Raw genomic sequence first — 57,068 nt, forward strand, 5'->3', positions numbered from 1 at the left:
GCAGCCCCGCCAGTGGCTGGAGGCGGTCAGTGGTGAACGCCTCGATGCCAGCGGTTTGCGGGAAGACACCCACGGCGCACATCCACTGGCCCAGCAAGTCGTGATGCTGCGCCACTCACGGCGCTTCGGCGAGGGTAGCGGCATTGGTCAGTTGGCCCGTTGGGTCAACCAACAGCACCCCGAGGACGCGCGCAAGTTATTGGCTGCTGCAAGTCATGACGACGTATTTTCCCTGGCCCTCAAGGGGGAGCAGGACCGTGCTCTGGAGCGCTTGTTGCTCGAGGGCCATGGCGGGGGACCGCAAGGTTATCGGCATTACCTGAGTCTTTTGCGCAGTCAGCGACCATCGTTCGACCGCCCGCTCGACGATCCATGCTGGGCCGATTGGGCTCGCGTGGTGCTGCAAGCCTTCGACGCTTTCCAGCTGCTGTGTGCCGTACGTAAAGGGCCTTGGGGGGTGGAAGGTTTGAACCAGCGCGTGACCGATGCGCTGCTCAAGGCCCGGCTGATTGACAGCGACCATCAGTGGTACGAAGGTCGGCCCGTGCTGATGACCCGCAACGACTATGGCCTGGGTTTGATGAACGGTGACATTGGCATTGCCCTCAAGCTGCCGGAGCGTGAAGGCCCCGAGGCCGGGCGGCACGTGCTGCGAGTGGCCTTCCCGCGCAATGACGGGCAGGGCGGTGTGCGCTTTGTCCTGCCAAGCCGACTCAACGATGTCGACACGGTGTATGCCATGACCGTGCACAAATCCCAGGGCTCGGAATTTGCCCATACGGCGTTGATTCTGCCGGATGCTTTGAATCCAGTGCTCACCAAGGAACTGATCTACACCGGGATAACCCGGGCCAAAGACTGGTTCACCCTGATTGAGCCTCGAACCGGCGTGTTCGAAGAGGCCGTGCGGCGCAAGGTCAAGCGCTTGAGCGGGTTAATGCTGGAGCTGGAAGAGGGTACCTCGCCGAGCCATTGAGTGGCGGTGCCAGACGCCGGAATCTGTCCGATGTGCCGTGGTGCGTCGCCTCGCTGGTGTTTCAGTGCTGTGCTATCGTTGCGGCATCATCTTGTTGCGATCGTAGAGAATTCCTGCATGAAGTTGGCTGTCTGGGCGACGGAGCGCGTCGTTGGCTGCAAGCAAGTGCTACTTGCCGGCCTTCTCTGTTTGTTGACGGGCGTTGTCTGCGCTCAGCCGGAAACTGCCGTGAGCAAGGCCGACAAGCGCGCCAGCTCGGTCACTCAGGTGGTGCTCGGGATCCTCAGTTATGCCCGATGGCCTGTTGAGCCCCAACAGCTGCGTCTGTGCGTGGTCGGCCCCACTGAATACACCGACGACCTGGTCAAAGGCACCAAACAAGCCACGGGTCGACCGGTTACCGTACGACGGTTGTTGGCCGATAACCCGGCCATCGCCAGTGAATGCGATGCGGTGTACATCGGCAAGCTGACCAGCGATGAACGCAGTCGGCTATTTGCCTCATTGACGGGGCGCCCGGTGGTGAGCATCAGCGAAGGCGGCGATCAATGCACTGTCGGCAGCCTGTTCTGCCTGCGGGTCGGTGATGAACAGGTGTCCTTCGAGGTCAACCTCGACTCGGTCGCTCGCAGCGGTGTACGCATTCACCCCAGTGTGCTGCAACTGTCGCGCCGCACGCCGGCGGCCCCATGAGTCTATTTAAACCTCGTATACGTCCGACCCTGGGGTCGGTTATCGGTCGTGGACATTTGATCGTCGCCCTGGTGGGCGTGGCCATGGCCAGTGTTTCATTGACCCTGCTGGGTGTTCTGGCTTTACGGGTCTATGCCGATCACAACCTGCATCTGATTGCCCGTTCGATCAACTACACCGTGGAAGCCGCGGTGGTGTTCAACGACAAGGCTGCCGCCACCGAAGCACTGGCATTGATCGCGTCCACTGAAGAAGTGGCTGATGCACAAGTGATGGACGAGCAAGGCGAGTTGCTCGCGCGTTGGCAACGACCGGCAACGGGCTGGCTCTCCGATCTTGAAATGCAGATCGCCCGAACGATTCTGGAAAAACCCATCAGCATGCCGATCACCCATCAAGGTCAGGAAATCGGTAGCATCCTGCTCATCGGTCACGGTGGGAGCCTGATGCGTTTCTTGCTCAGTGGTCTGGTGGGAATCGTCTTGTGTACCGCTGTCAGTGCCTGGGTAGCGCTTTATCTGGCGCGTCGGCAATTGCGAGGGATCACCGGCCCGTTGCGCAGCCTGGCTGCCGTGGCTCACGCCGCCCGCAGCGAGCGTGCCTTCGACCGGCGTGTACCGTCCGCCGACATTGCCGAACTCGACAACCTGGGCAACGACTTCAATGCCTTGCTCGACGAGCTCGAGTCCTGGCAGACCCACCTGCAAAGCGAAAACGAAACCCTGGCCCACCAGGCCAGCCATGACAGCCTTACCGGGTTGCCGAATCGGGCGTTTTTCGAAGGCCGCCTGATGCGCGCCTTGCGCAATGCCGGCAAGCTCGATGAGCGAGTGGCCGTGCTGTTTCTCGACAGCGACCGGTTCAAGGAGATCAACGACAACTTTGGTCACGCTGCCGGTGATGCGGTGCTCATCGCCGTGGCGACCCGGGTTCGTGCGCAGTTGCGTGAAGAGGATCTGGTGGCGCGACTGGGCGGCGACGAGTTTGCCGTGCTGTTGACGCCGCTGCACAAGACCGAAGACGCCGAACGGATTGCCGACAAAATCATTGCCAGCATGGAAGCGCCAATCCCGTTGCCGGGCAGTACCCAAGTGCTGACTTCACTCAGTATCGGCATCGCCGTGTACCCGGATCATGGGCTTACGCCGGGGGGGCTGCTCGATGCTGCCGACGCCGCGATGTATCAGGCCAAACGCCTTTCCCGAGGCGCTCACCACACGGCAGGGTCGGAGCACTCTGTCGCCGATGTTCAAACCAGGAGCTAATTTCTGTGTTCACATTCACTCAGCGTTCTCTGCGATTTTTTACGATCACCTTATTCATGGCCTTGCTGGCGACCGGTTGCCAGACGACATCACAGAAAGGCCTGACCCCGGCGCAGATCGCTGTGCTGAAGCAGCAAGGTTTCGAGATGACTGACGATGGCTGGGCGTTTGGCCTGTCCGACAAAGTGCTGTTCGGCAGTGATATCGAACACCTCAACCCCACCAGTACCGAGATCGTCGAGCGCATTGGCAAGGCGTTGTTGAGTGTGGGAATCGAGCGAGTGAGAGTCGACGGCCACACCGATGCCTCGGGCAAAGAGTCCTATAACGAACAGCTTTCCCTGCGTCGCGCGAAAAGCGTCGGCAATGCCTTGGCCGCTGTCGGCATAAAAGAACAAAACATCCAGCTGCGCGGCCTGGGCAGCAGCAAGCCCGTCGCCTCCAACGCCACCGCGGCGGGGCGCACCGAGAACCGCCGGGTGTCGATCGTGGTGAGTGCCGATTAATCGGCGAACACCATCTCCCGGCTTTCCCCCATCAACAGCGCTTGATTGTCCTCGGTGACGGCGCGGATGTAGTCCCACAACAACGTGATCCGCTTGAGCTTGCGCAGGTCTTCGCGGCAGTACATCCAGAACTGCCGGGTGATGGTGATTTCTTGCGGCAACACCGGCAGCAACCGCGGGTCCTGAGCCGCCAGGAAGCACGGCAGAATCGCCAGTGACCGTCCTTGCTGCGCCGCCACGAACTGCGCGATCACACTGGTGCTGCGCAGATTGGCACTGGCACCGGGCAGCACATTCGCCAGGTACAGCAGCTCCGAGCTGAACGCCAGATCGTCCACATAACTGATGAATTGATGCTTGCTCAAATCTGCCGGGCGGCGGATCGGTGGGTGCTTGTCCAGATAATCCTGGGTCGCGTACAGCTGCAATCGATAGTCGCAGAGTTTGCAGCAGACATAAGGGCCGTGTTCCGGTCGCTCCAGCGCAATGACGATGTCTGCTTCACGCTTGGACAGGCTGATGAAGTGCGGCAGCGGCAGGATGTCCACCGAGATCGCCGGGTAGGCGTCGACGAAGTGGCTTAGCTGCGGGGTGATGAAAAAGCTGCCGAACCCTTCAGTACAACCCATGCGCACATGCCCGGACAACGCGACGCCTGAGCCTGAAACCTGCTCGCAGGCCATGTGCAGGGTGCTTTCGATCGACTCGGCGTAACCCAGCAGACGCTGGCCTTCTGCTGTCAGGACGAAGCCGCTGGTGCGGGACTTCTCGAACAACAGCGTGCCCAACGAGGCCTCCAGCGAACTGATGCGCCGCGACACGGTGGTGTAGTCCACCGCCAGGCGCTTGGCCGCAGTGCTGGCCTTGCGTGTGCGGGCAACCTCGAGGAAAAACTTGAGGTCATCCCAGTTCAACGAGCCTAAAGACGTGATGTTTTTTTGCATGATGGACCGGCTTTTATGTGCGTTCTTATTAGAAGTTTGCACATCTATACTCCAAAAACAGTCCGACAACCAACTCGCGACACACGCCTCATCTCAAGGCGACTTTCTCGCCTTGGCTCCCAAGATAGCTCTCTAAATAAGAACAACGTCCCGGAGACCCAACATGAACGCATCGCTAGAAACCACCGTACAAAAGGTCAAGTTATTGATCGATGGCGAGTGGGTCGAATCCCAGACCACCGAATGGCACGACATCGTCAACCCGGCGACCCAGCAAGTGCTGGCCAAAGTCCCCTTCGCGACCGCTGCTGAAGTCGATGCCGCCATCAGCGCCGCCCATCGCGCCTTTCAGACCTGGAAGCTGACGCCAATCGGCGCGCGGATGCGCATCATGCTCAAGCTTCAGGCGCTGATTCGCGAGCACTCCAAGCGTATTGCCGTGGTACTCAGCAATGAGCAGGGCAAAACCATCGCCGATGCTGAAGGCGATATCTTCCGTGGCCTGGAAGTGGTTGAACACGCCTGCTCCATTGGCAGCCTGCAAATGGGTGAGTTCGCCGAGAACGTCGCTGGCGGTGTCGATACCTACACCCTGCGTCAGCCGATCGGCGTCTGCGCCGGTATTACCCCGTTCAACTTCCCGGCGATGATTCCGCTGTGGATGTTCCCGATGGCCATCGCCTGCGGCAACACCTTCGTGCTCAAGCCTTCCGAGCAGGATCCGATGTCGACCATGCTGCTGGTGGAACTGGCGATTGAAGCCGGCATTCCGCCGGGTGTGCTCAACGTCGTTCATGGCGGCAAGGATGTGGTGGACGCGCTTTGCACCCACAAGGACATCAAGGCTGTTTCGTTCGTCGGTTCGACCGCGGTCGGCACGCATGTCTACGATCTGGCCGGCAAACACGGCAAGCGCGTGCAATCGATGATGGGTGCCAAGAACCACGCCGTTGTGCTGCCCGATGCCAATCGCGAGCAAGCGCTCAATGCACTGGTCGGCGCCGGTTTCGGTGCGGCCGGGCAGCGCTGCATGGCCACCTCGGTGGTGGTGCTGGTGGGCGCGGCCAAGCAATGGCTACCGGATTTGAAAGCGCTGGCGCAGAAACTCAAGGTCAATGCCGGCAGCGAGCCGGGCACTGATGTTGGTCCGGTGATTTCCAAACGAGCCAAGGCGCGGATTCTCGACCTGATCGAAAGCGGGATCAAGGAAGGCGCCAAGCTGGAGCTGGACGGTCGCGACATCACTGTTCCGGGCTACGAGCAGGGCAACTTTGTCGGCCCGACCCTGTTCTCCGGCGTGACACCCGAGATGCAGATCTACACCCAGGAAATCTTTGGCCCGGTGCTGGTGGTGCTGGAAGTCGACACCCTCGATGAGGCCATCGCGCTGGTCAACGCCAACCCGTTCGGCAACGGCACCGGCCTGTTCACCCAGAGCGGTGCGGCGGCGCGCAAATTCCAGACGGAAATCGACGTTGGCCAGGTCGGCATCAACATCCCGATTCCGGTGCCGGTGCCGTTCTTCAGCTTCACCGGCTCCCGTGGTTCCAAACTTGGCGACCTCGGTCCGTATGGCAAGCAAGTGGTGCAGTTCTACACTCAAACCAAGACTGTCACCGCGCGTTGGTTCGATGACGACAGCATCAACCACGGTGTGAACACCACCATTCACTTGCGTTAAGGAGCCGGACATGAAAATCGCTTTTATCGGTCTCGGCAACATGGGCGCGCCGATGGCGCGCAACCTGATCAAGGCCGGCCATTCGCTGAACCTGTTTGACCTCAATCAAACCGTGCTGGCCGAACTGGCTCAACTCGGCGGCACCATCAGCACTTCACCGAAGGAAGCGTCGAAAGACGTGCAACTGGTGATCACCATGCTGCCGGCAGCGGCCCATGTGCGTAGCGTCTGGCTGGGTGAAGACGGCGTGCTGGCGGGAATCGCCAAAGGCGTGCCAGCGGTGGATTGCAGCACCATCGATCCGCAGACGGCGCGTGACGTGGCCGCAGCGGCAGCAAAGCAAGACGTGGCCATGGCCGATGCACCGGTTTCCGGTGGCACTGGCGGTGCAGCGGCCGGGACGCTGACCTTCATGGTCGGCGCCACGCCTGAACTGTTCGCCACCCTGCAACCGGTGCTGGCGCAGATGGGCCGCAACATCGTCCACTGCGGCGAAGTCGGCACTGGGCAAATCGCCAAGATCTGCAACAACCTGCTGCTGGGGATTTCCATGGTCGGTGTCAGCGAAGCCATGGCGCTGGGCAGCGCCCTGGGGATCGACACAACCGTGCTGGCGGGCGTCATCAACAGTTCAACCGGGCGCTGCTGGAGTTCGGAGATGTACAACCCGTGGCCGGGCATCGTCGAAACAGCGCCAGCCTCGCGCGGTTATACCGGCGGTTTCGGTGCCGAACTGATGCTCAAGGATCTGGGGCTGGCCACTGAGGCGGCACGTCAGGCGCACCAACCGGTCGTGCTCGGCGCGGTGGCCCAGCAGTTGTATCAGGCGATGAGCCAGCGTGGAGAAGGGGGCAAGGACTTCTCGGCGATCATCAACAGCTATCGCAAGCCCGTGTAGGAGCTGCCGAAGGCTCGGGCCGCGCTCGGACGATCTTTTTGGGACAGCACAGCAATTTTTTTACCGAGAGACCACGTCGGGTGCTCTCTCGGTTTTTTGTATCAGGCAAACACGAAATACTTACGTACGGTTTCAACCACTTCCCACGTGCCTTTCATGCCCGGCTCGATGACGAAAATGTCACCGGCGCGCAGATGGATCGGCGCCATGCCTTCCGGGGTGATGATGCAGTAGCCTTCCTGGAAGTGGCAGTATTCCCACTTCACGTATTCCACATACCACTTGCCCGGCGTGCAGATCCAGGTGCCCATGATCTTGCTGCCATCTTCGCTGGTGTACGCGTTGAGGTTGACGGTGTGCGGATCGCCTTCGAGCTTTTCCCATTTGCAGGCGTCGAGCACGGGCAACGGGTGAGTGTCGCGAAGAACGGTAATCGGTGCGGTCATGTGGACTCCGGGCCTTGGAATATAGAAAGTGGTACTGAAGAACTGAAGTCGCACCCTATAGCGCCCATGCTCCGCTCAGTTGTCTGTATTCGACATTGAGCTGTCCAGAAACGCGCAAACTCTCAAAGATTTTCCTGCGGGCAAAAGTCTGCCCCTCTAGGGGAGAGTCAAGGCGTTCAGCAAGGCCTGGGCATAACCGGGCAGTACGGTGAGGTCCCGGGCGCACAGCAACAGTTTGCGGCGAGCCCACGGTTCTTCCAGTACGACGCTTTTGAAGGCTGTTTCAGCCGGCCAGCGTTCGACCGCCGCCAAGGGTACGATCGCCAGCCCGGCTCCCCGGGCGACCATGCGCATCACGCCCTCGAAACCATCGGCGCGGATGCGGACCTGCATCCGCAGGCCGCTGTGCAGGGCCTGTTCTTCCAGGTAAACGGCCAAGGCGCTGTTGGCGTTCAGGCCGACGTAATCGTGGTGCAAGGTGGCGCTGAAGCTTAATGGTCCGGTATCGGCCAAGGGGTGATCTCGCGGCAGGATCAGCACCAGTGGGTCGTCACGGAAATAGCGGGTTTGCAGGCCGTCGGTATCCACGGCGTCGGACACGACCCCAAGGTCTGCCGCACCCTGGCGCAAGGCGTGGGTGATGCGTGTGCTGGGCAGCTCTTGCAGGTCGATGTCGAGGTTCGGATGGTCGCGCAGAAAGTCTGCCAGCAATTCCGGCAGGTACTCAGTGATTGCCGTGGTATTGCACAACAACCGCACCTGGCCTTTGACGCCTTTGGCGTATTCGATCAGGTCCTGCTGCATGCGCTCGGCCTGTTGCAACAGGACTTGGGCGTGCTGCGCCAGCGCCTTGCCGGCTGGAGTCGGGCTGACACCGCGGCGACCTCGCTCAAGAAACTCGATGCCCAGTGAAGCTTCCATCGCGCGGATTCGTGCGCTCGCCGCCGCCAGTGATAAATGGCTGCGGGCGGCACCGGCGGTGATGTTGCCGGTGTCGAGGATGTTCAGGTAGAGGCGCAGGTCGGTGAGGTCGAAGTGCATACAGTGTCCCGGATCGTTCCCACGCTCTGCGTGGGAATGCCTCGCTGGACACTCTGCGTCCGCTTCGGCATGTGACGCGGAGCGTCACGGGCTGCGTTCCCACGCAGAGCGTGGGAACGATCATTGCCTCTTGTAAAGCAAGAGGCAGCCTCAGTATATGGCAGATTTTCAAGGCAACCTTCAGGGCCCACGATAGCCCCATGAATACACTTGCCGCGTTCTATCAAAATCTGGGTTTGGCCCTGTCGTTATTGGTTATCGCCACCTTCCTGCTGGCCGGGATGATCAAAGGTGTGATCGGCCTGGGTCTGCCGACCATTGCCATGGGCTTGCTCGGTCTGGCTATGGCACCGTCGCAGGCTGCGGCGTTGCTGATTGTTCCCGCAACGTTGACCAACATCTGGCAACTGGCCTTCGGCGGTCATTTGCGCGGGTTGTTGAACCGGTTATGGCCGATGCTATTGGCGATATTTATCGGCACTGGCGCCGGTACAGTGTGGATCGGCATGGCCGGTGGGCATTGGGTGGTGCGGGGGCTGGGGGGGGCGCTGTTGATGTACGCCTTGAGCGGGTTGTTCCTGCCGACCTTGCGCGTCGGCGGTAGCACCGAACGTTGGCTCGGTCCGCTCTGCGGTGTGCTGACGGGCGTCATCACCTCGGCCACCGGTGTCTTCGTGATTCCGGCGGTGCCTTATCTGCAAGCGCTGGGCTTGAACAAGGATCAACTGGTGCAGGCGCTGGGCCTGTCGTTCACCGTCTCGACCCTCGCGTTGGCCGCCGGCCTGTTATGGCGCGGCGCCCTCGGCGGTGGCGAGTTGAGCGCGTCGCTGCTGGCGCTGATCCCGGCGGTGCTCGGCATGTTGCTGGGGCAATGGCTGCGCCAGCGGATTAGCGCCGTGTTGTTCAAGCGCGTGTTCTTCATCGGCCTCGGCGTGCTCGGCGGTCACTTGCTGATCAGCGGTTAGCGGACGATGTGCTGAGCATCTCGATCGGGCGGATATCGAAATCCCGCTCCAGATACTCCATGCGCATGTCGAGGAACTGCTTCATATGGGGCAGGTTCGAGTGCACGTCCAGATGGGCCTGGGATTGCCAGATCTCGTAGAAGATAAACAGCGTCGGGTCCTGTTTGTCTCGCAGCATGTGGTACTCGATGCAACCGGGTTCGGCGCGGCTCGGTTCGACGTAGGCACGGAAGAACGCTTCGAAGGCCTCGGCTTTTTCCGGGCGGGTCTTGGCGTGCAGGATGAAGCCTTGCAGTTCGCTCATCAGGATCTCCTTAACAGTCAGAATCGGCGCAAGTCTATGGCAACAATCGCCTATTGATTCGTGCGTATTGGTCAAATGAATTTTGCTGATTGAGCGCTTATTCCACGCGAGGCTGATGGCTACTCTGCCGCCATCGAATTTCAACCTTGCGAGATTTCTCCCATGAAAAAAGTCCTGTTGCTCAATGGCGGCAAAAAATTTGCCCACTCCGATGGTCGCTACAACACGACGCTGCACGAAGCCGCGCTGAGCGTGCTGGATCGCGGTGGTGTGGATGTGAAAGCCACATTCATCGACGAGGGGTATGACATCGCCGAGGAAGTCGCCAAATTCCTCTGGGCCGATGTGATCATTTATCAGATGCCCGGCTGGTGGATGGGCGCGCCCTGGACCGTCAAGAAGTACGTCGATGAAGTCTTCACCGAAGGTCACGGCAGCCTCTACGCCAGCGATGGCCGCACACGCTCCGACGCGTCGCAGAAGTACGGCAGCGGTGGTTTGCTGCACGGTAAAAAATACATGCTGTCGCTGACCTGGAACGCACCGCAGCAAGCCTTCGACGACCCGACCGATTTCTTCGAAGCCAAGGGCGTGGACGCGGTGTACTTCCCGTTCCACAAGGCCAACACCTTCCTCGGCATGACCGGTTTGCCGACCTTTTTGTGTGTCGATGTGATGAAGCGCCCGAATATCGAAGCCGATGTGGTGCGTTATGAGCAGCACTTGACTGAGGTGTTTGGCCTTAATGCATAACGCTCGGCTACTATCGATATCTGAAGCGGCGCAGGACTATCGATAAGGTACACACGTGAAAGCCAGATCCGATGAGTTGCAGATTTTCGTCTGCGTGATTGAGTGCGGGTCGATTTCGGCTGCGGCTGAACAAGTCGGGCAAACGCCGTCGGCGGTCAGCCGCACGCTGTCGCGGCTGGAGGCCAAGCTCGACACCACGCTGATCAACCGCACCACGCGGCGCATGGACCTGACCGAAGAGGGCAAGTATTTCTTCGAACACGCCAAACTGATTCTCGATCAGATGGACGAACTCGAAGAGCGCCTGTCCTCACGCCAGCAAACTCCGTCCGGGCGTCTGCGAATCAACGCGGCCTCGCCGTTCATGCTGCACGCCATCGTGCCGTACATCGATGAATTCCGCCGTCTCTACCCGGACATCCAGCTCGAACTCAACAGCAACGACCTGATCATCGACCTGCTCGAACAAAGCACCGATATCGCTATCCGCATCGGCACGCTGGCCGACTCGACCTTGCACGCCCGCTCTCTGGGTTGCAGCCCGCTGCACATCGTCGCCAGCCCGGCGTATCTGGAGCAACACGGCGTACCGAGCGCTGTCGAGGATTTGAGCGAGCACACGCTGCTGGGTTTTACCCATAACGAAGGCCTCAACCAATGGCCGCTGCGCTATGTCCACGGTGACCGCTGGCCGATCCAGGCGTCGATCAGCGCGTCGAGTGGCGAGACGGTCAGGCACCTGGCGCTGGCCGGGCAAGGCATTGCCTGCCTGTCGCACTTCATGATCGTCGACGACATTAACGCCGGTCGCTTGCAGGTGCTGCTGGCGGAGTTCAACAGCGGATATCGCCAACCCATCAACGCGGTGTACTACCGCAACTCGCAGTTGGCCCTGCGGATCCAGTGCTTTCTTGACTTCATTCAGGGCAAGTTGGCGGCTTATGCGATTGCCGATTTCAGGGGCTGATTCGGGAATCCCTGCGTGCCGAAGCGTACTTTGGTGGTTGAATGGATTCGTAACAATATGGTGTGAATGGTGCTGGAGCGAAGCATAGCTGCGCTATCACTCCTCAAGCGGCTGTCCTGGGGCGGCCGTTTTTGTTTTCTGGTTTGATCAAACACAGTCTCTGAGCCTATGGTTGATTCCATAATGTGGGTCGGGCCAGGAAGCGTGAAAAATGAACAACCGCTACGATGCCGAAGGGTCGCAAAGTACCTATGAACCTGATTCGGATGAACAGGTATTAGCCAATAAGCTAGGTATTATCGATCCGAAGGATATGGACGAGGCGGAACTGGTGCTGCTGGAAAAGCTGTATCAGTCAGTGTTGATCAAGGATCTGCCTGATCGACAATTGACTGTTCAGGACCTTAAAGACTGGCATCGAAAATGGCTTGGAAACATCTATCCGTGGGCTGGAGACATTCGTTTGGTAAATATGGGCAAGGGAGGTTTTTTCTTCGCGGCAGCGCCGCAAATTCCCCGGCTGCTCGTTGATTTCGAAAAAGAATGTCTTGCCAGATTCACACCTTGCAGTAGTTGTACGGACGAAGCATTGATCAAGGCGATCGCCTTGACTCATGTGGAGTTCATCCTGATTCACCCGTTCCGCGAAGGTAATGGACGCTTGTCCCGGTTACTGGCGGATGTAATGGCCGTCCAGGCAGGGCGCACGCCGCTGGATTACAGCAGTTGGGAGGCGAACAAGGACGCTTACTTTGCAGCGATCAATCAAGGCCTCAACTGCAACTACGAACCCATGGAGCACTGGGTTCGGCGAGCATTGTCGGTATAAGCGGTCAAAGATGCCGCAGCACCGATTTGCCTCCCTACTGTGCAAGATTGAGATGCTGGAACTTACTGGTTTTGCCTTTGAGCTTGCGTTCGATCACTTCAATACTCTGGCCCGTTTCGATCGCTGTAGAGCTGGCGATAGCGCGAATCACAGTATCGGAATTCAGTTTTTTGCCATTACGGCGCACAGTTGCCATTGACGTGGCTCAATCGGGGAACGAGTGCTGAGTATAGCGCTTGTTGTCAGGCTGAAAACTCAATGCCTCGTTCCCAGCTCTATTCCGCTGCCGCCAAACCGATTCACTAAGGGGGTGCTGGCCTCTGCGCCCCATTCACTGGCCCGCCCGCCGTCAATTCCGTAACATCCGCGTCCCTCTTTTCCCGCCTGCATTTTTAGGTAAGCCATGAAATCCAAACGTCTGCGCGCCGATGTCCTGGCCGGACTCACCACCTCTTTTGCCCTGCTCCCCGAATGCATCGCCTTCGCGCTGGTGGCCCACCTCAATCCATTGATGGGGCTTTACGGCGCTTTCATCATCTGCACCCTGACGGCGCTCTTCGGCGGACGGCCGGGGATGGTGTCCGGTGCCGCCGGCTCGATGGCGGTGGTGATCGTCGCGCTGGTGGTGCAACACGGCGTCCAGTACTTGCTGGCGACGGTGCTGCTGGGCGGGCTGATCATGCTGGCGTTCGGTCTGTTGAGGCTGGGCAAGCTGGTGCGCATGGTGCCGCACCCGGTGATGCTCGGCTTCGTCAACGGCCTGGCAATCGTCATTGCCCTGGCCCAGTTGGAGCACTTCAAGAGCGGTGAGGCCTGGTTGAGTGGCGCGCCGCTGTACTTGATGATCGGGCTGGTGGTGCTGACGATGGCCATTGTCTACCTGATGCCGCGCCTGACGCGGGCCGTGCCGCCGGCGCTGGTGGCGATTCTGAGCGTTGGGCTGGCGGTTTATCTGCTCGGTCTGCCGACCCGTACCTTGGGTGACATGGCGCACATTGCCGGTGGCTTGCCGGGGTTTGCGCTGCCAGACATCCCCTGGAGCCTGGAGACTCTGCGCATCGTCGCCCCTTACGCGATATTGATGGCATTGGTCGGTCTTTTGGAAACCCTGCTGACCCTGAACCTGACCGACGAGATCACTGAGAGCCGTGGTTACCCGGATCGAGAGTGCGTGGCATTGGGCGCTGCCAATGTGGTCTCTGGTATGTTCGGTGGCATGGGCGGCTGCGCCATGATCGGGCAAACCGTGATCAACCTCAGCTCTGGCGGTCGCGGTCGGCTGTCTGGTGCGGTGGCCGGGGGGATGATCCTGCTGTTTGTGCTGTTCCTTTCGCCGCTGATCGAGCGCATTCCGCTGGCCGCATTGGTCGGGGTGATGTTCGTGGTGTCGCAGCAGACGTTCGCCTGGGCTTCGCTGCGGGTGCTTAACAAGGTGCCGCTGAACGATGTCTTGGTGATCATCGCGGTCACGGTGATTACGGTGTTCACCGATCTGGCCATCGCCGTGTTGTGCGGGATCATCATTGCGGCGCTCAACTTTGCCTGGCAACAGGCTCGCGAGCTATATGCCGACAGTCACGTTGAAGCCGACGGCAGCAAGCTCTACCTCCTGCATGGCACGTTGTTCTTCGCCTCGACGACACCTTTTCTCAACCAGTTCGATCCCGCCAACGACCCGTCCGTGGTCACCGTCGACTGTCGCCACCTGAGCTTTGTCGACTACTCGGCCATCGCCGCGCTGAAGACATTGCGCGAGCGCTACACCAAGGCTGGCAAGCAGCTACGCGTTCTGCACCTGTCCGAACGCTGCAAGAAACTGCTCAAGCGCGCCAGCGAGCATCACGACTGAAATTGATGAGTGATGATCGTTCCCACGCAGTGCGTGGGAACGATCCGTGTCTGTGATGAAAATTCCGCTACCCGATTTTCATAACCCGCGATCCCCCATACCTCTGCACGACATCCCTTATCCCTCCACGAAAATTACTTTCACTTCGTTTGAAAGTGGCTCGTCGAAATGATTTATGAGTTTCACAACCCATTCGACGTGACCCTTTCGAGGAGTACCGCATGACGCTTTCCTTCGGGTATTGGCTGTTGGTTTACGCCGCCATCGCCATCATTGCGCTGATCGTTCTGATCGCCCGTTACCGGATCAATCCCTTCATTGTGATCACTCTGGTGTCCATCGGCCTGGCGCTGTTGGCGGGGATGCCGCCGTCGGGTGTAGTGGGGGCGTATGAGGCCGGGGTTGGCAAGACGCTGGGGCACATTGCGCTGGTGGTGGCGCTGGGCACGATGCTCGGCAAGATGATGGCCGAGTCCGGCGGTGCGGAGCAGGTGGCGCGCACCTTGATCGACCGTTTCGGTGAGAAAAATGCCCACTGGGCGATGGTGTGTATCGCCTTTCTTGTAGGGCTGCCGCTGTTCTTCGAGGTCGGTTTTGTCTTGCTGGTGCCGATCGCATTCACCGTGGCGCGGCGGGTGGGCGTGTCGATTCTGATGGTCGGTTTACCGATGGTCGCGGGGCTCTCGGTGGTCCACGCGCTGGTACCGCCACACCCGGCGGCGATGCTGGCGGTGCAGGTCTATCAGGCATCGGTGGGGCAGACCTTGCTCTACGCGATTCTGATCGGTATTCCGACCGCGATCATCGCCGGTCCTTTGTACGCAAAATTCATCGTGCCGCGCATTCAACTGCCGGACGATAACCCCCTGGAGCGCCAGTTCCTGGAGCGTGAGCCGCGCGATAGCCTGCCGGGTTTTGGTGTCACCATGGCCACGATTCTGTTGCCGGTGGTGCTGATGTTGATCGGTGGCTGGGCCAACCTGATCTCCACGCCGGGTAGCGGTTTCAATCAGTTCCTGCTGTTCATCGGCAACTCGGTGATCGCCTTGCTGCTGGCGACTTTGCTGAGTTTCTGGACACTCGGCCTGGCGCAGGGCTTCAACCGCGAATCGATCCTCAAGTTCACCAATGAATGCCTGGCGCCGACCGCCAGCATCACCTTGCTGGTTGGTGCCGGTGGTGGCTTGAATCGGATTCTGGTGGACGCTGGCGTCACCAATCAGATCGTCAGCCTCGCCGATGAATTCCAGTTGTCGCCGTTGTTGATGGGTTGGCTGTTCGCTGCGTTGATGCGCATCGCCACTGGTTCCGCCACTGTGGCCATGACCACCGCTTCAGGGATTGTCGCGCCGGTGGCCGTTGGTCTGGGTTATCCCCATCCGGAGTTGTTGGTGCTGGCGACCGGGGCGGGGTCGGTTATCTTTTCCCACGTCAACGACGGCGGCTTCTGGTTGATCAAGGAATACTTCAACATGACCGTCACCCAGACCTTCAAGACCTGGACAGTGCTCGAGACGCTGATCTCGGTGGTCGCCTTCGGCCTGACCGTAGGCCTTTCTCACCTGCTTTAGTCGGAGCCATCCGCCATGGACATCCTCTATCAGATCCGCGCTCGTCAGGAATCCTTCAGCGCCGGCGAAGGACGTATCGCTCGGCTGATGCTCGACGACGTAGGATTTGCCGCGTCCGCCAGCCTCGATGAACTGGCGCAGCGAGCGGAAGTCAGCACCGCCACGCTGTCGCGATTCGCCCGTACAGTCGGTTGCCGCGACCTGCGGGATTTGCGCCTGCAACTGGCCCAGGCCAGCGGTGTCGGCAGCCGCTTTCTCGACCCGGCGGGCACGCCCGAACAGTCGGCGTTTTACGGGCAGATCGTTGGCGATATCGAGTCGACCTTGCGCCAGCACCTGGCAGCGTTCGATGAGTCGCGCTTCGCCGATGCGGTGAAGTTGCTGGGCAAGGCGCGGATGATTCACACCTTCGGCATGGGTGGCTGCTCGACCCTGTGCAGCGATGAACTGCAAGTGCGCCTGGTGCGTCTCGGCTACCCGATTGCGGTGTGCCACGACCCGGTGATGATGCGCGTCACCGCCGCCAGTCTTGGCGCCGAACACGCGGTCATCGCCTGCTCGCTGACCGGCATCACGCCCGAGCTGCTCGAAGCGGTGGAGTTGGCGCGCAGCTACGGCGCACGAATTCTCGCCATCACCCGCGCCGACTCGCCGCTGGCGCACTTGGCCGATGTGCTGTTGCCGCTGCAAAGCGCCGAGACTTCGTTTATCTACAAACCCACGGCGGCGCGCTACGGCATGTTGTTGGCCATCGACGTGCTCGCCACCGAGCTGGCGCTGGCCAGTCCTGAAGACAATCAAGAACGTCTGCGGCGGATCAAACTGGCCCTGGACGACTACCGTGGAGGCGACGATCAGTTGCCGCTGGGAGACTGACATGACGTACGACACGCTGATCCGCAATGCGCTGATTATCGACGGCAGCAACACCCCCGGTTACCCCGCTGATGTGGCGATTCTGAACGGCCGCATCGAGCGTATCGGCGACTTGCGCGATGCGAGTGCCACCGAAGAAATCGATGCCGCTGGCCGAGTATTGGCGCCGGGTTTCATCGATGTGCATACCCACGACGATACGGTGGTGATTCGTCAGCCGCAAATGCTGCCCAAGCTCAGCCAGGGCGTGACCACGGTGATTGTCGGCAACTGCGGGATCAGCGCTTCACCGGTCAGCTTGCGCGGCGATCCGCCGGACCCGATGAACCTGCTCGGCACCGCTGCGGCGTTTGTTTATCCGCGCTTCAGCGACTATCGCGCCGCCGTCGAAGCGGCCAATACCACGCTGAACGTGGCTGCGCTGGTGGGGCACACCGCGTTGCGCAGCAACCATCTCGACGACCTGTTTCGCACTGCCACGCCGGATGAAATCAGCGCGATGCGCGAGCAACTACGCGACAGCCTTGAAGCCGGTGCCTTGGGTTTATCCACAGGCCTGGCCTACGCCAGTGCATTCTCGGCATCCACCGACGAAGTGATGCAGCTGACCGAAGAACTGACGGCATTCGGTGCGGTGTACACCACCCATTTGCGCAGCGAATTCGAACCGGTATTAGAGGCCATGGACGAAGCATTCCAGATCGGTCGGCATGCGCAATCCCCGGTGATCATTTCCCACCTCAAATGCGCCGGGGCCGGCAACTGGGGGCGTAGTCCGCAACTGCTGGCCTCGCTTGAGGAGGCTGCGAGATCTCATCCGGTAGCTTGCGATTGTTATCCCTACGCGGCGAGTTCTTCGACGCTGGACCTCAAGCAAGTCACCGACGCCCATCGCATCACCATCACCTGGTCCACGCCGCACCCGGAACTGGGTGGCCGCGACCTGATGGACATCGCCGCTGAATGGAACGTGCCCTTGCTCGAAGCTGCCCGCCGCTTGCAACCGGCCGGTGCGGTGTACTACGGCATGGACGAGGCCGATGTACGAAGCATCCTCGCGCACCCGTTGTCGATGGTCGGCTCCGACGGTTTGCCGGAAGACCCGTTTCCGCATCCACGCCTGTGGGGCGCATTCCCACGAGTACTCGGACATTTCAGTCGCGACGTCGGACTGTTTCCGCTGCACACTGCCGTGCACAAAATGACCGGGTTGTCGGCAGCGCGATTTGGCTTGAAGGAACGGGGTGAAATCCGTGAAGGGCATTGGGCGGACCTGGTGTTGTTCGATCCTGCGGCGATTCGCGATGTGGCGGATTTCAACGATCCGCAACGGGCGGCGGAAGGGATTGATGGGGTGTGGATAAATGGCGTCTTGAGTTACCGCGACGGTCAGGCGAATGGACGAAGGGAAGGGCGGTTTCTGGCGCGGGAAGGGGATTTGCGTGAAGGGTTTCAGTAAGCGTTCCGAGGAGCCTGTCACGGTAGTGGCACATTGCAATTAAAGAAAGCCGTCGCCAAGCCGAAGCGCTGACATGCAGCCCAACTACAATGGGTGTCTTTTCAGTCAGGGAGCAACCCAATGAGCTTCGGCAAAACCACCCCGATCCTGCGGATTTTCGACGAAACCAAGGCATTGGAGTTCTATGTCGACTTTCTCGGGTTCAAGGTCGATTGGCAGCATCGTTTCGAAGCCGGTTTTCCACTGTATCTGCAAATCTCCCGCGGCGAATGTGTGCTGCATCTGTCCGAGCACCACGGCGATGCGACACCGGGCTCAGCCCTGCGCATCGAGACCGATGAGCTTGAGGTGTTCCAGCAGCAATTGCTCGCCAGGGAATATGCCTTCGCCCGTCCGCAGATTCAGGCCATGCCCTGGGGTAGCCAGGACATGACCATCAGTGATCCCTTCGGGAATCGGTTGGTGTTTACCAATGCGATCAGCGTTTGAGCGGGTCAGACACTGATCGCTCAACTGACGCGTGACCGGTTGTATTCCTGGTGTCTGAAGAGCAGTTCCCGGCCTCTCTGGATGGTGGCTCTGGCGGTGTTGATGTCTCGTTGCATGTCTGCGCGTTTTATCGAATGTGAGCCCGAAGTCACAATTCGGTTGGTCGCGATATCAAAAGTAAGCTTCATCGTTCCCAGTGGATCTCTTGGATAAAACTCTTCTACACCCAAGGTATTGAAGGCTTTGTTTATTTCCTGCGAGTCGTGTGCGAGGTACTCATCCAGCAAATGGAGAGCGTTGTTGAGTCTTTCGATTTTTTTTGCCGACAACCCCTCTTGTGCTGTCTTGACCTGACTGACCCCTTGGATCGTGCCAACCACGGCGCTGGCTAACGGCACGAAATTCGACAAGGCGGAACGCATGCCGGCCCATGCAAGTTTGCGACTGCCATGTTTTGTTCGAGGATCATGTTCCTTGATCGCGGTCTTTCCTTTTCCATAAGCGTTGTAAAAAGCCGTTCGTCCTGCTGCCTCTATTTGTTCAGGATCCAGCCGGCTGGCTTGAGGCAGCAAAGAGTGGGGCAGGTGTCGCGTCGTATCGGACTTCTGTGCCGCGGTGTCGAGCGTCAGCGAGGTAGCGATCGAGGCTGCACCGCTCGCTATCGGGCCGCCCGCCAAAGCCACAGTGCCGGCAGCCATTGACGCGGCAGCTCGGGAGACGTTGTAACCCATGCTCTGCCCGAATCGTTTGTAAATCTCACGATTGCTGAAACTGTTGTAGAGCTGATAGTTCAGGACACCCACTCGTTGCTGAACTTCCGACAGTATCTTTGGGTAAGTAGCCAGTTCTTCCTTTATCTCTTCCTGTTCTTTATTGGTTCCTAGCCTGTCGACATAACGAATGGGATTGTTACCCACCATGCAGTAGAGATTCAGGCCGTCGGCAATCCCCGTCGGATCCGGGCTGATCCACCGCTGTAACCAGGGTGCGTAATATCTATAGCCGTAGTAATACAGCCCGCTGGCATCGCGCTCCTTACCCGAGTAGCGAACGGTTCTGTATTTCGCCTCGATTGTGTCGCGCGCGGCCCGCCATGCTGTCGTGCCAAACGGGTAATAGCCTTCTTCGCTGATCAGTTGGCCTTCGGCATCGAGTTCCAGGGTGGTAGACCCCGGATGGTCGTCAAAGGTGTATCGCAGGGCGCCATTGGTGATGGATTCGGGTAGTCCATCAGACCAGTGCAGGCAACGAACCTTGAACGCGCCCGCATTCACGGTGACGACGTCGAGTCGTTCCTTACTGCCGACGCGGATTTCCAGTCCCGGCAAGTACAGCACGTCATGAACATGGGTGGTGGCGTGAGCCTTTTGCGTCTGGCGCTTGCGCACTCGCTGACCGTTTGCACCATAGAGGTAGGTTTCGGCGTCTGCATTCCCGTCGTCACGCTCGATCAACGCGGCGCGCTGCAACTGGTTGCGGGCGTTCCACTCCAGCGGTTGACCGGCCTGCAATGCTTGCAGGTTACCGTTGGCGTCGAAGCCTTTGGCAAAGTCCGGTTCCGGATCACCGACATCCCAGGGCAGGGCGCGATTACTGCCAGGGGCGATGCGCATTTCGCGGGTATAGTTATTGCCCTCGCGCTGATGGCGCAGCTTGATCAAGTTGCCGCGCACGTCATAACTGTAATGCTGAGTGAAGTTGAGTAGGCGACTGCGGTCACCGATGCGCGATGACCAGGCCGGGAGCGGTGCCTGAATCCGCGCACGTTGTTCTTCGCGGCCAGAGGCTTGGATCAGCTGATAAAGGCTGTCGTACACATAAGTGCTGACCGGTGTAATGCGCTGATTGGCATTGTGCTGCTCGGGTTTGCTGTGGTCTTCGACACTCAAAACGTTGCCGACAGGGTCATAGCCATAACGCAGTGTTTGCAGGTTGCGCCCCCCGACTCGTGAGGTATTTCGTCGCAGCACCCGACCATTCTCCGGCGTGTAAACCGTCTCATGGGTGATCTTGCCGCCGAGGGTTTGCGAGGTGATTTGCCCTTGGGCGTTGTAGTGGACCTGATCGAGAATCAACCTTTGTTCTGGGGTACCGTTGAGTTGCAGGGTGACCTTCTTGAGCTGTCCGGCAACATCGAACCAGGCGCGTTGTGTGTGCCCTCGGGCATCTTTCTGTTCGAGGACTCCACCTGTGGGAGCGTACTGCCAGCGGGTGGTGTAGCCGCTACCGCTTTCCAGCAAGTCATCACGTTTTTCAGGCTCTGCCGGCCAATCCACCGTTTGCGGACCGTTCAGCAACCGTCGTGTTTCGCGGAGCAGATTTCCCGTCAGGTCATAGTCCTCCAGAAACAGGCTGCCAGCCGGGTCATCGTGACGAACCAATCGACCACACTGGTTGTGCCGTGCGTACTCCGGCGAGCTGGCTGCATAGGTAAGACGCTCGATGACGCGGCTATTGCTTCCCTCTGATGTTTCGCCTGTCAGCGTCGGGCGGAGCTGGTTGTCGTAGCTCATTTGCCAGTGGCTGCCGCGGGAGTCCCATTTTTCAAGCGTCTGGCCAGCCTCGCCAAAGAAGCTCAAACGCCAGCCCGCATCGGTACTTTCATCCAGTAATACCGCTCCTGACAGGCTGCTGGTCTGTATGAAGTCAGCGGTGTTTACGACGTCGGAGTGGGAGTGCCGTTCAACGACTTGCAGACTGAGGTCGTGACGGCTGCGTTTGATGCGGGCCTGCGGTTGTGCAATGAGTTCATTGCACAAGTAGCTGACCTCACGAACCTGAACGCCGCGACCATCGACGACATTCAATGTGGGTGTGTGCGCATGAGTGTTGGCGTTCATCTGTCGTCCTCCTTGAGGATGGAGGCTGGAAGCCCGGTGTCGTTTTCGTCCTCGGCGATGGAATACCAGGGGTGGCAGGTGTATCGGGACTCGTCGCCCTTGGCGTTGATGACTCGGTGGAGTCGACCGAGTGGATCATGGAACTGCTGATCGCACAGACCTGACTGGCGCAGCGATTGATCGTTGATGTAGCGATGGCGGTCACTGAAGTAAGGACGATACATCCGGATAACTTGCCCCTTGTTGTCATACTCCATGCGCTCGCTGACACACCAGCGAGGATCGACCTTTTGCATACGAGGGACGCCGTCGGTCAACTCCAATGCGCCATTTTCCTTGACGGCCCACGCCAGCCCGGACTCGACTTTCTGTTTGCTTTGCAACGGTCTGCCAAATCCATCCCAGCAAGCGAGGGTGATGCGGATCTGTTGTTCAGGTTCACCGGGCAGGCGATCGGCCTGCATCGTGGCGCAATGAACCGGTTCACGCTGAGCGTTTTGTATAAGTGTCTGTAGTTTCTCTGTGTAGGGGGTCTTGATTAACAGACTTGGCAGGCGATTACGCGCACTGGCGCGAATATGTCCGGTGGGCATCAGGTCGCCAGCCGCCACCGCTTGTTTGCGCCAGTCCTGCTCCTGTTGGGTCGTGGCAGCAATGTGTCCCATCCAACTGAGTCGATCGTAAAAATACGCAGTGGCGATCTGCTGTAACGCTCTTTGCGGGTTTTCGATGGCGATGTCTGGGCGACCATCGTAATGCCGGGTATAGGTACTGATCGGTTTGAAGCCGCTGGTAGTGTCCGACTGATTTTTGTAGTAGCTCAGAGCCTGTAGCTGTCCGCAAGCGTCGTACAACGCTTGTCGAATGTTCCCGTCGGGATCGATGATCTGTTGGGGCAGCAGGGTTCGATAATCGATATCGGTTGTTTGCGTGGTGCAGTCGTCCGGCAGGACGACTTTGGTCACCAGGCAGAAATAAGGGTCGTGACCGATGGTTGTCGGGCCGTGTTGCCGGCTGGCCCTGACTGTCAGCGGCCGGCAAAATCCCTCCGGTTTCTGGTAAGTGGTAAAACCGAGTTGTACTGACCAGAGGTGATTTTGTTTGTCCCACTGATCATCGGCGGGCAGCGCGATGGGCATTTTTTTGTAGCCGCAGTGTTCAAGTTTTTGCCTGATATCCACCGCCGGTTTGTCTCCGGCAGACTTGAGCCGGTCATAGGCTTTCAGCGCCACATCATTGAGCTCGGCGATTTCCTGATAATCAACCAGCCCTTCGACGCTGGCCTGGCCATCCGGGAAGCCATCACTTGCGTCAGGTTTCCTGTAGCGCTGTAAAGACATCCCGGTCAAGACCCGATGGTCCTTCCAGGCAGATGACGCACTCAACACACGCAGAGACTCATGATTGAGACTGGCGGGATCCAGGCCGTCGGCCAACGGTGCCTTGGGCAGTTTCAATGCGTTGCTGCGTTGCAGATAAGGCAATCCCAGGCGTCTGCTGTTGCTTGTGCTGATGTGAATGAATTGAGCGTTATGTTCGCTCAGGTAGTAATACTGCTGGGCTTCGTCATGGGAATCACCCCACCATTTTTTCTCCCAGGTATCTGTGAAGGGGCAGTCATCGGTAGCGCTCAAACGGCGGGCATAACTGATCTGCAGATGATGGGTGAGGTACCCGTAAGCGTCCCATTCCAGATTGATCGTATGCGTGCAGCGAGGGTCTTGCGGGATACGCTCATACTGGTAGCTGATCGACTCGACAATGACCGGATGCACGATTGAATAAGGGCTGTATTTGCCCATGCCTCTGAGTTCGTTGACCTTGTAGCGATGTTCCTGCACTGAGTATGGGAGCTTCGACTTCGGATCCTGTCCCTGTCCGTAGACTTCCACCCGCAAGATCCGTCCGTTTAGCGCCCGGGCGATTTCCCGTTGACGGACGTCGGTATAGGTCTTGGTCGGGTCATGGCGGGTGCTGCGCGGTGTCCAGCTTTCTCCCAGCTTCTGAATGGTTCCTTTGAGGCCAACGGCTTTTTCATCGCTTGAGTTTCGATCCCGGATGAGCGCATCGATGTCGTTACCGATGTGGAACCAGGTTTTGGTGAGGGTCGGTGCGGAGTGGGGACTGTTTTGTGTGCTGTCAGGGCGGGTGGGACTATCCGTCTGTATGAGCAGGCCGAAACCGCGGAATTCATGTTCCGCGCCATCATAAAAACCTCGTCGGTACTTGAACCGCTGGCTTATCCGGTTTCCGCTGATCTCATCGTATTGGGTCTGTTGCTTGACCACGGGCAACTGGAGAGGGAGCTGACAAATCGATTCTTTGTTGTTTTTCTGCAAATGCTGCTTTTCATCCAGCCACTCTTGTGCCGAACTGCGATAGCTCAGGCTACAGGCCGCTCCCATATTGTTGTTGGTTCCCACGAGCAAATACGGTTTGACGTCGACGAAGTCGTAGCGCCAATGCCGTGGCGTTTCCCCAGCGACGCTGAAGACCAGGCTTGCGCAACCCAGGCCTTGCAGGTCTGTGGCAATGACCTTGCAGAAACGGTCATAGCGAAAGCCGTCGGGCCATGGCAGTTCAATCGCTGGGCTCAGGCTGTTGCCGCAGCGGTTCATGAAGATTCGCGCACAGTCCGCCTGCAGATAAATCAGGTCGGCAGCCCCCGAACCATCCACGTCGGCCAGCAAAATGCGTGAGGCATCGAATGACTCGTAGGGGAAATCCAGCGTGGCGATCACTCGCCCCTTGCCGAAGCGCCCTCGGCCAAGGTTCGGCCAGCACTTCACTTCGTTATGGCGTATCCGGATCAACTGTTGTTGGCCGCTGCCCAGCAGATCACTGAAGGCGACCAGTTCTCCCCGAGCGTTGCCGGGGCAGGGTAGGTCATCTTCGGCGACCTGGCGCGACACTTCGGTTGCCGGTGCAAATCCGGTGTCTTTGCGGTTGGCGTATAGCCGCACACTGCGAGGGCCGAGCATCACCAGGTCGCTCAGCCCGGCACCCATCAGGTTCGCGAATTGCCCATGCGGGTGGAAAAACTCTGTCGGAACCGCCGCAAACGGGGTGAAGCCTGACCATTGGCCATCCGGTGCCAGTGTGAAGAAACCGCTGTAACCAGGCTGTGCCACTATCCAGTCGGGCCAGCCGTCGCCGTTCAGTTCACCGAGAAACTGTCGAGGTGATGCGCGACTGTCGGCAATGGGGATTTGCGGCAGCTCACGCCATGGCATATAGGCCACATGATCGCCTCCCGCTTCCTGTCGGCAGGGGGGGGCGTAGCGCCAACAATTGTCGGTCTGATGAAGCACGCCGGGCAGGCCCTCGCCGAGCAAATCGATGAACTGAAAACGTTGCTGATGGTTAAGCCCGGACAATGCCTCGAAGGGTTTGTAATGCCGAGAGTCGGGACTGACGGCGAAGTCGGTATAACTGAACTCAACCGGTGGCAGGTATTCGCCGCTGCCGCTGTAGGCTTGATTGAGCACGGCACTCAACAAATTGTAGGAAAGGTGGTTGGTCTGGTATTGGAGCAAGGTGCGTCGCACCAGTACCGGCTCGTTCCCCATGGAGGGTTCATTCGGGAAGTGATGAAACATCAGAACCTGCTGGCACAGGCGTTGAGTGCGTAACTCGAAACCGTAGCCGAAGTCCGAGAATGGATCACTGCGGACCGACCATGATCGCCATCCGGGGTGCTGCGGGTTGTCTTCCTGTCCTGCTGCGGGTTCGCCATAGTCGAAGCGCAACTCGAAATGCCAGCGGACATCCTTGAGCCCATCGTCTGTGCATTGAAAGAGCTGTAGGGCGGCAATGAAATTGCCATAACACACCCGGTTCAGGTAACGCTGGGCACGGCAGTCGATGTCCGCCGTGAAGTGCGTATCTGCGATGTACTCGTAGCAAATATGCTCACCCAGCGCATTCATGCTCTCTTCGAGCAGCCACTCACCGACCTGCGCCGGGTTATCGGCCGCAGTACGCCTTGCCAGGGGCGTTTTTCCATAGACATGCTGGCTACCGTCAGCGCTGTAGATCAACCAGAAACCCGGTTTGTCACTGTCCCGAGACCAATGCTCGATTTTGGCAAAGTCGGTTTCGACACGAGGTCGATAGCTGACAACCTTGTGTAGCACCTGCCGGCTGCCGTCGGAACACATTTTATTGATTGATTGGATGGCGCCGGTCTCGCGATCCCGTTCAGGCATCCAGACCTGGCCATCGGACCCGACGAACAGATCATCGTCGGTGTAGGTCGGAACGCCCAGAGTGGTACGCCGCGCGATAGTCGCCAGGGGTAACGCCCAGCCGAGACCGAAAACACCATTGCCTTGAGCGCTGCTATAGCGCAGGGTCAGCGCCGGCGCATAGCCACGGCCGGTCGATACAGGCAAGGGGATTTCGCAGGAGGCTGCACCGTTGGTGCCGACAGTGCCGAGCTTGTCTCCAATGGAGTGAATGGCGCCGCCGCCTTTGGGCAGCGTGGGAGGGGTTGCTATCAGGGAGGCGTCCTGGCTCATTGCGCACCTCCATCAGTCCTGGCGGTGTATTGCACATGGATAATGATGTCGGTGAGTGACTCGAGCATGGATTTCTGGGCGGTATGATTGGGAAACGACAGCTTCCATTTCGATACCGCGCCGGTGTATTCAAAAGGCAGGTAGCGTTCGTCCTGAAAGTTCAAGGTGAACAGACCGCTGTCGTCGATACCTGTCGACAGGGCAATGTGCTGATTGGCCCGCAGACTTTTCATGACTGTCTTGTCGGAGCCGGGCATGACGACTTCGCTGCTTGTCTGGGTCAGCGTGGCACGGATATCTTCATAAGGGCCGAGGATGGCCGGCAGGGAAATACTGAGATTCCTGATCCGGCGCAGACAGTGTCCAGGGTAGTCATGGTCAAAAAGGCTCTGCGTCAATTCAAACTCGCACGAGCCGGTCTCGACCAGGGTGGATTTGATGCCTTTGATCGGCGTTTTGTCTGCCGCGAGCGTATCGTCCCAGGGTTTGTTGATTGAAAGTGGAACCGTAATCTTTTCTTTCGACTGGAGCTGACGTAACGATACGGTCTTGCGGATTTCCAGCTCGCGTTCGTTGCCCAGAAGATAGGCACTTTTCATCTTCAGCAAACCCAACTTCATCCCTTCGCCGGGCCCGAGCCCACGATAGGTACTGTTCCAGGCCTGGGGCTGAAAGAACGTCTGCGTAGAGTAGTCGACCATTTCGTAGCGCCAACACCGTTCGGTGAGCTGGCACAGCGACAACGTTGCGTCATACACCTGGTAATAGAAGCCGGACAGTTGGTAGGTGAACCATTGATACAGCTGTGAGTTGGTAAAGCGCTTGCTGAGGAAGTCATAAGAGGATTTGGCTTGCCTCAGTGACGTTTGGGTCTGGCGTAACGACAACTGGGAGGCGGTCTCCCGTTCGGCTTCAAGCTCCAGCTGTGCATCGTACTGCTTGATTTCGAGTTGGGCTTGATCACGGGCAAGAGTCCACTCCTGATGGCGACGACGGTATTGCGCCGCGCGTTCGAGCGCCTCGCCAGTGCCATGGGCGGCGGCCGCTAATTCTTGAGCCCCGGCCATCAGCGCAAAGGGAACCCCTTCGAGACGATGCCCGCCGTCGGCCAGACCAAAAATGTTGGGAACGACCTTCAAGCCCTCGCCTATCACTTGGGCTGCGTGTGCGCCTGCTTCGGCAATGCGTCCCGCCAGGTGCGCTGCAGCCGCGGCGATTTCCTCCGGATAGACCCCCTCATTGACCAGCCCGCTGTAGTAATCCAGCCGCGCTTGCACAATGGCTTTACTGGCTAATAGAGCCTCCTTGTTTTTTTGGTCGATCTTCAACGCCTGGGTCTGCAGATCCACGGCAATGTTTGCCAAATCCCAGACGTGATGTTGTTGAAGTTCCTGATAGCTGGCTTGCTCGCCGCGTTCGATGAATGACAATAACGTTGCACCGAACTGAATGACTGTATCCACCGCACTCATGGCGTGGGCATGTAGCGCACTGAAGCGGTAAGGCGGAATTTCTGACCCGGGACGCTGGTCCGTTCCAGGTTCTGCGGCGCGTTGAGGGTTGGATGCGGACAGGTTGCCGGGTGTTGCGGGTGCAGCGAAAAGGGGAATCCTCATGGGTCTGCCAACAATATCCAGATTGTGTCTGAGATTGTGCAGACGACTCTCCAGCTTTTCCCAGCGTGCGATCAGCACCGGGTTGAACGGCAAACGCAAATGGGGCGTATCGATCGTGTGCACCGAGGGGGGCGGTGCATAAGGACGGACACAGACTTGAGGGGTTGACGTGGAAGAGTTGGATTGATGTTTTTTGTCTTTGCCAAGTTTTTTCTCAAAAGCCCGAAGTTCCTGGTTGGTCTCATCACTGAATTTTTTCAGCTCGACTGTGCTCCAGAGGTCGGTTTGTTTGAGGTCCGGGCGTGGCCCCAACAGGTCCTGTGCGCGGATGTAGCACAGCTTGGCCTGCGCAAGGCCGTCGGGGGTCAACGTGCGGTAGGCCGCATCACCACGATTGAGCAAAATATCGATGTAGAGCATGTACAAGGCTTTGCGAAAGTGCACCGGGTGACTGAGTGCAATCTGATGCGGGTCTTGTGGGCCCTGGATGGCATAGGTAGTTTGACCGGGTGCTGGAGTTTCGTGGTCTTTCAACGGCATGGCATTCCAGTAGTCGGAATTCTTGCCAGCGACCGCCTTGCGGCCGGGGTTGAACAGGTATTGCAGCCAGTGTTCCGCTTCACTGTATTGGCGTTCAACGTTGAGGCGGTGCGCTACGACCCATGGAAGGTACAAGAACAACTCGACGAAGTAGCGACCATAGGCGCCATAGAAGTCCATCTGCTCTGCACTTCCACTTTCTTCGAACGGCGGTTCTTTCAGGTGTTGGGTATCCCAGCTCAGCAGCGTGTCCATGCTTGTCTCGGCACGCTCAATCAGATGCTTGGCGAATGTGATGTTCAAACGAATAGGGGAGCGCTCCTTCCCGGTTTGAAGTTCACCATCGCTGCGACTGATGCCCGAGCCTGTAAAGTCAATAAACTCTGTAGTGCCTAAAGTAGCGTCTGAATGAGTATTTATTTTAGGCGGCCCGGATTGTCTATTGTTGCAAACGACGTCGGTGCTTGTAGGGAGCGTAGCCTCTACAATGTTTAATAGAATGTCTGCGTCGGTTATTGCAGAGGCGTTTGCGGGGCGCTTGAATTGCATTTTTTTATTACTTTGGCACGGTTTAAACGGTTCGTAATTCTTTTTGAACTCAGACACTTGCTCAACTTTTGAGTCTTTGTCTATATAGGCAGCCATGAACCAGGTCATGTCCACTAAACCGGAAAGCCTCGGGATATATACACAGATGAATAACGAGTCCGAAGAGTGCGACTGATCTTGAATCGCAATGGTTCGCGTGTCGTTCCTGAGATTGACTGAAGCAAGCTTGATTAGCTGAGCCTTAGACATGTGTTCCTGCAGGCAGGTCTGCGGTGTGCTCCAGCTTCCGTCGTATTTTTTGTAGCAAAGGTTCAAACGGAACAACGGACAGTTTGAGTCATCGTTGCTCTGCGCCGACTCGCTTTGCTTCGGCTTGTCTTGAAAGATGCATTCGGCCCAAATCACGTACAGGCGATTGTTGAACATGACGGGGCGAATGGTGTGTTCAATGGCGCTTTCGGAAATCGGCAGGTTGATGCGCTCCCAGTCCGACCAGGCTTGTGGTTCCGGAGCATCGTATTTATTGGAAGAAGAGCCCGGTATCGACGGGCGATGCGCCATGTCCAGCGACCGCCAGTAGTACGTGCCGACAGAGGGGGATTTGGCAATGAAGTAATAAGTACTGTTGGCAAAATCGTCTCCGTCGATGTAGCCGTTGATCGTGGTCAGATTGGCGACTTCTTCGAGCCGTGTCAGATAAGCCAGTACCGCCGTTTGAACGGACTCGGCAGAAAGTTGGTTCTGGTTGATGTCGTTTTCCAGCTGCTGAAAACTATCGGTCCTGAGGTGGCGTAGGGTCGGGTCCAGATAGAGCGCTGGAAAATAATGTACACGCTGGTTGGCGGCCCAGGTCGAGTAGTGATGCATCACCGTGCGCCAGGTCTCGACCTGATCCTTGGGAATTTGCGCGGTGTGATACCCCGGCTCCATGTTGCTCAGAATGCTGTTGATGTATTGCTGCAGGCTGGCAATCGTGCAGGCTACCGGGCTGGTGGGCACATCCTGGCTGACCAGCACATCGAGTAACCAGTAATGGTAGAGGTCACCGGCGGTTTTCAGGTGCTCTGCGATTTTCAGCGACTTCAGTGTCGTGTCGTCCGGCACGATGGCTGAAAGGTAATACGCGAGTTGAGCGTCACGCAGGCTTTCGTTGAGTTGCTTTTCAATGGAGGCAGACATGTTCATTCCTTGAGCATGTAGTGGGATCAGTGACTGGCAGCCATAACGGCTTCGCCAACTTTTTTCCAGGCAACGGACGTACTTTGATTGTTCAGGGCTGTAGCGTTAAGCAGCGATGCCGCACTCAGTCCCGTGGCTTTGCAGGCTGCGTGGCAGCGCATGAGCCAATCCAGGTCCTTCATGGTTCGAGCCTTTTTATTGGCCAGCATGTTGGTCAAAACAGCAACTTCCGCGGCTGTCCAGTTCAGCAGCGTGGCCAGAAAGCCGTTGATTACCGTTGTGGAGGCGCTTGAGTTGGCGAGTTCCAGGTAACTCAGAAGACTTTCTTCAGGGTGTTGGTGAGTGATCATGCAATGGTTGAAGCGATCAAGCAGGTACAAACTGTGCAGGGTCAGTTCCGGCTGTGAGCCTGAAATTCCCAGCCAGCCTGGATGCTTCAGGAACAAGCGCAGGGCCCTGTTGCTCAGATTCAATTGGACGGTTGCTTCGGCATGACGCAGGGTCGGTTGGAGTGCCTCGGGAAGTCGGGTCAGGTGTTCGTCATGTCGTGCAGCGGTCAGGATCTGGTAAATCGACGACCCAGCCCATGCCACCACGCCTCTGGCGCAATTCATGGGCAGTTGGGATATGTCCTGTATAAACTTCTCTACCGTATGCAGCTGTCGGTCATGGGCAAGCAGCAGCAGGTCGTAGAGTTTCTTTTTTGTTTCCTGCTTGATCCGATCGTTTTCCAGTTCCTGTGTATTGATGAGCAGGTCCAGAGCAGTGCTCAGTTTTTGCGGCACATCGTCCTCCAAGGAGGGGGCAAAGTTTTTCAACAGCCCTTTTTTGTCAAGCAGTGTTTCCAAGACCTGACACCAGTCGTCGACATTTTTTGGAAGCGACAGCTTTGCAATCTCTCGAGGTGTTACCGCGGCCGCGTTCGCATCGCGGTTCAGTTTGCTCAGGTGTTGCTGCAAATTCAGAAACCCATGATCATCGCTGTTCCTGGGCTCCAGAAGGCGTCGCAGCTTGGGGATGCTGAAAACGGAGTCATTGAGCCAATTGGTTAGCCAGTCCATTTGCATCAGTACATCAAGCAAATGGAGTTCATCAAGGTCCTGGAATTCATTAAGCATCAGCGTGACATCGGGGTAGTTGGAAGTTTCATCGGGGAGGCCGCTGGTCTTATCGCGTGGACTCTGTATCACGATCGCTACTTTATTTTTGTGGTTTATCCATGCTTCGAAATCGACGTCGGACAGCTTTATTGGGCAACCCTCAAGAGAGACTTCAGTATCACGGGCAACGGCAGGAATCTGGCTTATCGTGATGCTGTGTTTATCATCGTTCGAGTCGTCGGGGAAACGGATGTAGATGCTTCCTGTAATTTTGCTATCAACGAACAATGAAGTATTGGTTGTCAGTGTTGATCCTGACAGAAGCAGGAGGGGATTCTCTGGATCAAATTGCTTGGGTACACGAAAGCGTGCGACTAGCTTGAAAGACTTATCGGAATCTTTGATGTCTATCAGGATTGTATGACTGTCTACGATGTTTCCGTTTGTCAGGCATTTGGAAATTTTCTCCCCCCCCAGCAAGTTTGCCAGCGTCGCACTGTCGGTAATCGAAATACCGAACATTCGTGCAATCCGCGCTTGTCGGTAGATTGATGACAAGGTGCGTAAATCACATTTGAGCGAGCCCAGGTATTGCTCGGTGTTCTTGACGATCTGCAATAAAGAATCCTCCGTCAGGGCAACACCCAAGCTGGCACTCAGGTGCTGGAGGATGGTGTGGGAGGTCGGGTCCGAGTTGTCAGCAGTGAAGGCGCGTTCATCGAGCACAAGTGGTTTATCGAATAGTCGGGCCCGGTTGAATACCCGGTCGAATAACGAGGGAGCATCACTGTTGGAATAGGGCGTGACCTGGTGAAGCAATGCACCGAACTCTTCGGCGTCGATCGAGTACCGCCGATTGAAATAGCGATAGATCCCCAAGACGCTTACTGTATGAGCGTCGAGTTGCATGGATGTATTGCGCGGTACCTGGGATTCGAATGCGCTGACGATCAGACTGTCCAGATCGGCAAAAGGGATGTCGAGCCAGCGGTGCAGGCGGATCATTCGATTCAGGCGTTCGAGTCGTCGGTCAGTCAACTGATCGATCGTCTTGGTGTCTCCCTCTTTTTCATCCCCCTTTTTTTTACTTCCCTTTGTTTTGACGAGCTTCATAGTGGCGCCGGCAGAGTGAGGGCCGTTGACATAGCGGGCGCCGTACGGCACCGGCGTTTTCGTCAAGTCACTGGTTGATTTGCGTGGCGCATGTTTGCCTTGCGCGAGCAGCATTTCCATTTGCTCGGCATTCAGCTCGGTACGTTCCAGAAAGGTGTTCAGGTTCCTCAGGCTGGAAGGCTCGTCGATGCCAAAGTTTTTTTTCCAGTAATCCGCTCTGGCTTTGACTTCGGTCAGGGCAAGAGGCTTTTGATTGACCGTTTCAGTCAGCAATTTTTCATTCAACAAGTCGTCTGTCAGCACTGCCTGCTGTTGAGGGCCCAGACCGGACATCAATTTCCGGGCGTCGGCAGAAGTAGCGCTCAGCACGTTGCCGTATTGATTATCGATGGTCTGTGTGAGGGGCAGATGGGTGCTGATGAGATAATTCAATTCTCCCAGCGATAGCCTCTTGGCGCCAAACCCCAGCAGGCATTGATGATGAAAAAATTCATAGGGAAGCGCGAAGGGATAATGCTTTTGCGCCAATACTTCATACGTCGATTTGCCCTCGTCAGCGGTGGTCTTTAGTGCCTCCTGAATGTTCTCATCCAGGATTTGATTGACGATCTTGAGCATGGGTTGTGCAGTGAAGGTGCTTTGCTGGTCGATCGATAACTCCTCGAGATCCGGACGGCGTTTGTGCAGCCGGATTCGATTGGCTTCTTCAGTGGTCGATTCAGATGCACTGGTTTCCAGTTGTTTGGCGAACAGATACAGCGCCCTTAGGTAGGCAACGGGCGAGTCGATGGCGGCGATCGAATCGATTTTGCAGGAGTCGTCCCAGTTTTCCTGAAACAGATTAGTGTAGGTCGGGCCCTGTTTCTCCACGCCGCGAATGCCGGGAGGTTGCCAGTGATGCTGTGCTTCTGGGGATGAGAGTTGCTGCTCCCGATACAAGTGGCTGATCTGCGCGGCGAAACATTTCGCGTTGTCGTAGAGTTTCCCGAAATCGATGTTTGCGAATTTTGCTTTGAGGGTTTCATCCTGCTCAATGGCGTCGTTGACGAGTTTTGTGAAGTCGGCCTCGGTGCGCCGGGCGACATCGAAAACCGATGTCAGCTTCAATGTGGTTCTGAAAAAAGTTTGCAGTTCCGTTTTGGTACTGCTGGTCTTGATCAGTGACTGAAGTAGCGGATAGTCGTCCATGCCGATAAGTCTCCTGTGAAGTGGAGCTATCGACTTTACTGTGCGAGGAGGGGGAGCGCCGTCAGCGCTGCAATGTGTGACGAGGTGGAAACATCGTCGCCGGGATGGCGACAGTTGCTGTCGACCTGTAGGACTTCAGAGTCCTCCCCCGTCGGCGTAAAGGCTGGCGGGGGAGGCTCACGCCGGGCGTTACACCCGGAAGTGACTCACCATCATCTGCAACTGATTCCCCAACCGCGCCAGTTCAACACTGGACGCAGCGGTTTCGTCGCTGGCGGCGGCGGTCTGTTCGGACACGTCGCGCACGTTGATGATGCTGCGGCTGATCTCTTCGGCCACGGCGCTTTGTTGCTCGGCAGCGGCAGCGATCTGCTGGTTCATCGACTGAATGTTGGACACCGTGCGGGTGATGTTTTCCAGTGATACGCCGGCCTTGCGGGTCAGCGCCACACTGCTGTCGGTCAGAACGCGGCTGTTGTTCATCACCGCGGACACTTGTTGAGTACCGTTTTGCAGGCCGGCCACCAGGCCTTCGATTTCCTCGGTGGATTTTTGCGTACGCTGGGCCAGGCCACGAACTTCGTCAGCCACTACCGCAAAACCACGACCGGCCTCACCGGCACGGGCCGCTTCGATGGCAGCGTTGAGGGCCAGCAGGTTGGTCTGTTCGGCTACGGCTTTGATCACGTCCATGACGCTGCCGATCTTGTCGCTTTCCTGCTGCAGTACGCTCATCGCTTCAGTGGAACGCACCACTTCGCTGGCCAGGCGCTCGATCTGGGCAATGGCTTCGTTGACCACTTTGTCGCCTTCGCGAGCTTCACCGTCAGCGGCGGCTGCGGCCTGAGAGGCTTCTTCGGCGTTGCGCGCGACTTCCTGCACAGTGGCCGTCATTTCATGCATGGCGGTGGCGACCTGATCGGTTTCCACTTTCTGGCTGTTCACACCTGCGCTGGTCTGCTCGGTCACGGCCGACAGTTCTTCGGCAGCGCTGGCGATCTGGGTGACGCCATCGCGGATGCCGCTGATCAAATCCCGCAGGGTCACGCCCATGCGTGCTATGCCTTGCTGCAACACACCGAGCTCGTCGCGGCGGGTCACTTTGATGTCCTGAGACAAGTCACCACCGGCGATGCGCTCGACCACTGCAAGGGTATCGCGCAACGGGCCGGTGATCTGCCGGGTGATGACCACGGCGGCAATGATGCCCACCAGCAACGCCAGCAAGGTGCTGATCAATTGCAGTGTGCGGGCCTGGGCGCTTTCGGCGTCACGGCGGTCGAGCTGGAATTGATACAGCTTATCGCTCAGGGTCACGATGGCGGCGCCCTGGTCGGTCATTTCCTTGCGTGCCTGCACCGCATCGTTGTTGGCGGCTTTATAGGCTTGCAAGGCGCTGCGGTAGTTGCTCAGCGCGGTTTCCAGCTGACGCAGGGCGTCTTGCTGGGTGTCGGCGAAATGCACGTTCAGCGACTTCAGGCTGGCGATGGCCGCATCCAGTTGGGAAAAGGCCTTTTGCTCGGTCTCGGCATTGGTGTTGGCGGTATAGCCGCGCACCTCATAGCGGGCAAGAATGAACGCTTCCTTGGCGGCGGTGATGGCCAGGAACTGTTCGAAGCGCTGATCGCTCAAGGGCATTTGCTGCACACGGATGTCGATCGCATCGATCAGCTTGCCGGCGGTTTCGGCGTTGGCGCCCATGGCGTCGCGGGCGCTGTTGCCGGTGCGGTAGGCGCTGCGCATTTTGTTCAGCGACGTCTGATAAGCGGCGATGGTCGCGGCCTGCTCTTTGAGCATTTTGACGTTTTCAGGGTTTTTGAAGCTGCCCAGCAGGGCGGTTTGCTGAGCAACAAAACTGTCCAGGGTGGTTTGCACATTCTGTGCGGCGGTTTCGTCGCCATTGGTCAGCATGTATTGCAAGCGAACCACACGCAGCTTGGTCAGGCCGGCATTGAGCTGAGTGATGTCGCTCATCCAGTTGCTGCGGTCAATCAACCCGCCCAGGCTGGTCCAGCCGGTCAGGGCGAGGATGCAGGTCAGTGCCAGGACCAGGCCGAATCCCAGGCCCAGCTTCAGGTTCACGCTGATGTTACCGAACCAGCTATTCATCAAATTCCTCCAGGAACGTTGCGCTTTAGATCGTCGGTTGGCTGGAAGATTTTTGTTTTTAGGAGCCAGCAAGGTGTGTAGCAGGTATATATCGGCAGCAATCGCGTGAGCTGAAAGGATTTTGTTGTACCGATTCTGTAACAAGACTTTTTTGGGGGCTCTTAAATTGGGCGGCTCTTAAGCTTTTTTTCACATGGGTTTCACCAGCAGCCGACGCGAGACTCTCTACTCTGGCGGCTTTGTATGATTGCGATGCATGCCGGCGAGGCGGCTAAACGTGGAATTGAGACTGAGTCTGTTCGGGATAAAACGCTCGATCGATCTGAGCCGTTTGGCCCGTTATCGAAACGCCGTGGTCATCGTGGCCTCGCTGCTGCTGGTGATTCCGCTGACCGTGTGGCTGTTGCGGCCTGCGGCTGTGCCCGATCTGGCCCATGGCAATGTGGCGGGCGCCCGTGCGCTGGCTGCGGGTTGGGCCAAGGGCGACATGATCGTGCTGGTGCGCCACGTCGAGCGTTGCGATCACTCCACCGCGGCCTGTCTGGTTGGCAATGATGGCATTACGGATCGCTCGCGCAGTGTGGCAGTGGGTGTCGGTGCGCAGTTTGAACATCTGGGCCTGAATAAGACCGATATCTATAACAGTCCGATCATCCGTGCGGCACAGACTTCCAGTTATATGTTCAACAAGGTTAGCGTCGGCGAAGACTGGCTGATCAACTGCAAAGGCAGCATGTTGCACGATGCCCTGGCGCACAAAGTGGCCGGGCGTAACCTGATTTTGGTGACCCACAGCGAGTGCATGGCGGAATTCGAAAAAGATCTCAAGCTGCCGACTGCTATTCTAGGCTACGGCGCCTCTCTATTTATCTCCGCTGAAAAACCTCAGGAACCTCGTATGCTTGGTTCCATCGAAGCCTCTGACTGGCATTCGGTGACCACCGAATGAGCTTCTTCATCATCCCTCTGGATCTGGACGTACGATGCTGACTTCTTCCCGTTACCGCTTTTACTGGGTGAACTTTGGTATTCCGCTGGCCTGCGCGGTCGCGGTGTTCCTGATGTTTGACATGACTAAAATAGACATCGCTTTCAGCGATCTTTTTTATGATCCGGTTACCCAGGTGTTTCCGTTGGAGCATGTCCGTCTGTTCGAGCAGATCACCCATAAATGGGCACGGATCATTCCGAACTGGACCGGTGAGATCGCGATCATCGGTGCCTTGCTGTCGTTTCTCTGGCCGCGACTGAAGGCTGAAAAGCATTCGAAGATCATCGCGTTTCTGGAAAAAATCAAAGTCGCACCCGTGCTTCGGTTCGCCAGTAAACACCGTCGGGACTTCCTCTACGTGGTGTTCGCGTTTTCCATCAGCACCGGCGTTATCCACTACCTCAAGAGCCACACCAGTGTGTACTGCCCGGTTGAAACCACTCAGTACGCCGGGAAAATCGAGCACAAGGAGTGGTACCAGAATTTTGACCTGCTGAAAGAAGCCGGTGACGGTCGCTGCTGGCCGGGTGGGCATGCGTCGGGCGGCTTCACCATGCTCGCGCTGTACTTCGTGGCTCGCCGCTACCGCTGGCGGTACGCTAAAGCTGTGATGTACGGCTCGCTGCTGCTCGGTTTCGTCTACGGCACGACACGGGTCCTGCAAGGCTGGCACTACATGTCCCACACCTTCTGGTCCGGGATCTTCGTGTGGCTGACGTGTTTGCTGACGGCGTTGGCGTTCTATGGGCGGGCGCGGTTGGAGCTGCCGTTGCTGCAAAAGGCTGCGCTACCCGTCGCTGAGCCGTCTACAGGGTTACAAAGTAGTACGCCTGACGTCCCACCTTCATTGTCTTGATAACCTTCAAGGGGGCAGCGGGTGCATTTGAGCCGGACATGAGCGCCACGTTGGTCGGTGAGGCGCTCAGAAACTCATGCAGTTGCGCCTCGGTATCCAGGCCTTTGAGTACGCGCCGGGTATAGAACACGCTGGCACCGCCGACCCGCTCGTTGGCCTGATACAGCGCAACCTGTTGCCCGCTGGCCTGCAACGTCTGAATCTGCTCGGTCAGCGGCAGGAAGGACAGTTTGCGATCGGCGTGAGGCAGAACCCATTGTGCGGCAGCGAGGTAGCTGCCGATCACCACCGCCAATACGCCAATGCCTACACCGCGACGATGCCGGACAATCAGCCTCGGCAAGGTCGACGCACCGGAGTAGGCTTGAAGTCGCTCGAACAGCACGCTCGCATATTCCGCGGCAATCACCGCCGCTGCAGGCGTCATGGACATCAGGTACACCGTGCGTTTGCTTGACGCCAGAGTCAGCATGACGAACTGCGCCAGCAGCCACACCGTGAAGAACAACAGGTAACGATTGGTCACCAGGCTTTTGCGAAAGTGCCACAGCCCCAGGTACACCAGAATGTTCCAGGGCGCAAAGGCCTCCGGCAGCTTGGCCAGGTAGTAATAGAACGGTTCGTAATGCCCGGCCTCGACGAAGGAGCCGCTGAAGCGCCCGACGCTATTGGTCAGCAATACCTCCCCCACGGCATGCGCGCCATCGCGCTGATACAGCACCGCGAGCCAGATCATCAGCGGCACCAATCCCAGCAGTGTCAACAGGCCGGGGCGCAGCCAGTCCGAGGGCTTCAGGCGCTTGTCCATCAAGGTTTCGGCCAGCAGATACGCGAAGATCACCACCCCAGGCATCGCCAGCCCCAGTACGCCTTTGCTCAAGGTCGCGATGGCGATCCCTGATGCAAAAAGCAGGGCGTTGCCGACAGTCGAGTACCGTGTCCCCTGAAAAAATGCCAGCAGCGCCATGCTCACGCCGAAGGCCAGCAACGCGTCTTCGCCGACGCTGCGCGTGTTGCTCCAGTAACTGGCCATGGTCGCCAGCAAAATCCCCGCCGTCCAGGCAATAACCTTGGGCCGGTCGAACCGCCGCAGCATCGCATACAGCAACATCACGCTGAACAACCCGGCAAACGCCGACGCCAGCCGCACCGCCCACGGCGTACCGCCGAATACGCGAATCGCCCCGGTGTCGAGCCACAAGCTCAAGGGCGGCTTTTCAAGAAATGGCTCGCCGAACAAATGCGGGGTCACCCAGTCGTTATCCAGGTGCATCTCCATGGCAATTCCGGCGACCCTGGCCTCCGTGGAACCTTGTAATTGGTGATTGCTTAGCGCGAAGAAAAACAGCAGAGCGGCGAGCAGAAACAGTGAAGAGACGGGGCGCGACATGAACTTCTGACTACCGAGCAGGGGACAGGGAAGCTTGAGCATACGAGGTGCATGCTTAACGAATCGTGAACGGCCAGCGAGAGGTCACGGGCGAAGTCGGGGCAGCACTAACGGGGGCTATCTGAGTAGCAGCGTCCTTCCTGGCGCTGTTATTGTCTGACGTCATGGAGTTTGTAGTTAAGGATGATGCAATGGAGCTTGCGCTGATGGTTGGCACTCACACATTGAGATTGAGCGCCCCCGCCCCCGAATGGTGTAAAGCGTTGCAGCATGCGCTGAACGTCAGTTTTACCGTCCACTGCGAATTTCTGCCCTGGGCTAAACCCTATACCACCGAGGACGAGGCCCGATCATTCCTCGCGCGGGCTGTCGATGAATTCAAAAGCGAAACCGGTGAGCGGCGGCTGTTTATCGTCGACGATGCCGCGCACGCGATCATCGGCTGCATTGGCTTGAAGCCCCGACGCCGCAACCGGTATGTCGTCGGCTATTGGGTCAATACCGAGTATTCGGGCAAAGGCTATATGCGCACGGCGCTTGTGGCGTTGATCAAAAGCATGCCCGGTTTCACGTGTTACCTGTCCATCGCCTCGGCCAATGTGGCGAGCCAGCGGCTGGCCGAAGCGGCCGGGTTTGGCTTGATCAGACGGTGTTATCAGATGCCTTGTTTGCAGCCGCATGAGGCGCAGGATACGTATTTGTATCGGTTGAAATGATTGTGGGAGCGGTCACTTGAACTGTCTGCTAACCAAATCGCAGACAAAAAAAAGCCCGCGGGAGGGCGGGCAAACCGTAGTTTCTTGAATGAGCGAGGGGAATGTACAGGTTGGAGGGAGGTGGTGGGGTGAAGAAAAGTTCATGTGGATGGCTGCCCTCCGGCGTGTCTGGTACTGCAGCTGTTTAAGGTAAATGGATCCGCCGTCAATCGGCCTCTGGGTGAGCGAAATACTCTAGAGTCGCATTAATGTTATGTATACGATACATTTAAATGTAAATGTCACGGTAATGGAACATGGATTATTCTTTGTTGATCTGCCGCTTAGGTAAGCAAATACGCGAAAAGCGTATGAATCGTGGCCTGACGCAAGCAAGTCTTGCCGAACTCGCCGGGCTGACTCGGCAGAAAGTCATCGCAGTAGAGAAGGGCACTCTTTCTGTGAGCATGAGTGCCTATGCGCGGGTGTTAGGTGCTCTGGATTGCGAATTTGCTGTCATTCCGGCAGCTATGCCGACCCTGGAAGAACTTGGTGATCTGTTCTAGATGAAAATGACCTCGCTCAAAGTCAGTACCCCCGAAGGGAGCTGCGGCCGAATCCTCACCAGCGCGGAGGATTTCATTTTCCGCTACGACGAAGAAGCATTGCCCAGCATGGCAATCAGCTTGACGATGCCCGTTCGCCCCGACGAGTTTCGTCGACGAGACCTGCACCCTATCTTTCAGATGAACTTGCCGGAAGGCTACGTGCTGGAGCAGTTACGTAATCGCCTGGCTAAAACCGTAAACGTTGACCCCATGCTGTTGCTCGCTCTGTCCGGTAGCAGTTCACCCATTGGCAGGGTTCATGTGCGCTCGGAGGCGGTCGATGCCCTGTTGGGGGAGCAGACATTTGTGGGGGAAAAACTTGAAGAGATTCTGACGTGGGATGGCACGGAAGATATCTTTGCAGACCTGCTTGATCGCTACATCCTGCGTGCAGGTATTTCAGGTGTTCAACCGAAAGTTCTGGTGCCGGAGCAGCAGGAGTCGCGACCACGAATCACCTCGAAAACTTCCGATTTGATCATCAAAAGTGGTCGAGACGAGTTTCCAGGTCTGGCGATCAACGAGTTCCTTTGCATGTCCATCGCCAAGGAAGCGGGCATCCCCGTCCCGGAGTTTTTCCTCTCCGACAATGCCAAGTTGTTTGTGATGCGTCGTTTTGATCGAGACGATCAATTCAATCCACTTGGCTTCGAGGACATGGCGGCGCTAATGGGGCTTTCAGCCGATCAGAAATACAGCAAAAGCTATGCAGCAATCGCCAAGGCGATCCGTCTGTTCTGCCCCGTGCAGCATCTGCGATCCTCCCTTGATCAACTCTTCGATAGCGTGGCGCTGAGCTGCATCGTTGGAAATGGCGACGCTCATCTGAAGAATTTTGGCTTACTTTACTCGGAGCCCACGCAACGTGATGCGCACCTGGCACCGGCTTATGACATCGTCAATACCACGGCTTATATCCCGGAGGATGTATTGGCTCTGGATCTGGCGGGCAACAAGTCAATGTTTGCCTCGCGACAAGGCCTGCTGGAGTTTGCGCAGACATGTGAAGTCACGCATCCGAAGGAGCGTATCCAGGCACTGCTGGCTGCGTTGGAGGTGGTGTTGGAACGCTATCCCCAGCATCGAGAACAGGCACCTCATGTGGTTAGTGCCATCCAAAAAGCGGCGGCGCCATTTGCACTGACTTTTGGGTAGCAATCCATTTTCGCGGGCTCGACGATAATTCGTTGCTAAGCGTACTCAACAGTAAGTTACACAAAGTGAAACCTTCTGCAGAGTCATGGGCATGCAGTCACACTCAGAACCTAGTCAGCCAGTGGTTTGCTGTGTCAGCAAGGCGTAACACCGCAATTGGATCTGATTACAAAAAAGCTGGGCGATCATGCAGGACTTAGGCTTCAAGATGTAGCAACGAAGGCAACAGACGGCATCAGCAAAAAAATGGGCGACCTCAATGAGGTCGCCCATTTTGTTTTTCTACGCGGAAATCTGCGTCTGTTGCCGTCGCTCAATCAACGAGCGCGATCACTCAATGCAAGACAGGAGGCGTGTCTACGGCCACCGACGCGTTCGGATCGAGGTTATCCCGCGCCCGGTTGACCAAAAGCTCGGTCAGCATCGTCAACTGCTGAAGCGCCAGTGCCACATTGCGCTGTGGGCCTTCGAGCTGGTTGGCAAAGTCCAACGTCATGACGTTGAGGGACGCCAGGGTTTCGCTGGCGTGAGCGAGCAGGGTGGGCATGTCGACGTCGGGGCGGACGCTGAAGATGTTCCTGTTCAGGTTGCGCCGACGGGCGCTGACGGCGCGTTCGGTGGTTTTGGGCTGTTGTGTCGGGTCGAGGGTTTCAGGCTGTGAAGTGGCCGGATTTTTCAGTGGGATTCGGGTGATCTTTTTCATAAGGGCGTTCCATAGGTTTAGGGATCCTTACGTAATTTCGGCTTGTTAAAACCATCCGCAGGGTCGCAGCGAAGGGTGAAGACTATCTTCCAGAAATGTTGTTCGCCAGTTCATGGGAGTCGCTACAGGTTGCGGGAAATTTCCCAGGATGACGTGGCTCTAATCTGTCAGAGAAATCCTTTTTCACTACTTTTGGCCCTGAGCAACCGCCGTGCCGTCTCAGTCGCTCAGTGTTTGTGCCTGTGATGGATATCGGGAAAGTGCGGATGACTGTGTTTAATGGGCGCGTGGTCGTGTAAATGGCTATGAGGTTGAGTGCCGTCCCACTCAAAGGCATGTTCATGTTGATGGTGCTCATCATGAATATGCGGATGGTCATGTGTTTGCGGATCGTGTTGGTGTTCGTGAGAATGGCTCTCGGTCAGGTGTATCCAGACGCCAACCCCCATCAAGCCTGCAGCCACCAAAAACACCCACGTCACTGCTTCGCCTAACAACAGGATTGAAATAGCGGCCCCCAAGAACGGTGCTGTAGAGAAGTACGCACCTGTGCGCGCTGTTCCAAGCCCCCGCAAAGCCAAAACGAATAGCACCAGGCTAACGCCATATCCTAAAAAGCCTACGAGTAGCGTTGGCCCCAGTAGAGACCATTCAGGGAGATGCATGCCAAGCGCAATCCCTAAAGCACAGTTGACGACCCCGGCGACCAATCCTTTGATGCCTGCGATGAACAATGCATCCGATGCGGAAACCTTCCGGGTAAGGTTGTTATCGATGGCCCAACAAAAACATGCAATGGCTACTGCGACCGGGCCAATCCAACCATGGATCTGTGCGGAAGTTTGAGGCCAGCCCAAGAGAATGCCGCCGGCAACGATTGCGATCATTCCAGCGACGATCCGCCGGTCGGCGTTCTCCTTGAACACCATCCAGGCAAGCAGGGCGGTTAACACCGCCTCAAGGTTTAGCAACAGCGAAGCAGTGGTAGCTGATGTGAGGGTAAGGCCGAACATTAGAGACACCGGCCCCAGCACGCCGCCGAACGCGATAGCGCCAACGAGCCATGGCCATTCGGATATTGATAAGCCGACAGGCTGCCAGCCGCGATCACGGATCAGCCTGGTGACTGTTAGGCCCAAGCCGCTTCCCAGGTAAAGCAAGCCTGCGAGCAAGACGGGTGAGACATTCAGCCCCAGGACCTTGGCAAGCGGTGTGCTGGCACCAAACAGCGCTGCAGCCCCCAAGGCGTATGAAACGCTTTTGTTCATCATCTTTTCCGTAGCAAAAGGTATTGTTGAGAAACACGATACCCGCCACGCATGGATAGTGCATTGAATCGCATCGGGTGGCTGAAAAACTGGCGGGGCCCCTGAAGAATACCTGAGCGCGCGGGGGCGCAAATCCGCGAGATCTTGGTAGCGACAGTTTCTACAGCTTATGACCTCTTACTTTGTTCCTTTGAAGGCTCGAATTTTACCCTCGACAAGCGCTACCCTTTCTTGCTTTTTTACGCTCATCTTACGGGCAAGAGATGCGAAAAATTAAGGACTCTCCAGAGGTTCGGGTATGAAACCCTGTTCTCTCAGAGACTTGATTACACCTCGGATCAGGTAATTGTTTGAAAACCCGATTGTGTACTGTCTGGCTCCAGGATTAAGTGGAAGGAGCATTCCTTGATCGACAAGCTTTTTGATCAGATACGTTCTTTGATTGCTCGACTGATTGGGAAGTACGGCTGCCACATCGGCCGACTTCACGACTTTCGATTTTATTGCAATCGACAGCACCGACTCTTCTGTCTCGGTGATCCACTTTCTCTCCCTTGCAAAGGCGACGGCAGGAACGAGAATGTACTTGGTGAGATAGGAGTATTTAGTAAGGCGATCTACCTTTTCTAGCTCGTCGCGAATGCCTTCAAGCACATATGTACACCACGCCTCCAAGCCTTCCTTTGTACCTTTGTCGGCAGTGGCAAGCATTGAGTAATATCGTTCACGGTCGTTGCAAAACACGGCTGTAGGATTCAATACCCTTCCTCCTGTGCTCACGTTGAATCCGTATTTCATTAGGAGAGCATAGGTGAGCAGCCTTACCACCCGGCCATTGCCGTTACCAAAGGGGTATATCCATCCAAGTCTGTGATGTGCCAGTGCAACCTTCATGAGGTCATATTTTGGAGAGTCTTCGCGATTCACGAACTCCACCAGTTCCTGCATATAAGCTTGGACCTGGATGAAATCGGGAGGCAGGTGCTCAGATTGGGATATGCGAACGGCTCCACCGCGGTAAGCTCCAGGCGTTTTGTCACCCTCTCTCTGCAGATCATTCACGGTCATTGCGTGCAACTCTCTGATTGTCTGCTCTGTCAGAGGGACGCCGAGCTCCATGACCTGTTCGATGTAATCCATCGCTTTTTCAATGTTGGCCACTTCGCGCAATTGATCTGTATCTTGCGCCGTGCCTTCCACCTTGCTCTCTATGTAATCAGCCAGGGTCGTATGATTGCCCTCGATACGAGCAGAGCCAAGGCTTTCAAGAGTGTGAAAAAGCGATTTGAGCTGATAGAACACCTGCGGAGGTGTGTCACCCTCAAGCCTCAGACGCCTTAGGTGCTCTAGCTCGCTCAGGACATCAACTAGATCAGAGTCGAAGGATGGATTGAGAAGCTCAAGGTCGTGATGGATAAACGTAGGCATATGGAAGAATATCTCAAAACGGCCGAAAAATTATCTTGAAGGAATCCCGGGAAACGCCCGTAATTAACGGTCTACGCTTAGCATACGCTAAACATTATCTTAAATTCGGCTGTGCGCTAAGTGAAGTCGGGCGAAAAATTAAGTGAGATATCTCGTTGGTTGGCGGGGGTTCAGCGATTCTTGAGCAGTTTCACTTCCCTGACCTCCGATGCTCAAGCGTTCAGAACATCTCTACCCGCTCAAATCCAAAAAAGGCACCTGCGATATTCTCGTCAGGTGCCTTTTTGTGTTGGGGTAGCGGCATTTTCCTATGCTGGCTTCGTTATAACGCCGAAGCCTGCATCTGTAACCTTCGCCCCACCACATCCAGCAAATCGCAACCATCGCGCAACGAAGTCACCAACACCCGCGCCAGCTCACTGTGAACGCCTTCGCTTACAGCGAAGCTCTCCAGCAATTGAGTCGCGGTGCGGATGCGGTAGGCCGCCGTCTCATGCAGCACATCCAGCGGCGCTTCGGTGTCGATCAGCAGCGACGCGATAGTGCAGTCGATGCCGGTGATCGGCATGTATCGATCCATGACAAAACCTCCATTCGATCAACGAGCGTGATCACTCAGTGGCAGACGGGCGTGACCGCCGGCAGGGGAGAGTCGAGGTTATCCAGTGCTCGATTGATCAACATCTCGGCCAGCACGGCCAATTGCTGCATCGCCAATGCCACGTTGCGATGCGAACCTTCGAGCTGGTCGGCCAGATCGGTGGTCATGACGTTCAGGGAGGCCAGGGTTTCGCTGGCGTGAGCGAGCAGGGTGGGTGTGTCGACGTCGGGGAGGATGGTGAAAACATGGCTCACGGGATCGGGCTGTTTCGGGTTGCGCAAGCGGGCGCTGACGGCGCGTTGGGTGGCTTTGGAGAGTTGGGTCAGGTCGAGGGTTTCGGGTTCTGAAGGGATATCGGTTTCTGGAGGGTTGGGGGTGATCTTCTTCATGGTGGAGCTCCTGCGTTGTTTGGAGGAGCTGCCAACACCCTGCTGTCAAACAGTATTGGGTGGCAGCTGTACGCGGGTTGACAGACCGGAAACGCAGGAAACCGGTGCATCCGAAGATGCCCCTCGCACAGCCGCCATGAAAAAGCTGCATGCGCGTAAGCATGCCGTTTTATCAGGAAGAGTGGAAGTTTCCGGTTTCAGCCTGTCAAAGCCGATCGCTGATTTGCAGCGACACCTGAAGGCTATCCTCGACGAGCAGCGCCCGCTAGTTCATGGAAGGCGATACGTTTTGAGGGAAATTTCCTAGGACGGAGTGGGGTGTCAGCCAGAATTGTTTTTTTGAAGGAGGTTCTGGGTTTGTCGTGGCGTTTGAGGGGGGCGACGCTGAGCAGGGAGGGTGCCGATGAGTGTTTGGATGCCAAACCCCAGATGCAACAAAGCCCGCACTTGGCGGGCTTTGTTGGCTTCGATTGGGCCGGGGGGATTTGAATTCTCCGGCTAACCCTTTGATTTTAAGAGTTTTAGCGTAGAAACTGTCATATTCCTATCATTCTACGGGCAGGTTAACCGTGATCGTAGAGTGTGTATGCCCGATCTACCCAAAGAACGTGGAAAATTCTGCCGAATCGAAACCCGACCATCGGAGCCTTTCCGATGGCCCGAAATGCTATCAGATGTACATCCTCTGTGACGACTGCTGGAACAGGCGCCTTGAGGGATGTGCGGGCGATGATTTCGTAGCCCAACCCGTGCCTAGGAGCCTGTCTAAGCTGTTGCCAAGTGAGCTGGCTCAAGCTGCGAAGCTTGCCCAGAACACCGCCGCGCTCTTCGGCTGAGCAGTCACTGACGCAGTAGCCTTGCTGCAAATATTCAAACGAGAAAATCGGAGGCTTTAGGTCGGGATTGTCGACCTGCTCGGTACGCTCCTTCAGCATCTGACTTTGCTTTGGTGCTCTGTCCCTGAGTCGTCCCATGAGCCTGCTCCCTTTTTATTTGACTAAATCCTTGAAGAAAACTTGCATCTCGTCTTTTGGAATCTCAAGGTTCAAAGCGCCAGCCTTGAAGTTGTTCTTCCAGGGAGCCTCTTCATGGGTCATTTCTCGTAGTCGCCACGCAGAATATTGACCATAGATCTGTTGAACCTCATTCAGTAGGTCAATTTGCTCCGCGGAGAAAACTTCTGCGTCGAAGTCGGTAGGGAAGGGGATGCTTCCACTTCCATGATGCTTATAGTGATGATAAACCGATGGCACCACTGGGCCATGAGTCCATGCTTCGATTTTTTCGTCAAAAAGGGGGCTGCCAAAGACTGCGAGGTGAAACCCCTGTGCGTAATAGACGAGCTTTTGAAGCTTCAGGTTAGACACAAGATCGCCTGCATCTTCATTCGCTTGAGCGAGGAAAAATTTCGCCGCGTCGATAGAGCTGGGCATATGACCTCCAAGTCAAAGTCCTGTGAATACGCATGTATAGCATGCGAAAGCTAAACGGTCGCTGATTATCCGCTTGACTTGGAAGAAGTCAATTGACCTCCGTCTGGTTTGTGCCAGAGCCTTTCAGCCTTCGATCCCGCCCCGATGTCAGCAGTCGGCATCCATCGCCCGTGGACCCTAGCAATCATCGTCCAGTCGGTATGCCCCATCTGCTTGGCTACCCACATTGGATGCTCTCCTGCGGACCTTTCCAGGCCATACCGCTGCATTGAGTCACCGGGCACTTCTTCGATCCACTGCTTCAATAAAGGGCTCTACCTCTGCCGTGGTGTACCTGTTGGCATCATAGACAAAATAGAGATAGCCCTGGTTTGTGACGTTCAAATAGGACTTCGTCGCGTGGATGCCTTCGTAGACGGAAAGCACCTTTATCACTCGGTCACAATATGGAACGGCGGACGATAAGGTTCCCTCTATCACCGCATATCCATGCAGCCGGACAGAATCGGCGGCGTTGTACACGTTTTCAGACTGCTGAAAAATCCGCGTCATGCGCTCTCCTGATGTGGTGGCGAAGTCGATTTTAATGGTTTAAGGACTGCTTGGAGTGGCTGCTTCAGATGGAGCGCTATCAGTTTCTCGGAGCGGAGACCCGTGGCTTCAGATCTAGGGACAGCTTCTCACTTCCCTTTCGGAAAAGCTTCGCCAGACCCTCAAGCCAATTTGCAACTGCGTCGGCAGCGGCTGGCCGGCTTTCTGGTTCCCAAGACATCACATACTCTTCGAGTAGATCCTGGAAATCCACGCCCGTGCCAGCTTGATGTAAGAGGTTGAGCAGTGGCGAGTGATCCGGGAGACCGCTCCCAATTGCGGCGTCCACAATATTCGTCGTGTCTATGCAGATAAAAGGACGCACGCCCTCTTCATCCGCGAGCTGGTCGGGAACTTCAAGCGTGACGCCGATCTTTCCGGAAAGCATGGCCATTCCTTTGGTGATGAGGTAGGTGGCAGCCCGCGCCAACGCTGTCATTAAGCTAGCATAACCGAGCCAAAACCACCCATTCAGGCACAAAAAAGGCACTTGCGATAATCGCTAAGTGCCTAATTTTTAATGTTTATTTTGTGGGTTTGGGTAATTTGAATCTGGTCGGTATGCTATTGATTAATAGCATTCGCGACAGTGCTTCATGAGCGCGTTGCATCTGGGCTGTCTACGGAAGGAATGGCAAATAGATGCTCGGCGGCAAAGTCCACGAATACGCGGATTTTCGGTGAAAGATGGCGACTGGACGGCCACAACGCCCAGAACTGCCCTTGATCTTCGCTGTGACCGTCGAGCACCGTTTCCAGGCGCCCCTGGGCGATAGCTTCGCGCGCCAGGAAGTCCGGGACAAATGCGATACCGTGCCCATCCACCACGGCCATCAGCATGGCTTCCATGTTGTTTAATGTCAGGGCGGTTGGCAGGCGCAACTGCGTGAACTGGGGGGCCGAGGACATACTCCAGTCCATTATTTTACCCGTCGTGACAAATCGGTAACGCAAGCATTCGTGATGCTCAAGGTCACTGATAGTGACGGGCCGTCCCTTACGCTGCAAATAGTCAGGCGATGCGCACAGGACAAACTTAAAAGGCCCCAACTTGCGGGCCATCAGCTTGGAGTCGACCTGGCCGCCGCTGCGAATCACTACGTCAAAGCCTTCATCGATCACATCCACCAACTGGTCGTTGAAGTCCAGTTCCAGCTCAATCTCCGGATAGGTTTTGCGGAACCGCGCCATATGGGGCAAGAGAAAGCGATAACCGATGGTGGGCAAGCTGACGCGTAACTTTCCACGGGGTTCCTGTGTGGCATGGGAAAGCATCGCCCGGGCATCTTGAAGATCGTCGAGGATCTTTCGGCAGCGTTCATAGAACAACTGTCCCTCCGCTGTCAGGCTGACTTTGCGGGTGCTGCGGTGCAATAACCGCACATTCAGCGAAGCCTCGAGTTTGGCGACGTTTTTGCCCACGGCCGAGGCAGAAATCCCCAACGCCCTGGCGGCGCTGATGAAACTGAGCGCCTCGGCGGTTTTTACGAATGAGATCACACCACTAAGACTGTCCACAAATCGATTACATCCTTTTGGTTCACTATAAGTGGAATAAAAGCCCATTTATCTTCGATTGTATCCTAACTAGAGTGTGTGAACGATTGCGCGCCTCGGCCTGGATAGCACGGATACTTCATAGACATGCAGGGAATGACTTAATGAACTCAGCTACAGAACCGCTGCCGGTCCATGGCCGGCACTCCATCTTGGCTGCAATTTGCCTGGCAGCCTTGGTATTGCCCATGAGTTTTACCGGCGGGGCAGTGGCCACGCCGTTCATTGGTCAAACCTTTGATGCCCATCCCACGGAACTGGCCTGGATCACTAACGCCTTCATGCTCAGCTTCGGCAGCCTGCTGATGGCGGCCGGCACCCTCGCGGACCTTTACGGACGCAAGCGTCTGTTCATGTGCGGCATAGCGTTGTTCGCACTGGTATCGATCCTGTTGGCAGCGGTTCCCGATATTATCTGGCTGGACCTGTTGCGTGGCGTGCAGGGCATTGCCGCGGCAGCAGCCCTGGCCAGCGGTTCGGCGGCACTGGCGCAGGAGTTTGATGGGCATGCCAGAACTCGTGCTTTCAGCCTTCTGGGCACCACTTTCGGGGTTGGCCTGGCCTTCGGTCCGTTGTTATCGGGGTTGCTGATCGAGTACTTGGGCTGGCGCGCAATTTTCCTTTGCACGGCCCTGCTTGCCATCCTTTCCTTGATATTTGCCCTGCCGAAAATGCGCGAAAGCCGTGACCCGCAAGCACAGCGTCTGGATACGCCCGGCGTGCTGACGTTTTCCGGCCTGTTGATCACGTTCACCACGGCGGTGATCCTGGCACCTGAGCAAGGCTGGGGCTCGCCGGTCATCCATGCACTGCTTGGAACGTCGGCGGTCTTTTTGCTGCTGTTCATCATTGTTGAAAATCGTGCGAAACATCCGATGCTGGAACTGGGGCTATTTCTGTTTCCGCGCTTTGTCGGTGTACAGATCCTGCCGATCGGCACCTGCTATTGCTATATCGTCTTGATCGTATTGCTGCCGTTTCGGTTTATCGGTGTGGAAGGTGCCAGCGCTTTTGAAGCGGGGTTGATGATGTTGGCACTTTCCGCCCCGATGCTGATTGTCCCCATGATTGCCGCATCGCTGACTCGCTGGTTGTCGGCGGGCGTACTTTGCGCAATTGGCTTCGTGATCGCAGCGGCCGGGCTCTACTGGCTGAGTACGATCCCGGTCGGCGCGCACGGGCAGATCATCGCGGCCATGCTGCTGACCGGTATCGGTACAGGCTTGCCCTGGGGCTTGATGGATGGTTTGTCGATCAGCGTGATCCCCAAGGAACGGGCGGGGATGGCCGCCGGTATTTTCAACACGACGCGGGTGGCCAGCGAAGGTGTCGCCCTGGCAATCACTGTTGCGGTGCTGACGGCTCTGGTCGCACACCATCTGAGCATCAGTGACTCGGTCAAACTGTCCGCTGTTGACTATTCTACTATCGCGCAACGCCTGGTGATGGGGGATATCCAGCACGCGAGTACCGACGCCAGCCAAATCCCGTTGACGATGCTGCGCTCAGCCTATACCGCAGGATTCAACACCTTGTTGCAACTGCTGGCGATGTTCACGCTGTTCACGGCCGCCGTGGTCTTTCTATTCCTGGGACGCCAAAGCGAAGTCGGCGCCGAATCCGCGCCCGATGTCGTCCGTTTCTCATCGGATACCTGAAAGCTGCTTTGGAGCCATGCCTGATGTCGCCCAGCACACACTTTACGCCGCTGATTCTGGCGAGCATTGCCCTACTGTGCGGTTTGTCGGTGGCCAATGTTTACTTCAACCAGGCACTGCTGCCGGTCTTCGCCGATGCCCTGAACGCTGATGCCGGGCAAACCAGCTGGATCGCCACTGCATCGCAGATGGGCTATGCCTTAGGGATGTTGCTGATCGTCCCGTTGGGCGACAGAGTGGCGCCCTTGCGACTGTGTCGCGTACTGCTGGTGTGGACCGCCGTCCTGTTATTGCTGGCAAGTCAGGCCACCCAGCTTTCATTCCTGGCAGGCGCCAGTTTCTTGCTCTGCATGGCCACCTGCATCCCGCAGGTGTTACTCCCCTACCTGGCCGGGCTGGCTACTGCCGGCGAACGCAGTCGCGTCATTGCCTGGGTACAAACGGGGTTGGTCACCGGAATCCTGCTGTCCCGGGCCATTGCCGGATGGTTGGCCGATCACCTCGGCTGGCAGTCGGTCTATTGGGTGGCGGCTTCTGCCATGGTCCTGTGTGCTCTGGCGCTGCCGAGCATTCTGCCCCGGCGCCATACACCTGGGGTGTCCGTTGCCTACGGTAGATTATTGAGCTCGATGCTGCATCTGTTCTGGCATGAGCCGCTGCTGCGCCTGTCCTGCGCCCTGGGCGCAGCAGTCTTTGCCGCGTTCAGCGCGTTCTGGTCGGTAATCGCTTTTAAACTGATGGCGCCGCCCTACAGCATGAACGCCGCCGATGTCGGGTTGTTCAGCTTGTGGGGCGCCCTCGCCACCTTGCTGACTCCCGCGGCCGGTAAACTGTGTGAACGTTTCGGCACAGTCGCTATCAGCCTTGCCTCTATCTTGCTCTGTGGCCTGAGCTTCGCCTTGTCGATCGCGTGGTCCAACACCTTTATGGTGATGCTGGCGTGCGCCAACCTGCTCAGCTTCGCCTTGCAACTGGGTCAGGTGGCCAACCAGACGCGTATTTTTTCTCTGAGGCCGGAAAGTCGCAGCCGTTTGAACACGGTGTATATGGTCTGCAATTTTTGTGGCGGAGCGTTCGGCAGTGCCATGGGAGGGTATCTCTGGCAGCGTTTCGGATGGACCGGATGCGCCTTATTGGGATTGCTGTGCGCCGTATTGGCGATGGTCGCCTTGTTGGCGATTCTTAGACCGCGCCCCAAACAACTTTCCGCCATTTAACCATTGAATGACTGAGCGGCCACATTCGTAACTTGCTATTCCCTTCCTGCACTGACTAGTTGTATTGGTTAGCCACATCAATACAACTACCTTCGCCCTTCCTGATTCCTCCCTTCGTTCAAGTCGCCCACTCGTGTCTCTATCAACTCATTGGCCTTTCGCGCAATGACGTATTTAGCATGATCGGACCTTGGACTTATAGTTCAGACAGTTGAGCCTAAAACGCTCAACCGCTTTGAAATACTCTGAAATACAATTGCCCGCAGCAAACAGATTTTCCGGAAAAACCAGACAGACTCCAACTTGGCAGAAAGATCAGGGCGTTCCTTAGTTCCCTGGGCTTCTTTTAATCTCTCAAACAAGGAGTCTTCGATGACTGTCATCGACTCTGAAAAAGTGTGTGTTTTCATACCCTTCGCCGGGGGCAGCGGCTTGTCCTTTGAAACACTGCGGCGTGCCGTAGGCACTTACATGCCCGTGATGGGTGTCACTTACAAAGGCCGCTATCAAAAGAATGTGACGCAGGCGCCAGATACTGTCGATGCAATGGCGAACGAAGTCATTGCACTTATCGACAACCTGGCGGCGCGCGAGGTCATTATTTTTGGCTATAGCCTTGGTGCCATCGTTGCTTACGAAGTTGCTCGTCGCCAACATGAGTTTGGCCCGCGACTGATCAATCTGGTGGTTGCAGCCTGTCGTGCTCCGCACATTTTTAATTGCGCGCAGGTGACACTCGACGATTCTGAAGAAGTGTTTATTCAAACGGTTTCCAAGTTTGGTGCCATTCCGGATTTCATGTTCAAGCACTCGGCGGCGAAGAACCGCATGCTGCCTTCCCTTATCAAAGACTTCCAGGCCGCCGCCTTGTATCGCCACGTTCCCGGTGACCCGCTGGACGTTCCCATGATGGTTCTGGGCGGTAGCGAAGACCCATTTGCACCGCTCCAGGATGTTATTGCCTGGAAGGAGCATAGCCACAATTTTGTCCGTCTGGAGTTTTTTGAGGGAAACCATTTTTTCCTCACCCAGCATATTCCTGCCATCACCCAAATGATTACCGAGCCTGTTAGCCCGGCAGCACTCCTGCCTGTTTCATCCCGATACCTGGATACATCAGCACGCATATAAAGGTGAAAAAATGGAAGAGCTCAGTGTTTCAAATAGCGTTTCTTCGTGCCCGTTTTCTGGACTTTCCTCGCTCAACGCGGAACAGCAGGAATCGCCCAGGCATTACATTGTGGTGGGGGATCGAATCAAAAGTCAGTGCAGTGACAATATGTTTATTTCGGTGACTGCTGCAGAAGAAATGGTGACCAAACTTGATAGGGACGAAAAGTTGACCTTGCATGTCGGCCAAGGCATTACCGACGAGCAACTCAATACCCTGTATGGGTTCAAGGCGGCCCTGTCGCCGACCTTGAATATCCTTCCAGTGGATCGCCGCTCTCGTGCTTCCTCAACCGCCACTCACAAGTTGAAGAGCCATAACATTGCCATCTCCGCGCCGTGCGAAAACGGCAACGGCACTTACTCGGCCTCGCTGATGATAGACGATGCGAATGCCGAACTAAGCGACCACCTTACCGGTCAGCATGTTTCCGGAATGATGGTCATCGAAGCCGCCCGCCAAATGACCATCGCCGTTGCAGAAGCTTATTACGTGACACCGGCAGCCAAAGGCAAAGTCAACTTTGTCACCAACAAGATGGACGTTACGTATATGGACTTCCTGTTGCCGATACACACGGAAATCCTGTGCGTTCCCATTGAGTTACGCCGCTCTGGTGCCTCGAATTTTCGTTTTAGCTGCCGCCTTGAGTTTAAGCAACAAGGCCAGTGCCTGGTGGTACTCGGCTTTGAACTATCGGTGATCGACTCGCGCTACTTTCAACTCAAGGAAGCGCAACTTCTTCACCAATTCGTCAAGCGTCTCGCCTGATCCACTTTGAGAGGAATCCCTTATGAAAGAGCAAATTCTCGGCATCATTTATAACGCGATTGAAAATGAAAACCACAGTCTCGCCCAGCCCATTAGCCTGGAAAAAGGCGAAAACACCGCCCTCTATGGTGTCGGCGGCGTCCTCGATTCGATGAGCCTGGTGTCCATCGTGATTGACGTCGAGCAGATGATCGAGGAGCAACTGGGGGTCAAGATGACGCTGGTCAACGACAGCGCCATGTCCCCCAAGCGCAGCCCGTTCCAGTCGGTAAACACCTTCGCCAACTACATTCTCGAGCTGAATGCACAGGTGTCTCATGGCCGATAACACGCCTGTCACGCTTATTACGGGGACGCGCAAGGGCATCGGCAGGCATCTTGCCGAGTACTACCTTGGCCAGGGGCATCGTGTGATCGGCTGTAGCCGTTCGTCCAGCGATCTGAGCCATCCGGGTTATGACCACTTTATCGCCGATGTGGCCGATGAACAGGCCATCAGCGAACTGATGAGGCACGTGCGCGGCACCTGCGGTCGGCTTGATCACCTGATCAACAATGCCGGGATCGCCAGCATGAACCACTCGCTGCTGACGCCCTACAAGACCGCGCAAAACATCATGCAAACCAATGTGCTGGGCACTTTCCTGCTCAGCCGGGAGGCGGCAAAGCTCATGCGAGCGGGGCGCCAGGGACGCATTGTGAATTTTTCCACAGTGGCCAAACCGTTGAAGCTGGAAGGCGAAGCACTGTATGCCGCGTCCAAAGCCGCCGTGGAAACCCTGACCTGTGTGATGGCCAAGGAGCTGGCCAGCTTTGGCATCACGGTTAATGCCGTGGGCCCTACACCGATCGATACCGATCTGACGCGAGTCATCCCTGCACAAAAAATGAAAGACCTGCTGGCGCAACAATCGCTGAAGCGCTTCGGTACGTTCGACGATGTGACCAATGTGACGGATTTTTTCCTTTCACCGCGCAGCAATTTCATTACCGGCCAAGTCGTGTATCTCGGCGGCCTCTAACTCACGTTCTCTTGCAAAAGGACTTCACCATGAACCTGGACGCCATCAAGAAAGAACTGGCAGAACTTCTGGAACTGCGCGAATCGGAACTTCAAGTTGATGTATTGCTGCACCCCCTGAGCAATTGGGATTCATTGACCAAGGTCACGCTGCTGGGTGTGTTGAATGACCAGTTCGGTTTCGCCTTGAGCCCTACTGTGCTCGATGAGGTTGAAACCATGGGTGAGCTGTTCGATGCCATCCAGGCCGATGCGGCTGACGCTCGCGTCAGTGAACCCTCATGAACGCGTCTATCGATGGGGTGTCGATCCGCGCGCTGTCGGCCGCAATCCCCCAAGACGTGATGACCCTGGCCGACTTCGCCACGTTGTTTGGTGAAAAAGAAGTGCAGCGGATCGCCAAGAGCACCGGCATCCATCAAGTGCGGGTGGCCAATCGGCTGTCGACGGTGGATCTGTGCGCCGCTGCTGCCCGGGCGTTGTTCGACGCTGCGGACATCGATCCCGCCAGCATCGATGGCCTGGTGGTCGTGACGCAAACGCCCGACAGCCTGATGCCTGCCAGCAGTGCAATCCTGGCTGATCGCCTGGGGTTGAAGAAAGCGCTTGCAGCCTTCGACCTCAATTTTGGCTGTTCCGGCTACATCTATGGCCTGTTTCAGGCGGCCATGCTGATCAAGGCCGGCGGCTGTCGCAGAGTACTGGTGTGTACCGGCGATGTGATCAGCAAATTGCTCAGCCCTGAAGACCGGCACGTGCGGCTGGTCTTCGGCGATGCCGCGACCTGCACACTGCTGGAAGGCGGCGATCAGGCACTCGGGTTTGCGTTCAATACCGATGGCGCCGGCGCGCAATACCTCAACACAGCGCTGGATTACACACCCAGCGCCACCAGCCGGGTACAGGCCGCCGGGCTGCATATGGACGGCGGCCAAGTGATGAACTTTGCCCTGGAGAAAGTGCCGTCGGCGATCAACGCCTTCATTCGCGACCAAGGCATCGACCCTGAGCGTGTGCCGTTCTTCCTGCTGCACCAGGCCAACAAATTCATGCTCGATTACCTGGCCAAAAAGCTCGGCGTTGCGCCGGCCAAGGTCCCCATCGAAGTGGCTGACGTGGGCAACACCGGCCCCTCGTCGATCCCGCTGATGATCTGCAAGCGGCACGGCCGCGAAGACTTGCGGCAGGACAACCTGATTGCCTGTGGTTTTGGCGTCGGGCTGTCGATCGGCATTGCCCATTTATCGCTGCGCGATGCTCACATCATTGCTCCCGTAGAAGTACCTGCCCTCCCTAACTGACCTGACAATCAAGGAAAGATGACCATGACTATCCAAGCAATCTGGTTCGACTTCGGCGGCGTGCTGTCGCCTTCCATCGACGAGCTGTACCGCGTCTACCAGGAAAATACCGGCATCAGTCGCAGCCAGATGGAAGCCGCCATGCATGCCGTGGCCAAGCCGCTGAATGTGCAATTCCAGGCGCCCATCGAGCTGGCAATGATGACTCAGGTCGAATGGGGGCAGGGCATGAGCAAGGCATTGTCCGAGCTGTATCCGGGCATTGATTTGAGCCGTTGCGATTTCGATAACCATGGCGAGCAGTGGTTTTCCCCGCACAACGTCAACGAACACATGTTCGAGCTTTTCCATGAAGTGAAAGCGGCCGGCCTGAAGGCGTGCATCCTCACCAACAATGTAGTGGAGTGGGAAACGCCGTGGCGGCGCATGGTGGGCCTGGATGATGTCGCTGACAGCATCGTCGATTCCTGCAAGGTAAAACTGCGCAAACCAGACCCGCAAATCTTTGCGTTGGCGGCCGACCAGATCGGCGTACCTGCCGCCGGTTGCGTGCTGATCGACGATGTCGAAGAAAACTGCGAAGCCGCGCGAGCCGCCGGTTGGCACGCCATTTTATTTGTCGACAGCCTCGAGACTCAGCATGCCGTGCGTGCACTCATTGGCGCGGCACAACCCCGCGCACAGGCAGGTGCCCGATGAATATGCGCATCCATCCCAGCGTGCTGGATATCCCCAACCTCGACGCAGCGCCCTATTACCAAACCGTGGGCTGGCAGGGTCAATTGCCGCAAATCAGGTTGCCCAGCGGCCACGTCGCCACTCACCTGACCGGATACGCCGATTGCAAGGCGTTTCTGGCCGACCCGAGCATCAGTCGAACCCTGTGTAACATCGAAAACGGCCCGACCTTTCTCCCCGGCCCGACTCAGCCGGAACTGTTGCTCAATCTGGACAACCCGGCTCACATGCGTTCCCGCGCGACCGTCGCGCGTGCTTTC

General features: G+C 57.0%; 51 protein-coding genes and 2 pseudogenes (1 of these 53 running past the window's edge). 30 read left to right on the forward strand and 23 right to left on the reverse strand.

Annotated features, from left to right (window positions below; translation table 11 throughout):
- The 4 genes from PMI21_RS26925 to PMI21_RS26910 form a co-directional block, all read left to right on the forward strand.
- Positions 1-976 (forward strand): ATP-binding domain-containing protein (locus PMI21_RS26925; protein ID WP_007933385.1); only part of this gene is annotated, 976 nt, incomplete at its 5' end.
- A gap of 117 nt (positions 977-1,093) precedes the next feature.
- The gene (locus tag PMI21_RS26920; RefSeq protein WP_007933387.1) at positions 1,094-1,669 is read left to right on the forward strand and encodes a YfiR family protein; all 576 of its coding nucleotides are present in this window, start codon (positions 1,094-1,096) and stop codon (positions 1,667-1,669) included.
- Positions 1,666-2,934: a diguanylate cyclase domain-containing protein gene (locus PMI21_RS26915; RefSeq protein ID WP_007933389.1), complete on the forward strand. Its 1,269-nt coding sequence runs from the start codon at positions 1,666-1,668 to the stop codon at positions 2,932-2,934. The genes PMI21_RS26920 and PMI21_RS26915 overlap by 4 nt, the downstream gene beginning before the upstream one ends.
- 5 nt (positions 2,935-2,939) lie before the next feature.
- Positions 2,940-3,440 (forward strand): OmpA family protein, encoded by a 501-nt coding sequence (locus tag PMI21_RS26910; RefSeq protein WP_007933392.1) that lies wholly within the window; start codon positions 2,940-2,942, stop codon positions 3,438-3,440.
- Here PMI21_RS26910 and PMI21_RS26905 read toward each other — a convergent pair.
- Complete coding sequence (locus tag PMI21_RS26905; protein WP_007933393.1) at positions 3,437-4,384, reverse strand: LysR family transcriptional regulator; 948 nt, start codon at positions 4,382-4,384, stop codon at positions 3,437-3,439. The genes PMI21_RS26910 and PMI21_RS26905 overlap by 4 nt on opposite strands.
- Before the next feature lie 163 nt (positions 4,385-4,547).
- Between PMI21_RS26905 and PMI21_RS26900 the strand changes: the two genes are divergently transcribed.
- Complete coding sequence (locus PMI21_RS26900; RefSeq protein ID WP_007933394.1) at positions 4,548-6,065, forward strand: CoA-acylating methylmalonate-semialdehyde dehydrogenase; 1,518 nt, start codon at positions 4,548-4,550, stop codon at positions 6,063-6,065.
- Positions 6,066-6,075: 10 nt separating this feature from the next.
- Entirely contained in the window at positions 6,076-6,963 is an 888-nt protein-coding gene (gene mmsB / locus PMI21_RS26895) for a 3-hydroxyisobutyrate dehydrogenase (RefSeq protein WP_007933395.1), read from the forward strand.
- 101 nt (positions 6,964-7,064) lie between these two features.
- Here the strand turns inward: mmsB and PMI21_RS26890 are convergent, their stop codons facing one another.
- Both PMI21_RS26890 and PMI21_RS26885 read right to left on the reverse strand, forming a co-directional pair.
- Complete coding sequence (locus PMI21_RS26890) at positions 7,065-7,409, reverse strand: cupin domain-containing protein (protein WP_007900627.1); 345 nt, start codon at positions 7,407-7,409, stop codon at positions 7,065-7,067.
- A 156-nt stretch (positions 7,410-7,565) separates the two neighbouring features.
- Positions 7,566-8,450 carry a LysR substrate-binding domain-containing protein gene (locus tag PMI21_RS26885; RefSeq protein ID WP_007933396.1) on the reverse strand — a complete coding sequence of 295 codons (885 nt, stop codon included), beginning with the start codon at positions 8,448-8,450 and terminating at the stop codon, positions 7,566-7,568.
- Between the two features lie 200 nt (positions 8,451-8,650).
- Here PMI21_RS26885 and PMI21_RS26880 point away from each other — a divergent pair, with 200 nt between their 5' ends.
- Complete coding sequence (locus PMI21_RS26880; protein WP_007933399.1) at positions 8,651-9,415, forward strand: sulfite exporter TauE/SafE family protein; 765 nt, start codon at positions 8,651-8,653, stop codon at positions 9,413-9,415.
- Here the strand turns inward: PMI21_RS26880 and PMI21_RS26875 are convergent.
- Positions 9,405-9,719 (reverse strand): putative quinol monooxygenase, encoded by a 315-nt coding sequence (locus PMI21_RS26875; protein WP_007933401.1) that lies wholly within the window; start codon positions 9,717-9,719, stop codon positions 9,405-9,407. The two genes, PMI21_RS26880 and PMI21_RS26875, sit on opposite strands and share 11 nt — an antisense overlap.
- 162 nt (positions 9,720-9,881) lie before the next feature.
- Here PMI21_RS26875 and PMI21_RS26870 point away from each other — a divergent pair, with 162 nt between their 5' ends.
- From PMI21_RS26870 to PMI21_RS26860, 3 genes are all read left to right on the forward strand, one after another.
- Positions 9,882-10,472 carry an NAD(P)H-dependent oxidoreductase gene (locus PMI21_RS26870; protein ID WP_007933403.1) on the forward strand — a complete coding sequence of 197 codons (591 nt, stop codon included), beginning with the start codon at positions 9,882-9,884 and terminating at the stop codon, positions 10,470-10,472.
- A gap of 55 nt (positions 10,473-10,527) precedes the next feature.
- Positions 10,528-11,439 carry a LysR family transcriptional regulator gene (locus PMI21_RS26865; RefSeq protein WP_007933405.1) on the forward strand — a complete coding sequence of 304 codons (912 nt, stop codon included), beginning with the start codon at positions 10,528-10,530 and terminating at the stop codon, positions 11,437-11,439.
- 211 nt (positions 11,440-11,650) lie between these two features.
- Positions 11,651-12,268 carry a Fic/DOC family protein gene (locus PMI21_RS26860; RefSeq protein WP_007933411.1) on the forward strand — a complete coding sequence of 206 codons (618 nt, stop codon included), beginning with the start codon at positions 11,651-11,653 and terminating at the stop codon, positions 12,266-12,268.
- 34 nt (positions 12,269-12,302) lie between these two features.
- Here the strand turns inward: PMI21_RS26860 and PMI21_RS29665 are convergent, their stop codons facing one another.
- Positions 12,303-12,464, reverse strand: a complete 162-nt coding sequence (locus tag PMI21_RS29665; protein WP_007933412.1) for a hypothetical protein — start codon at positions 12,462-12,464, stop codon at positions 12,303-12,305.
- A 207-nt stretch (positions 12,465-12,671) separates the two neighbouring features.
- Between PMI21_RS29665 and PMI21_RS26855 the strand changes: the two genes are divergently transcribed.
- The 5 genes from PMI21_RS26855 (at position 12,672) to PMI21_RS26835 (ending at position 18,512) form a co-directional block, all read left to right on the forward strand.
- Positions 12,672-14,117 carry a SulP family inorganic anion transporter gene (locus tag PMI21_RS26855; RefSeq protein ID WP_007933413.1) on the forward strand — a complete coding sequence of 482 codons (1,446 nt, stop codon included), beginning with the start codon at positions 12,672-12,674 and terminating at the stop codon, positions 14,115-14,117.
- Between the two features lie 221 nt (positions 14,118-14,338).
- Positions 14,339-15,688 (forward strand): GntT/GntP/DsdX family permease, encoded by a 1,350-nt coding sequence (locus tag PMI21_RS26850; protein WP_007933415.1) that lies wholly within the window; start codon positions 14,339-14,341, stop codon positions 15,686-15,688.
- A 15-nt stretch (positions 15,689-15,703) separates the two neighbouring features.
- A complete protein-coding gene (locus PMI21_RS26845; RefSeq protein WP_007933416.1) occupies positions 15,704-16,564 on the forward strand; it encodes a MurR/RpiR family transcriptional regulator in 861 nt (286 codons plus the stop codon).
- A gap of 1 nt (position 16,565) precedes the next feature.
- Positions 16,566-18,023 (forward strand): N-acyl-D-amino-acid deacylase family protein, encoded by a 1,458-nt coding sequence (locus tag PMI21_RS26840; protein ID WP_007933417.1) that lies wholly within the window; start codon positions 16,566-16,568, stop codon positions 18,021-18,023.
- A 120-nt stretch (positions 18,024-18,143) separates the two neighbouring features.
- Positions 18,144-18,512, forward strand: a complete 369-nt coding sequence (locus PMI21_RS26835) for a glyoxalase superfamily protein (RefSeq protein ID WP_007933418.1) — start codon at positions 18,144-18,146, stop codon at positions 18,510-18,512.
- Positions 18,513-18,532: 20 nt separating this feature from the next.
- On the opposite strand, the gene PMI21_RS0127795 is transcribed toward PMI21_RS26835, so the two are convergent.
- From PMI21_RS0127795 to PMI21_RS30095, 6 genes and pseudogenes are all read right to left on the reverse strand, one after another.
- Positions 18,533-21,352 carry an RHS repeat domain-containing protein gene (locus PMI21_RS0127795; RefSeq protein WP_007933420.1) on the reverse strand — a complete coding sequence of 940 codons (2,820 nt, stop codon included), beginning with the start codon at positions 21,350-21,352 and terminating at the stop codon, positions 18,533-18,535.
- Positions 21,349-25,872, reverse strand: coding sequence for a SpvB/TcaC N-terminal domain-containing protein (locus PMI21_RS26830; protein ID WP_007933422.1), 4,524 nt, complete (start codon positions 25,870-25,872; stop codon positions 21,349-21,351). Before PMI21_RS26830 ends, PMI21_RS0127795 begins: the two co-directional genes overlap by 4 nt.
- On the reverse strand, positions 25,869-29,756 hold the full coding sequence (locus tag PMI21_RS26825) for a neuraminidase-like domain-containing protein (RefSeq protein ID WP_007933424.1): 3,888 nt from the start codon (positions 29,754-29,756) through the stop codon (positions 25,869-25,871). Before PMI21_RS26825 ends, PMI21_RS26830 begins: the two co-directional genes overlap by 4 nt.
- Positions 29,757-29,782: 26 nt before the next feature.
- On the reverse strand, positions 29,783-33,157 hold the full coding sequence (locus PMI21_RS28410) for a Tc toxin subunit A (RefSeq protein ID WP_007933426.1): 3,375 nt from the start codon (positions 33,155-33,157) through the stop codon (positions 29,783-29,785).
- 189 nt (positions 33,158-33,346) lie between these two features.
- The gene (locus PMI21_RS30090; protein WP_443200752.1) at positions 33,347-34,210 is read right to left on the reverse strand and encodes a methyl-accepting chemotaxis protein; all 864 of its coding nucleotides are present in this window, start codon (positions 34,208-34,210) and stop codon (positions 33,347-33,349) included.
- 42 nt (positions 34,211-34,252) lie between these two features.
- Positions 34,253-35,266, reverse strand: a pseudogene (locus tag PMI21_RS30095) (methyl-accepting chemotaxis protein); the annotation flags it as partial.
- A gap of 277 nt (positions 35,267-35,543) precedes the next feature.
- On the opposite strand from PMI21_RS30095, the gene PMI21_RS26815 reads away from it, so the two are divergent.
- Positions 35,544-36,215, forward strand: coding sequence for a histidine phosphatase family protein (locus tag PMI21_RS26815; RefSeq protein WP_007933430.1), 672 nt, complete (start codon positions 35,544-35,546; stop codon positions 36,213-36,215).
- Positions 36,216-36,249: 34 nt separating this feature from the next.
- Entirely contained in the window at positions 36,250-37,113 is an 864-nt protein-coding gene (locus PMI21_RS26810) for a phosphatase PAP2 family protein (protein WP_007933431.1), read from the forward strand.
- Here PMI21_RS26810 and PMI21_RS26805 read toward each other — a convergent pair.
- Positions 37,064-38,503, reverse strand: a complete 1,440-nt coding sequence (locus tag PMI21_RS26805) for an ArnT family glycosyltransferase (RefSeq protein WP_081499437.1) — start codon at positions 38,501-38,503, stop codon at positions 37,064-37,066. The genes PMI21_RS26810 and PMI21_RS26805 overlap by 50 nt on opposite strands.
- Positions 38,504-38,694: 191 nt before the next feature.
- Between PMI21_RS26805 and PMI21_RS26800 the strand changes: the two genes are divergently transcribed.
- The 3 genes from PMI21_RS26800 to PMI21_RS26790 all read left to right on the forward strand — a co-directional run bounded on the left by PMI21_RS26800 (position 38,695) and on the right by PMI21_RS26790 (position 40,961).
- Entirely contained in the window at positions 38,695-39,219 is a 525-nt protein-coding gene (locus PMI21_RS26800) for a GNAT family N-acetyltransferase (protein WP_033063776.1), read from the forward strand.
- A 296-nt stretch (positions 39,220-39,515) separates the two neighbouring features.
- A complete protein-coding gene (locus PMI21_RS26795) occupies positions 39,516-39,764 on the forward strand; it encodes a helix-turn-helix transcriptional regulator (RefSeq protein WP_007933434.1) in 249 nt (82 codons plus the stop codon).
- A complete protein-coding gene (locus tag PMI21_RS26790; RefSeq protein ID WP_007933435.1) occupies positions 39,765-40,961 on the forward strand; it encodes a type II toxin-antitoxin system HipA family toxin in 1,197 nt (398 codons plus the stop codon). It abuts the gene before it with no gap.
- 334 nt (positions 40,962-41,295) lie between these two features.
- Here the strand turns inward: PMI21_RS26790 and PMI21_RS26785 are convergent, their stop codons facing one another.
- From PMI21_RS26785 to PMI21_RS26740, 11 genes and pseudogenes are all read right to left on the reverse strand, one after another.
- Positions 41,296-41,664, reverse strand: a complete 369-nt coding sequence (locus tag PMI21_RS26785) for a DUF6124 family protein (RefSeq protein WP_007933438.1) — start codon at positions 41,662-41,664, stop codon at positions 41,296-41,298.
- Positions 41,665-41,891: 227 nt separating this feature from the next.
- Positions 41,892-42,932, reverse strand: a complete 1,041-nt coding sequence (locus tag PMI21_RS26780) for an EamA family transporter (RefSeq protein WP_007933446.1) — start codon at positions 42,930-42,932, stop codon at positions 41,892-41,894.
- A 273-nt stretch (positions 42,933-43,205) separates the two neighbouring features.
- On the reverse strand, positions 43,206-44,360 hold the full coding sequence (locus PMI21_RS26775) for a Fic family protein (RefSeq protein WP_007933448.1): 1,155 nt from the start codon (positions 44,358-44,360) through the stop codon (positions 43,206-43,208).
- 322 nt (positions 44,361-44,682) lie between these two features.
- Entirely contained in the window at positions 44,683-44,940 is a 258-nt protein-coding gene (locus PMI21_RS26770) for a hypothetical protein (protein WP_007933450.1), read from the reverse strand.
- A gap of 35 nt (positions 44,941-44,975) precedes the next feature.
- Positions 44,976-45,350: a DUF6124 family protein gene (locus PMI21_RS26765; protein WP_007933451.1), complete on the reverse strand. Its 375-nt coding sequence runs from the start codon at positions 45,348-45,350 to the stop codon at positions 44,976-44,978.
- A 563-nt stretch (positions 45,351-45,913) separates the two neighbouring features.
- Positions 45,914-46,324 (reverse strand): hypothetical protein, encoded by a 411-nt coding sequence (locus tag PMI21_RS26760; protein ID WP_007933453.1) that lies wholly within the window; start codon positions 46,322-46,324, stop codon positions 45,914-45,916.
- Between the two features lie 15 nt (positions 46,325-46,339).
- A complete protein-coding gene (locus PMI21_RS26755; RefSeq protein ID WP_007933455.1) occupies positions 46,340-46,783 on the reverse strand; it encodes a Panacea domain-containing protein in 444 nt (147 codons plus the stop codon).
- Positions 46,784-46,848: 65 nt separating this feature from the next.
- A pseudogene (locus tag PMI21_RS29800) lies at positions 46,849-47,028 on the reverse strand (site-specific integrase); the annotation flags it as partial.
- A 28-nt stretch (positions 47,029-47,056) separates the two neighbouring features.
- Positions 47,057-47,335 carry a hypothetical protein gene (locus PMI21_RS26750; protein ID WP_007933457.1) on the reverse strand — a complete coding sequence of 93 codons (279 nt, stop codon included), beginning with the start codon at positions 47,333-47,335 and terminating at the stop codon, positions 47,057-47,059.
- 79 nt (positions 47,336-47,414) lie between these two features.
- Positions 47,415-47,762, reverse strand: coding sequence for a hypothetical protein (locus PMI21_RS26745; RefSeq protein WP_007933458.1), 348 nt, complete (start codon positions 47,760-47,762; stop codon positions 47,415-47,417).
- Positions 47,763-47,968: 206 nt separating this feature from the next.
- Positions 47,969-48,940: a LysR family transcriptional regulator gene (locus tag PMI21_RS26740; RefSeq protein WP_050550110.1), complete on the reverse strand. Its 972-nt coding sequence runs from the start codon at positions 48,938-48,940 to the stop codon at positions 47,969-47,971.
- A 95-nt stretch (positions 48,941-49,035) separates the two neighbouring features.
- Between PMI21_RS26740 and PMI21_RS26735 the strand changes: the two genes are divergently transcribed.
- From PMI21_RS26735 to PMI21_RS26695, 10 genes are all read left to right on the forward strand, one after another.
- Positions 49,036-50,589, forward strand: a complete 1,554-nt coding sequence (locus tag PMI21_RS26735; RefSeq protein WP_007933460.1) for an MFS transporter — start codon at positions 49,036-49,038, stop codon at positions 50,587-50,589.
- Positions 50,590-50,612: 23 nt separating this feature from the next.
- Positions 50,613-51,806, forward strand: a complete 1,194-nt coding sequence (locus tag PMI21_RS26730) for an MFS transporter (RefSeq protein ID WP_007933462.1) — start codon at positions 50,613-50,615, stop codon at positions 51,804-51,806.
- Positions 51,807-52,178: 372 nt separating this feature from the next.
- The gene (locus PMI21_RS26725) at positions 52,179-52,937 is read left to right on the forward strand and encodes a thioesterase II family protein (RefSeq protein ID WP_007933464.1); all 759 of its coding nucleotides are present in this window, start codon (positions 52,179-52,181) and stop codon (positions 52,935-52,937) included.
- 10 nt (positions 52,938-52,947) lie between these two features.
- Positions 52,948-53,748: an AfsA-related hotdog domain-containing protein gene (locus PMI21_RS28415; protein ID WP_007933466.1), complete on the forward strand. Its 801-nt coding sequence runs from the start codon at positions 52,948-52,950 to the stop codon at positions 53,746-53,748.
- Positions 53,749-53,770: 22 nt separating this feature from the next.
- Positions 53,771-54,076: a hypothetical protein gene (locus tag PMI21_RS26720; RefSeq protein WP_007933468.1), complete on the forward strand. Its 306-nt coding sequence runs from the start codon at positions 53,771-53,773 to the stop codon at positions 54,074-54,076.
- Positions 54,066-54,770 (forward strand): SDR family NAD(P)-dependent oxidoreductase, encoded by a 705-nt coding sequence (locus tag PMI21_RS26715; protein WP_007933470.1) that lies wholly within the window; start codon positions 54,066-54,068, stop codon positions 54,768-54,770. The genes PMI21_RS26720 and PMI21_RS26715 overlap by 11 nt, the downstream gene beginning before the upstream one ends.
- 29 nt (positions 54,771-54,799) lie before the next feature.
- On the forward strand, positions 54,800-55,054 hold the full coding sequence (locus PMI21_RS26710) for a phosphopantetheine-binding protein (protein WP_007933472.1): 255 nt from the start codon (positions 54,800-54,802) through the stop codon (positions 55,052-55,054).
- Positions 55,051-56,070, forward strand: a complete 1,020-nt coding sequence (locus PMI21_RS26705) for a 3-oxoacyl-ACP synthase III family protein (RefSeq protein WP_007933474.1) — start codon at positions 55,051-55,053, stop codon at positions 56,068-56,070. The genes PMI21_RS26710 and PMI21_RS26705 overlap by 4 nt, the downstream gene beginning before the upstream one ends.
- 24 nt (positions 56,071-56,094) lie before the next feature.
- Positions 56,095-56,769 carry an HAD family hydrolase gene (locus PMI21_RS26700; RefSeq protein WP_007933476.1) on the forward strand — a complete coding sequence of 225 codons (675 nt, stop codon included), beginning with the start codon at positions 56,095-56,097 and terminating at the stop codon, positions 56,767-56,769.
- A protein-coding gene (locus PMI21_RS26695) for a cytochrome P450 (RefSeq protein ID WP_007933478.1) crosses the window boundary here: on the forward strand, positions 56,766-57,068 show its beginning. The gene runs 894 nt beyond the window's last position; 303 of the gene's 1,197 nt are visible here — the first part of the coding sequence; it begins with the start codon at positions 56,766-56,768; its stop codon lies beyond the right edge, outside the window. The genes PMI21_RS26700 and PMI21_RS26695 overlap by 4 nt, the downstream gene beginning before the upstream one ends.

The organism is Pseudomonas sp. GM18 (genome assembly GCF_000282195.1).
Taxonomy (GTDB): Bacteria; Pseudomonadota; Gammaproteobacteria; order Pseudomonadales; family Pseudomonadaceae; genus Aquipseudomonas.

What these genes read in the sequence shown, in the direction of transcription:
- mmsB (WP_007933395.1), top strand. Translation starts at nt 6,076, where the DNA reads ATGAAAATCGCTTTTATCGGTCTCGGCAACATGGGCGCGCCGATGGCG.
- PMI21_RS26755 (WP_007933455.1), bottom strand. Translation starts at nt 46,783, where the DNA reads ATGCCCAGCTCTATCGACGCGGCGAAATTTTTCCTCGCTCAAGCGAAT.
- PMI21_RS26840 (WP_007933417.1), top strand. Translation starts at nt 16,566, where the DNA reads ATGACGTACGACACGCTGATCCGCAATGCGCTGATTATCGACGGCAGC.
- PMI21_RS0127795 (WP_007933420.1), bottom strand. Translation starts at nt 21,352, where the DNA reads ATGAACGCCAACACTCATGCGCACACACCCACATTGAATGTCGTCGAT.
- PMI21_RS26800 (WP_033063776.1), top strand. Translation starts at nt 38,695, where the DNA reads ATGGAGCTTGCGCTGATGGTTGGCACTCACACATTGAGATTGAGCGCC.
- PMI21_RS30090 (WP_443200752.1), bottom strand. Translation starts at nt 34,210, where the DNA reads ATGGGCGTGACCCTGCGGGATTTGATCAGCGGCATCCGCGATGGCGTC.
- PMI21_RS26830 (WP_007933422.1), bottom strand. Translation starts at nt 25,872, where the DNA reads ATGAGCCAGGACGCCTCCCTGATAGCAACCCCTCCCACGCTGCCCAAA.
- PMI21_RS26750 (WP_007933457.1), bottom strand. Translation starts at nt 47,335, where the DNA reads ATGACGCGGATTTTTCAGCAGTCTGAAAACGTGTACAACGCCGCCGAT.
- PMI21_RS26730 (WP_007933462.1), top strand. Translation starts at nt 50,613, where the DNA reads ATGTCGCCCAGCACACACTTTACGCCGCTGATTCTGGCGAGCATTGCC.
- PMI21_RS26710 (WP_007933472.1), top strand. Translation starts at nt 54,800, where the DNA reads ATGAACCTGGACGCCATCAAGAAAGAACTGGCAGAACTTCTGGAACTG.
- PMI21_RS26860 (WP_007933411.1), top strand. Translation starts at nt 11,651, where the DNA reads ATGAACAACCGCTACGATGCCGAAGGGTCGCAAAGTACCTATGAACCT.
- PMI21_RS26900 (WP_007933394.1), top strand. Translation starts at nt 4,548, where the DNA reads ATGAACGCATCGCTAGAAACCACCGTACAAAAGGTCAAGTTATTGATC.
- PMI21_RS26715 (WP_007933470.1), top strand. Translation starts at nt 54,066, where the DNA reads ATGGCCGATAACACGCCTGTCACGCTTATTACGGGGACGCGCAAGGGC.
- PMI21_RS26780 (WP_007933446.1), bottom strand. Translation starts at nt 42,932, where the DNA reads ATGAACAAAAGCGTTTCATACGCCTTGGGGGCTGCAGCGCTGTTTGGT.
- PMI21_RS26825 (WP_007933424.1), bottom strand. Translation starts at nt 29,756, where the DNA reads ATGTCTGCCTCCATTGAAAAGCAACTCAACGAAAGCCTGCGTGACGCT.
- PMI21_RS26915 (WP_007933389.1), top strand. Translation starts at nt 1,666, where the DNA reads ATGAGTCTATTTAAACCTCGTATACGTCCGACCCTGGGGTCGGTTATC.
- PMI21_RS26790 (WP_007933435.1), top strand. Translation starts at nt 39,765, where the DNA reads ATGAAAATGACCTCGCTCAAAGTCAGTACCCCCGAAGGGAGCTGCGGC.
- PMI21_RS26845 (WP_007933416.1), top strand. Translation starts at nt 15,704, where the DNA reads ATGGACATCCTCTATCAGATCCGCGCTCGTCAGGAATCCTTCAGCGCC.
- PMI21_RS26835 (WP_007933418.1), top strand. Translation starts at nt 18,144, where the DNA reads ATGAGCTTCGGCAAAACCACCCCGATCCTGCGGATTTTCGACGAAACC.
- PMI21_RS26700 (WP_007933476.1), top strand. Translation starts at nt 56,095, where the DNA reads ATGACTATCCAAGCAATCTGGTTCGACTTCGGCGGCGTGCTGTCGCCT.
- PMI21_RS26775 (WP_007933448.1), bottom strand. Translation starts at nt 44,360, where the DNA reads ATGCCTACGTTTATCCATCACGACCTTGAGCTTCTCAATCCATCCTTC.
- PMI21_RS26740 (WP_050550110.1), bottom strand. Translation starts at nt 48,940, where the DNA reads ATGGGCTTTTATTCCACTTATAGTGAACCAAAAGGATGTAATCGATTT.
- PMI21_RS28410 (WP_007933426.1), bottom strand. Translation starts at nt 33,157, where the DNA reads ATGGACGACTATCCGCTACTTCAGTCACTGATCAAGACCAGCAGTACC.
- PMI21_RS26855 (WP_007933413.1), top strand. Translation starts at nt 12,672, where the DNA reads ATGAAATCCAAACGTCTGCGCGCCGATGTCCTGGCCGGACTCACCACC.
- PMI21_RS26885 (WP_007933396.1), bottom strand. Translation starts at nt 8,450, where the DNA reads ATGCACTTCGACCTCACCGACCTGCGCCTCTACCTGAACATCCTCGAC.
- PMI21_RS26720 (WP_007933468.1), top strand. Translation starts at nt 53,771, where the DNA reads ATGAAAGAGCAAATTCTCGGCATCATTTATAACGCGATTGAAAATGAA.
- PMI21_RS26760 (WP_007933453.1), bottom strand. Translation starts at nt 46,324, where the DNA reads ATGGGACGACTCAGGGACAGAGCACCAAAGCAAAGTCAGATGCTGAAG.
- PMI21_RS26725 (WP_007933464.1), top strand. Translation starts at nt 52,179, where the DNA reads ATGACTGTCATCGACTCTGAAAAAGTGTGTGTTTTCATACCCTTCGCC.
- PMI21_RS26920 (WP_007933387.1), top strand. Translation starts at nt 1,094, where the DNA reads ATGAAGTTGGCTGTCTGGGCGACGGAGCGCGTCGTTGGCTGCAAGCAA.
- PMI21_RS26795 (WP_007933434.1), top strand. Translation starts at nt 39,516, where the DNA reads ATGGATTATTCTTTGTTGATCTGCCGCTTAGGTAAGCAAATACGCGAA.
- PMI21_RS29665 (WP_007933412.1), bottom strand. Translation starts at nt 12,464, where the DNA reads ATGGCAACTGTGCGCCGTAATGGCAAAAAACTGAATTCCGATACTGTG.
- PMI21_RS26890 (WP_007900627.1), bottom strand. Translation starts at nt 7,409, where the DNA reads ATGACCGCACCGATTACCGTTCTTCGCGACACTCACCCGTTGCCCGTG.
- PMI21_RS26880 (WP_007933399.1), top strand. Translation starts at nt 8,651, where the DNA reads ATGAATACACTTGCCGCGTTCTATCAAAATCTGGGTTTGGCCCTGTCG.
- PMI21_RS28415 (WP_007933466.1), top strand. Translation starts at nt 52,948, where the DNA reads ATGGAAGAGCTCAGTGTTTCAAATAGCGTTTCTTCGTGCCCGTTTTCT.
- PMI21_RS26765 (WP_007933451.1), bottom strand. Translation starts at nt 45,350, where the DNA reads ATGAAGAAGATCACCCCCAACCCTCCAGAAACCGATATCCCTTCAGAA.
- PMI21_RS26805 (WP_081499437.1), bottom strand. Translation starts at nt 38,503, where the DNA reads ATGTCGCGCCCCGTCTCTTCACTGTTTCTGCTCGCCGCTCTGCTGTTT.
- PMI21_RS26850 (WP_007933415.1), top strand. Translation starts at nt 14,339, where the DNA reads ATGACGCTTTCCTTCGGGTATTGGCTGTTGGTTTACGCCGCCATCGCC.
- PMI21_RS26735 (WP_007933460.1), top strand. Translation starts at nt 49,036, where the DNA reads ATGAACTCAGCTACAGAACCGCTGCCGGTCCATGGCCGGCACTCCATC.
- PMI21_RS26875 (WP_007933401.1), bottom strand. Translation starts at nt 9,719, where the DNA reads ATGAGCGAACTGCAAGGCTTCATCCTGCACGCCAAGACCCGCCCGGAA.
- PMI21_RS26770 (WP_007933450.1), bottom strand. Translation starts at nt 44,940, where the DNA reads ATGGATCGATACATGCCGATCACCGGCATCGACTGCACTATCGCGTCG.
- PMI21_RS26745 (WP_007933458.1), bottom strand. Translation starts at nt 47,762, where the DNA reads ATGCTTTCCGGAAAGATCGGCGTCACGCTTGAAGTTCCCGACCAGCTC.
- PMI21_RS26905 (WP_007933393.1), bottom strand. Translation starts at nt 4,384, where the DNA reads ATGCAAAAAAACATCACGTCTTTAGGCTCGTTGAACTGGGATGACCTC.
- PMI21_RS26870 (WP_007933403.1), top strand. Translation starts at nt 9,882, where the DNA reads ATGAAAAAAGTCCTGTTGCTCAATGGCGGCAAAAAATTTGCCCACTCC.
- PMI21_RS26810 (WP_007933431.1), top strand. Translation starts at nt 36,250, where the DNA reads ATGCTGACTTCTTCCCGTTACCGCTTTTACTGGGTGAACTTTGGTATT.
- PMI21_RS26785 (WP_007933438.1), bottom strand. Translation starts at nt 41,664, where the DNA reads ATGAAAAAGATCACCCGAATCCCACTGAAAAATCCGGCCACTTCACAG.
- PMI21_RS26705 (WP_007933474.1), top strand. Translation starts at nt 55,051, where the DNA reads ATGAACGCGTCTATCGATGGGGTGTCGATCCGCGCGCTGTCGGCCGCA.